Source organism: Marinobacter sp. SS13-12, assembly GCF_030227115.1.
Lineage (GTDB): Bacteria > Pseudomonadota > Gammaproteobacteria > Pseudomonadales > Oleiphilaceae > Marinobacter.
Genome location: NZ_JASSUA010000001.1, coordinates 461,374 through 517,333, shown reverse-complemented (window position 1 = coordinate 517,333; position 55,960 = coordinate 461,374). Strand labels below are relative to the sequence as shown.

General features: G+C 57.9%; 57 protein-coding genes (2 of these 57 running past the window's edge). 29 read left to right on the top strand and 28 right to left on the bottom strand.

Annotated elements, in window-relative coordinates; translation table 11 throughout:
- On the top strand, window positions 1-1,074 hold the final stretch of the coding sequence (locus QPL94_RS02400; RefSeq protein ID WP_285355258.1) for an NADP-dependent isocitrate dehydrogenase. Its footprint begins 1,170 nt before the window's first position; 1,074 of the gene's 2,244 nt are visible here — the last part of the coding sequence; its start codon lies off the left edge, out of view; its stop codon occupies window positions 1,072-1,074.
- A gap of 97 nt (window positions 1,075-1,171) precedes the next feature.
- Here the strand turns inward: QPL94_RS02400 and QPL94_RS02395 are convergent, their stop codons facing one another.
- Window positions 1,172-3,241: a putative bifunctional diguanylate cyclase/phosphodiesterase gene (locus tag QPL94_RS02395; protein WP_285355257.1), complete on the bottom strand. Its 2,070-nt coding sequence runs from the start codon at window positions 3,239-3,241 to the stop codon at window positions 1,172-1,174.
- 243 nt (window positions 3,242-3,484) lie between these two features.
- Between QPL94_RS02395 and QPL94_RS02390 the strand changes: the two genes are divergently transcribed.
- Both QPL94_RS02390 and QPL94_RS02385 read left to right on the top strand, forming a co-directional pair.
- Window positions 3,485-5,059, top strand: coding sequence for a sensor domain-containing diguanylate cyclase (locus QPL94_RS02390; RefSeq protein WP_285355255.1), 1,575 nt, complete (start codon window positions 3,485-3,487; stop codon window positions 5,057-5,059).
- 27 nt (window positions 5,060-5,086) lie between these two features.
- Window positions 5,087-6,373: a serine hydrolase domain-containing protein gene (locus QPL94_RS02385; RefSeq protein WP_285355253.1), complete on the top strand. Its 1,287-nt coding sequence runs from the start codon at window positions 5,087-5,089 to the stop codon at window positions 6,371-6,373.
- A 21-nt stretch (window positions 6,374-6,394) separates the two neighbouring features.
- Here the strand turns inward: QPL94_RS02385 and QPL94_RS02380 are convergent, their stop codons facing one another.
- Window positions 6,395-6,739, bottom strand: coding sequence for a hypothetical protein (locus QPL94_RS02380; RefSeq protein ID WP_285355251.1), 345 nt, complete (start codon window positions 6,737-6,739; stop codon window positions 6,395-6,397).
- 231 nt (window positions 6,740-6,970) lie between these two features.
- Between QPL94_RS02380 and QPL94_RS02375 the strand changes: the two genes are divergently transcribed.
- A complete protein-coding gene (locus QPL94_RS02375; RefSeq protein WP_285355250.1) occupies window positions 6,971-7,207 on the top strand; it encodes a hypothetical protein in 237 nt (78 codons plus the stop codon).
- Window positions 7,208-7,218: 11 nt separating this feature from the next.
- Here QPL94_RS02375 and QPL94_RS02370 read toward each other — a convergent pair whose 3' ends face one another.
- Complete coding sequence (locus QPL94_RS02370) at window positions 7,219-8,229, bottom strand: hypothetical protein (RefSeq protein WP_285355248.1); 1,011 nt, start codon at window positions 8,227-8,229, stop codon at window positions 7,219-7,221.
- A 218-nt stretch (window positions 8,230-8,447) separates the two neighbouring features.
- Here QPL94_RS02370 and QPL94_RS02365 point away from each other — a divergent pair, with 218 nt between their 5' ends.
- Genes QPL94_RS02365 through QPL94_RS02355 form a run of 3 tightly spaced genes read left to right on the top strand, consistent with a single transcriptional unit; the run spans window position 8,448 to window position 12,942 of the window.
- Entirely contained in the window at window positions 8,448-11,888 is a 3,441-nt protein-coding gene (locus QPL94_RS02365; RefSeq protein WP_285357813.1) for a response regulator, read from the top strand.
- 42 nt (window positions 11,889-11,930) lie between these two features.
- Window positions 11,931-12,482 carry a hypothetical protein gene (locus tag QPL94_RS02360; protein ID WP_285355247.1) on the top strand — a complete coding sequence of 184 codons (552 nt, stop codon included), beginning with the start codon at window positions 11,931-11,933 and terminating at the stop codon, window positions 12,480-12,482.
- Window positions 12,483-12,528: 46 nt separating this feature from the next.
- Entirely contained in the window at window positions 12,529-12,942 is a 414-nt protein-coding gene (locus tag QPL94_RS02355; protein ID WP_137436602.1) for a response regulator, read from the top strand.
- Window positions 12,943-12,965: 23 nt separating this feature from the next.
- Here the strand turns inward: QPL94_RS02355 and QPL94_RS02350 are convergent, their stop codons facing one another.
- Window positions 12,966-13,235 carry a hypothetical protein gene (locus QPL94_RS02350; RefSeq protein WP_137436603.1) on the bottom strand — a complete coding sequence of 90 codons (270 nt, stop codon included), beginning with the start codon at window positions 13,233-13,235 and terminating at the stop codon, window positions 12,966-12,968.
- Between the two features lie 594 nt (window positions 13,236-13,829).
- Here QPL94_RS02350 and QPL94_RS02345 point away from each other — a divergent pair.
- Window positions 13,830-14,069 carry a hypothetical protein gene (locus tag QPL94_RS02345; protein WP_285355244.1) on the top strand — a complete coding sequence of 80 codons (240 nt, stop codon included), beginning with the start codon at window positions 13,830-13,832 and terminating at the stop codon, window positions 14,067-14,069.
- On the opposite strand, the gene QPL94_RS02340 is transcribed toward QPL94_RS02345, so the two are convergent.
- Window positions 14,058-14,570: a 3'-5' exonuclease gene (locus tag QPL94_RS02340; RefSeq protein WP_285355243.1), complete on the bottom strand. Its 513-nt coding sequence runs from the start codon at window positions 14,568-14,570 to the stop codon at window positions 14,058-14,060. The two genes, QPL94_RS02345 and QPL94_RS02340, sit on opposite strands and share 12 nt — an antisense overlap.
- Before the next feature lie 171 nt (window positions 14,571-14,741).
- Here QPL94_RS02340 and queC point away from each other — a divergent pair, with 171 nt between their 5' ends.
- Both queC and queE read left to right on the top strand, forming a co-directional pair.
- Entirely contained in the window at window positions 14,742-15,407 is a 666-nt protein-coding gene (gene queC, locus QPL94_RS02335) for a 7-cyano-7-deazaguanine synthase QueC (protein WP_285355242.1), read from the top strand.
- Window positions 15,407-16,063: a 7-carboxy-7-deazaguanine synthase gene (queE, locus tag QPL94_RS02330; protein ID WP_285355241.1), complete on the top strand. Its 657-nt coding sequence runs from the start codon at window positions 15,407-15,409 to the stop codon at window positions 16,061-16,063. The genes queC and queE overlap by 1 nt, the downstream gene beginning before the upstream one ends.
- Before the next feature lie 5 nt (window positions 16,064-16,068).
- On the opposite strand, the gene QPL94_RS02325 is transcribed toward queE, so the two are convergent.
- From QPL94_RS02325 to QPL94_RS02310, 4 genes are all read right to left on the bottom strand, one after another.
- A complete protein-coding gene (locus QPL94_RS02325; protein ID WP_285355240.1) occupies window positions 16,069-17,142 on the bottom strand; it encodes an AraC family transcriptional regulator in 1,074 nt (357 codons plus the stop codon).
- Window positions 17,143-17,281: 139 nt separating this feature from the next.
- On the bottom strand, window positions 17,282-18,169 hold the full coding sequence (locus QPL94_RS02320; RefSeq protein WP_285355239.1) for an alpha/beta fold hydrolase: 888 nt from the start codon (window positions 18,167-18,169) through the stop codon (window positions 17,282-17,284).
- 117 nt (window positions 18,170-18,286) lie between these two features.
- Window positions 18,287-20,056, bottom strand: a complete 1,770-nt coding sequence (locus tag QPL94_RS02315; protein ID WP_285355238.1) for an ExeM/NucH family extracellular endonuclease — start codon at window positions 20,054-20,056, stop codon at window positions 18,287-18,289.
- Between the two features lie 9 nt (window positions 20,057-20,065).
- Entirely contained in the window at window positions 20,066-20,971 is a 906-nt protein-coding gene (locus tag QPL94_RS02310) for a helix-turn-helix transcriptional regulator (protein WP_285355237.1), read from the bottom strand.
- A gap of 304 nt (window positions 20,972-21,275) precedes the next feature.
- On the opposite strand from QPL94_RS02310, the gene QPL94_RS02305 reads away from it, so the two are divergent.
- The 8 genes from QPL94_RS02305 to QPL94_RS02270 all read left to right on the top strand — a co-directional run bounded on the left by QPL94_RS02305 (window position 21,276) and on the right by QPL94_RS02270 (window position 29,569).
- Window positions 21,276-22,553 (top strand): MFS transporter, encoded by a 1,278-nt coding sequence (locus tag QPL94_RS02305; RefSeq protein ID WP_285355235.1) that lies wholly within the window; start codon window positions 21,276-21,278, stop codon window positions 22,551-22,553.
- Window positions 22,554-22,726: 173 nt separating this feature from the next.
- Entirely contained in the window at window positions 22,727-23,152 is a 426-nt protein-coding gene (locus tag QPL94_RS02300) for a MarR family transcriptional regulator (protein WP_285355234.1), read from the top strand.
- Window positions 23,153-23,182: 30 nt separating this feature from the next.
- On the top strand, window positions 23,183-24,574 hold the full coding sequence (locus QPL94_RS02295; RefSeq protein WP_285357812.1) for an MDR family MFS transporter: 1,392 nt from the start codon (window positions 23,183-23,185) through the stop codon (window positions 24,572-24,574).
- A gap of 231 nt (window positions 24,575-24,805) precedes the next feature.
- Complete coding sequence (locus QPL94_RS02290) at window positions 24,806-25,375, top strand: TMEM165/GDT1 family protein (RefSeq protein ID WP_285355233.1); 570 nt, start codon at window positions 24,806-24,808, stop codon at window positions 25,373-25,375.
- Between the two features lie 47 nt (window positions 25,376-25,422).
- The gene (locus QPL94_RS02285) at window positions 25,423-26,490 is read left to right on the top strand and encodes a L,D-transpeptidase family protein (protein ID WP_285355232.1); all 1,068 of its coding nucleotides are present in this window, start codon (window positions 25,423-25,425) and stop codon (window positions 26,488-26,490) included.
- A gap of 29 nt (window positions 26,491-26,519) precedes the next feature.
- Complete coding sequence (locus QPL94_RS02280; protein ID WP_285355231.1) at window positions 26,520-27,272, top strand: SDR family oxidoreductase; 753 nt, start codon at window positions 26,520-26,522, stop codon at window positions 27,270-27,272.
- A 27-nt stretch (window positions 27,273-27,299) separates the two neighbouring features.
- Entirely contained in the window at window positions 27,300-28,781 is a 1,482-nt protein-coding gene (locus QPL94_RS02275) for an NfeD family protein (RefSeq protein WP_285355230.1), read from the top strand.
- Entirely contained in the window at window positions 28,778-29,569 is a 792-nt protein-coding gene (locus tag QPL94_RS02270) for a slipin family protein (RefSeq protein WP_285355228.1), read from the top strand. The genes QPL94_RS02275 and QPL94_RS02270 overlap by 4 nt, the downstream gene beginning before the upstream one ends.
- A 63-nt stretch (window positions 29,570-29,632) precedes the next feature.
- On the opposite strand, the gene QPL94_RS02265 is transcribed toward QPL94_RS02270, so the two are convergent.
- The 5 genes from QPL94_RS02265 to QPL94_RS02245 all read right to left on the bottom strand — a co-directional run bounded on the left by QPL94_RS02265 (window position 29,633) and on the right by QPL94_RS02245 (window position 34,529).
- Window positions 29,633-29,914 (bottom strand): Lpp/OprI family alanine-zipper lipoprotein, encoded by a 282-nt coding sequence (locus tag QPL94_RS02265; protein ID WP_285355227.1) that lies wholly within the window; start codon window positions 29,912-29,914, stop codon window positions 29,633-29,635.
- Between the two features lie 229 nt (window positions 29,915-30,143).
- Window positions 30,144-30,653, bottom strand: a complete 510-nt coding sequence (locus QPL94_RS02260) for a L,D-transpeptidase family protein (RefSeq protein WP_502881531.1) — start codon at window positions 30,651-30,653, stop codon at window positions 30,144-30,146.
- A gap of 163 nt (window positions 30,654-30,816) precedes the next feature.
- Window positions 30,817-32,532 (bottom strand): potassium/proton antiporter, encoded by a 1,716-nt coding sequence (locus QPL94_RS02255; RefSeq protein WP_285355225.1) that lies wholly within the window; start codon window positions 32,530-32,532, stop codon window positions 30,817-30,819.
- Between the two features lie 51 nt (window positions 32,533-32,583).
- A complete protein-coding gene (locus QPL94_RS02250; protein WP_285355224.1) occupies window positions 32,584-33,894 on the bottom strand; it encodes an NAD(P)/FAD-dependent oxidoreductase in 1,311 nt (436 codons plus the stop codon).
- 29 nt (window positions 33,895-33,923) lie between these two features.
- Complete coding sequence (locus QPL94_RS02245) at window positions 33,924-34,529, bottom strand: TetR/AcrR family transcriptional regulator (protein ID WP_285355223.1); 606 nt, start codon at window positions 34,527-34,529, stop codon at window positions 33,924-33,926.
- A gap of 124 nt (window positions 34,530-34,653) precedes the next feature.
- Here QPL94_RS02245 and QPL94_RS02240 point away from each other — a divergent pair, with 124 nt between their 5' ends.
- Window positions 34,654-35,208, top strand: a complete 555-nt coding sequence (locus QPL94_RS02240) for a carboxymuconolactone decarboxylase family protein (RefSeq protein ID WP_285355221.1) — start codon at window positions 34,654-34,656, stop codon at window positions 35,206-35,208.
- Between the two features lie 34 nt (window positions 35,209-35,242).
- On the opposite strand, the gene QPL94_RS02235 is transcribed toward QPL94_RS02240, so the two are convergent.
- Both QPL94_RS02235 and QPL94_RS02230 read right to left on the bottom strand, forming a co-directional pair.
- On the bottom strand, window positions 35,243-37,345 hold the full coding sequence (locus QPL94_RS02235; RefSeq protein WP_285355220.1) for a NosR/NirI family protein: 2,103 nt from the start codon (window positions 37,343-37,345) through the stop codon (window positions 35,243-35,245).
- A 138-nt stretch (window positions 37,346-37,483) separates the two neighbouring features.
- The gene (locus QPL94_RS02230) at window positions 37,484-38,221 is read right to left on the bottom strand and encodes a spermidine synthase (RefSeq protein ID WP_285355219.1); all 738 of its coding nucleotides are present in this window, start codon (window positions 38,219-38,221) and stop codon (window positions 37,484-37,486) included.
- Window positions 38,222-38,313: 92 nt separating this feature from the next.
- Between QPL94_RS02230 and QPL94_RS02225 the strand changes: the two genes are divergently transcribed.
- A complete protein-coding gene (locus QPL94_RS02225) occupies window positions 38,314-39,153 on the top strand; it encodes a putative RNA methyltransferase (RefSeq protein WP_285355218.1) in 840 nt (279 codons plus the stop codon).
- 10 nt (window positions 39,154-39,163) lie between these two features.
- Here the strand turns inward: QPL94_RS02225 and QPL94_RS02220 are convergent, their stop codons facing one another.
- Window positions 39,164-39,592 (bottom strand): ankyrin repeat domain-containing protein, encoded by a 429-nt coding sequence (locus QPL94_RS02220; protein WP_285355217.1) that lies wholly within the window; start codon window positions 39,590-39,592, stop codon window positions 39,164-39,166.
- A 105-nt stretch (window positions 39,593-39,697) separates the two neighbouring features.
- Between QPL94_RS02220 and QPL94_RS02215 the strand changes: the two genes are divergently transcribed.
- From QPL94_RS02215 to QPL94_RS02205, 3 genes are all read left to right on the top strand, one after another.
- Window positions 39,698-40,321, top strand: a complete 624-nt coding sequence (locus tag QPL94_RS02215; protein ID WP_285355216.1) for a YbhB/YbcL family Raf kinase inhibitor-like protein — start codon at window positions 39,698-39,700, stop codon at window positions 40,319-40,321.
- A gap of 30 nt (window positions 40,322-40,351) precedes the next feature.
- The gene (locus QPL94_RS02210) at window positions 40,352-41,047 is read left to right on the top strand and encodes a TVP38/TMEM64 family protein (RefSeq protein WP_285355215.1); all 696 of its coding nucleotides are present in this window, start codon (window positions 40,352-40,354) and stop codon (window positions 41,045-41,047) included.
- A gap of 70 nt (window positions 41,048-41,117) precedes the next feature.
- Window positions 41,118-41,966, top strand: coding sequence for a DUF547 domain-containing protein (locus tag QPL94_RS02205; RefSeq protein WP_285355214.1), 849 nt, complete (start codon window positions 41,118-41,120; stop codon window positions 41,964-41,966).
- Between the two features lie 68 nt (window positions 41,967-42,034).
- On the opposite strand, the gene QPL94_RS02200 is transcribed toward QPL94_RS02205, so the two are convergent.
- Window positions 42,035-42,193: a hypothetical protein gene (locus tag QPL94_RS02200; RefSeq protein ID WP_285355213.1), complete on the bottom strand. Its 159-nt coding sequence runs from the start codon at window positions 42,191-42,193 to the stop codon at window positions 42,035-42,037.
- A gap of 230 nt (window positions 42,194-42,423) precedes the next feature.
- On the opposite strand from QPL94_RS02200, the gene QPL94_RS02195 reads away from it, so the two are divergent.
- Genes QPL94_RS02195 through QPL94_RS02180 form a run of 4 tightly spaced genes read left to right on the top strand, consistent with a single transcriptional unit; the run spans window position 42,424 to window position 45,573 of the window.
- A complete protein-coding gene (locus QPL94_RS02195; protein WP_285355212.1) occupies window positions 42,424-43,380 on the top strand; it encodes a sulfurtransferase in 957 nt (318 codons plus the stop codon).
- A 17-nt stretch (window positions 43,381-43,397) separates the two neighbouring features.
- A complete protein-coding gene (locus QPL94_RS02190; RefSeq protein ID WP_285355211.1) occupies window positions 43,398-44,612 on the top strand; it encodes a YeeE/YedE family protein in 1,215 nt (404 codons plus the stop codon).
- Window positions 44,612-44,821 (top strand): hypothetical protein, encoded by a 210-nt coding sequence (locus QPL94_RS02185; protein WP_285355210.1) that lies wholly within the window; start codon window positions 44,612-44,614, stop codon window positions 44,819-44,821. Before QPL94_RS02190 ends, QPL94_RS02185 begins: the two co-directional genes overlap by 1 nt.
- Window positions 44,822-44,874: 53 nt before the next feature.
- On the top strand, window positions 44,875-45,573 hold the full coding sequence (locus QPL94_RS02180; RefSeq protein ID WP_285355209.1) for an SDR family NAD(P)-dependent oxidoreductase: 699 nt from the start codon (window positions 44,875-44,877) through the stop codon (window positions 45,571-45,573).
- 33 nt (window positions 45,574-45,606) lie between these two features.
- Here QPL94_RS02180 and QPL94_RS02175 read toward each other — a convergent pair whose 3' ends face one another.
- The 10 genes from QPL94_RS02175 to QPL94_RS02130 form a co-directional block, all read right to left on the bottom strand.
- A complete protein-coding gene (locus QPL94_RS02175) occupies window positions 45,607-45,984 on the bottom strand; it encodes a cupredoxin domain-containing protein (protein WP_285355208.1) in 378 nt (125 codons plus the stop codon).
- An 84-nt stretch (window positions 45,985-46,068) separates the two neighbouring features.
- Window positions 46,069-47,058, bottom strand: coding sequence for a hypothetical protein (locus QPL94_RS02170; protein WP_285355207.1), 990 nt, complete (start codon window positions 47,056-47,058; stop codon window positions 46,069-46,071).
- A 157-nt stretch (window positions 47,059-47,215) separates the two neighbouring features.
- Window positions 47,216-48,448 (bottom strand): ADP-ribosylglycohydrolase family protein, encoded by a 1,233-nt coding sequence (locus tag QPL94_RS02165; protein WP_285355206.1) that lies wholly within the window; start codon window positions 48,446-48,448, stop codon window positions 47,216-47,218.
- 31 nt (window positions 48,449-48,479) lie between these two features.
- The gene (locus QPL94_RS02160) at window positions 48,480-49,226 is read right to left on the bottom strand and encodes an amino acid ABC transporter ATP-binding protein (RefSeq protein ID WP_285355205.1); all 747 of its coding nucleotides are present in this window, start codon (window positions 49,224-49,226) and stop codon (window positions 48,480-48,482) included.
- Window positions 49,223-49,897 carry an amino acid ABC transporter permease gene (locus QPL94_RS02155; protein WP_285355203.1) on the bottom strand — a complete coding sequence of 225 codons (675 nt, stop codon included), beginning with the start codon at window positions 49,895-49,897 and terminating at the stop codon, window positions 49,223-49,225. The genes QPL94_RS02160 and QPL94_RS02155 overlap by 4 nt, the downstream gene beginning before the upstream one ends.
- A 26-nt stretch (window positions 49,898-49,923) precedes the next feature.
- The gene (locus tag QPL94_RS02150) at window positions 49,924-50,679 is read right to left on the bottom strand and encodes an amino acid ABC transporter substrate-binding protein (RefSeq protein WP_285355202.1); all 756 of its coding nucleotides are present in this window, start codon (window positions 50,677-50,679) and stop codon (window positions 49,924-49,926) included.
- A gap of 69 nt (window positions 50,680-50,748) precedes the next feature.
- Complete coding sequence (locus QPL94_RS02145) at window positions 50,749-51,924, bottom strand: ADP-ribosylglycohydrolase family protein (RefSeq protein ID WP_285355201.1); 1,176 nt, start codon at window positions 51,922-51,924, stop codon at window positions 50,749-50,751.
- A 51-nt stretch (window positions 51,925-51,975) separates the two neighbouring features.
- Complete coding sequence (locus QPL94_RS02140; RefSeq protein WP_285355200.1) at window positions 51,976-53,562, bottom strand: FMN-binding glutamate synthase family protein; 1,587 nt, start codon at window positions 53,560-53,562, stop codon at window positions 51,976-51,978.
- Window positions 53,563-53,704: 142 nt separating this feature from the next.
- Window positions 53,705-54,019, bottom strand: a complete 315-nt coding sequence (locus QPL94_RS02135) for a non-heme iron oxygenase ferredoxin subunit (protein ID WP_285355199.1) — start codon at window positions 54,017-54,019, stop codon at window positions 53,705-53,707.
- On the bottom strand, window positions 54,016-54,954 hold the full coding sequence (locus QPL94_RS02130) for a fatty acid desaturase family protein (protein WP_285355197.1): 939 nt from the start codon (window positions 54,952-54,954) through the stop codon (window positions 54,016-54,018). The genes QPL94_RS02135 and QPL94_RS02130 overlap by 4 nt, the downstream gene beginning before the upstream one ends.
- Before the next feature lie 161 nt (window positions 54,955-55,115).
- Between QPL94_RS02130 and QPL94_RS02125 the strand changes: the two genes are divergently transcribed.
- Window positions 55,116-55,874: an alpha/beta hydrolase family protein gene (locus tag QPL94_RS02125; protein ID WP_285355196.1), complete on the top strand. Its 759-nt coding sequence runs from the start codon at window positions 55,116-55,118 to the stop codon at window positions 55,872-55,874.
- Between the two features lie 83 nt (window positions 55,875-55,957).
- Window positions 55,958-55,960 carry the 5' end (the start) of a haloacid dehalogenase type II gene (locus QPL94_RS02120; RefSeq protein WP_285355195.1) on the top strand. The gene runs 693 nt beyond the window's last position, so the window shows 3 of its 696 coding nt (coding positions 1-3); the start codon lies at window positions 55,958-55,960; the stop codon falls past the right edge of the window.

The following is a 55,960-nucleotide window of genomic DNA, read 5'->3' as shown; positions in this document are numbered from 1 at the left end:
GTGATCAACTTCTGTAAGACTCATGGCGCCTTTGATCCCACCACGATGGGCACCGTGCCGAACGTTGGCCTGATGGCCCAGAAGGCCGAGGAGTACGGCTCACACGACAAGACCTTTGAAGTCAAGGAAGACGGTGTTGTTCGCGTTGTCGCTGAGGATGGCACGGTACTGACCGAGCATAAGGTCGAGAAGGGCGATATCTGGCGCGCCTGCCAGACCAAGGACCTGCCGATCCGTGACTGGGTCAAGCTGGCGGTAAACCGTGCCCGTGCCACTGGCATGCCGGCCCTGTTCTGGCTGGATGATGAGCGTCCTCACGATGCCGAGCTGATCAAGAAAGTGGAGATGTATCTCAAGGAGCATGATACCGAAGGTCTGGAAATCCTGATCAAGTCCCCGGTGCGCGCCATTCGCTGGACCATGGAGCGTCTGATCCGTGGCCTGGATACCATTTCTGTCACCGGCAACGTACTGAGGGACTATCTCACCGACCTGTTCCCGATTCTGGAGCTGGGTACCAGTGCCAAGATGCTTTCCATCGTACCGTTGCTTAACGGTGGTGGCCTGTATGAAACCGGCGCCGGCGGTTCGGCTCCCAAGCACGTCCAGCAGCTGCTGCAGGAGAACCACCTGCGTTGGGATTCACTGGGTGAGTTCCTGGCAACCGCGGTTTCCCTGGAAGAGCTGGGCGAAAAGCAGAGCAACGAGCGTGCCCGCCTGCTTGGCCTGACTCTGGACAAGGCCACTGAGCGCCTGCTGGAGAACAACCAGTCGCCGTCACGCAACACCGGTGAGCTGGATAACCGCGGCAGTCACTTCCATCTGTCCCGTTACTGGGCAGAAGAGTTGTCGAAGCAGGATGATGACAAGGATCTGAAAGCCTTCTTCGAGAAGCTGTCAAAGCAACTTGAGGACAACAAGGACAAGATCCTGGAAGAAATGAGCGTGATCCAGGGTCACCCGGCAGACATCGGTGGTTATTATCACCCGCCGGCGGAAAAAGTCTGCAAGATCATGCAGCCAAGCGATACCTTCAACAAGATCCTGGCCGATGCCCGGGCGTCTGTGAAGTAAACCAGAAGCAGGCAGCCGGGCAACACACCCGGCTGCCTGAATAAAAAACCGGACAGCCTGCGAGGGCTCTCCGGTTTCCTTGGTTCTGGAACCAGTGTTATTCCTCCGGGACGGTTCTTCCCGGCGCACCGGAAAAGGCCCGGAGATCTGCCAGTGGCAGCGCACGGGAGTACCAGAAGCCCTGATAGCCGCTGCACCCGAATTGCTGCAGTAATCTGAATTGTTCTTCGGTTTCCACCCCCTCGGCTACCACACTCATTCCCAACTCCCGGGCCATGGACAGGGTTCCGCGGGTGATCGCCGCATCACTGGCGTTGGACGTAATGCCATTAACAAACGAACGGTCGATCTTGATCCTGTTAACCGGCATGTCACGCATGTAGCTGAGGCTTGAGAACCCGGTGCCGAAGTCGTCGATCGCCACTTCGATGCCCATGCTCCGGATTTCCCGCAACTGTCTGATGACATCCTTGGGATCCGTGAGAAACACATTCTCGGTAATTTCCACACAGAGCTGTCCCGGTGCCAGCTGGTATTGATCATTAAGGCTAGCCAGCCGTTCAACCAGGTTGTGGCGATGGAACTGCAGCGGTGAAAGGTTGATGGAGACGCTTGGTACACCGATTTCAGCCAGTTCCGCTGCCCTGGCAAAGGCCTCCTGCATCACCCACTCGCTGATGGGGAGGATCTGCCCCGTGCGCTCTGACAGCGGGATGTATTCTGCAGGCGAAATATAGCCGCGGTCAGGGTGATTCCAGCGAATCAGTGCTTCAACACCGACAATGGCAAGCTCGTTATTGAACAGGGGCTGGTAGAACAGCTCAAACTGGTTCGTGGCCAACGCCTGCTGAAGCTGCTGGCGCAACGCAACTTCGTGTTGCACACGACGATCGAGGGTCTTGTTGAACCATTGCCAGGTGTTACCGCCGAGCTTTTTGGCCTCGTACATCGCCATGTCGGATTGCTGTATTAACAGCATGGAGTTATCAAGCGCGCCATTGCCAGTGGCAATGCCAATGGCTGCAGAGAGAGTGATCTCGACATCCTCGTTCAGGAATGGCTTGGAGAACTGTTCGAGAATCAGCTCAGCGATCCGGTTAATGGTCTGACGATCCTCAGGAGCAGAGACAAGTGCGACAAATTCGTCACCGCCGAACCTTACCAGAGTGGAATCCGAAGGGAGGGCAGCCTCGATCCGCCTGGCCGTCTGGCTCAATATGTCGTCGCCGAAAGCGTGCCCCAGGCTGTCGTTTATGGGTTTGAAGCCGTCCAGGTCGATGAACAGGGCGTGGATGGCCAGTTGCCGGGCCCGGGCCCGGCGACAGATCCCTTGCAGATGGGATTCCAGGTAGATGCGGTTGGGAAGCCCTGTCAGGGAGTCATGGCTGGCCTGGAAAGTCAGAACCTCTTCCTGTCGTATGCGGTCGCTGATGTCGGTCTGGATGCCGATGAAGTGCGTCACCTCTTCGTCCGAGTCCCGCACCGGTGCGATGTAAAGGTCGTTCCAGAAGCTGCTGCCGTCTTTACGATAATTCAGCAATGAGGTATGGACTTCGCGCATGTCGGCCAGGCCTGAGCGAATGCTGGCGATAGCAGCTTTGCTGGTGTCGGGCCCCTGGAGAATGCGGCAATTGGCGCCAACTATCTCATCAGCGCGGTAGCCCGTCATTCGTTCAAAGGCGGGGTTCACATAGATAAGCGGGAACCCGGGCATCCCGGCATCGGCTATGGTTACCCCACTTGAGGACGCCTCTACGCTGCGTTCGAGTATGCGCAGGCGAGCCTCGGTCTGACGCTCGCGGGTGCGGTCCCTGGCCTGCCCGTGTACCCCGGTAACCTGGCCATTCACGATGATGGGAATATTGAGAATATCCAGTTGCAGGATCTCGCCCTGCATGTTCCTGATCCGGATTTCGTAGCGTTGATGGTTACCGGCCAGGGCTGCTTCGAAATGGCGGCGGGTGCGCTCCCTGTCCTCTTCCACAACCAGCATTTCGTAGTGCTTGCCAAGGATATCGTGTTCTTCCGCGTCAATGAGATCACATCCCGACTGGTTGATCTGCACGAACTCGCCTGCGGGATTCAGGGAGAAAACCGCATCGGGGTTATAGGTAAACAACGAACGGTAATGCTGCTCGTTGTATTCGTGCGAAGATGTGTCCGGCAAGGTTTACCTCTCGGGGGACTGTCGGCAAAAACGGACGGTTTTTCCAGCTTCCCTACACTAGGCCAGAAAACCACAAATAGCATCCCCACTGTGTTCCGCTTCGTTGCTTGATCGTAATCAATTGCAACCAATTCTCGACGACCTGGCTCTCAGTGACTAACGTCAGGGAATATCGTACTAGTTTTTGTTCCCTTGGTGTGTGCACCATCAGGGATACTGCCGGCATCCGGGGATAGTGTTTGAATGGACAAACTTAAAGGCCGCTATACGCCACTGCGACGATCCTTGTGGGTTGTGGGCGTCTACCTGCTGGCGGCAGGGTTATGGATTACCTTTTCGGATTACCTGGTCGGGCGATGGTTTCCCGATCCGGAAACGCTTAACCGCGTGCAAACCTACAAGGGCATACTGTTTGTTCTGGTGACGGCGCTGGTGCTGTTTCTGGTGTTGATGCGGCAATTCAGCAATGACCGGACCATGCTGTCACTGCATCACCATCAACGTGAAGAAATACGGCAACTGAACCAGTTTCGTGAAAGTGTGATCGAGCGGGCGAACGTCTGGATCAACGTGCTCGATCCCATGGGGTGCGTTGTACTCTGGAACAGGGCCGCAGAGGACATCAGTGGCTATCGGCGGGACGAAGTTTTGGGCTCTGACGAAATCTGGTCATGGCTATACCCTGATGACGACGACCGGGCAAGAATCCGCGCCCGCGCCGGGGAAATTCTTCGGGATGAGGGCGAAGTGGTTGGTTACGAGACCCGTATCACCGCCAGGGACGGCAGCCAACGACTGATATCCTGGAATTCCCGCAGCCTCCGGAATGATGATGGTGAAATCGTCGGCTCGATTGCCATTGGCCAGGACATTACCGATATCCGCGAGGCGGAAACCACCATTCGCAAGCGTGAGCGCCAGTTGTCCACGCTTATGGACAACCTGCCTGGCATGGCTTACCGCTGCCGTTACGATGAGTACTGGACCATGTTGTTCGTGTCCAGCGGATGCCGTGATCTGACCGGATACGAGCCATCTGAGCTGGTGAACAATGAGTGGGTCAGTTTTGCCGAGCTGATCGCCAACGGCGGTAATGAGCATATCCTGAGAGAGGTTGAGTCGGCCATTGGCAATGCCGAACCGTTTTCCATCGAGTACACAATCGTTCGCAAGGATGGTCAGCGGATCTGGGTCTGGGAGCGGGGCAGAGCCGTCGAGGACAATGGCGAACTGGTGCTGGAAGGCATCATCCTCGACATTTCCGATCGCAAGGCGCTTGAGGATGAATTGTCCGAACTGGCCATCCGGGATCCACTGACCGGCCTGTTTAACCGCCGTGAAATGGCCCGGTTACTGGATGAAGAGATCGTCCGGGCCAAACGCTATGGCCGCGCCTTGTCGCTACTTTGGATCGATCTTGACCATTTCAAGAATATCAACGATGACTACGGCCATGCGGCCGGGGATTCGGTGTTGAAAGCGACCAGTGGGCTATTGGCGGACAGCGTTCGCAGTGTCGACGTGATCGGTCGTTTCGGAGGAGAAGAGTTTGTTATTCTTCTGCCGGAGATGGATCGCTCCGAGGCAAGCGAAACCGCCGAACGCTTGCGCGGGCTGATCAGTGACACCCCGCAACCCCTGGGTGACGGCAGAACGGTGCCGCTGACCATCAGTATCGGGGCGGCAGTGTTTCCGGACAATGGTGCCGATGCCAGTGCCCTTTGTGCCGCGGCCGACAAGGCGATGTATCAGGCCAAATCGAACGGACGCAACCAGGTGGTTCTGGCGCCACTGGCCGAAGAGGCCCATAATTCGTGAATAACCACCAATAACAAAGGTCAAGTGATGAACCGAATTGCCCGCCGTGCCCTTCATACCTGTGCCGTCCCCGATGATCTGGCGTCTGTAACCTGTCGCGACGTGGATGGAGAAAGGCCGGAACGGGCGGGTGTGTCCCTGGAGGTCGTGGAAGATATCTGGCGCTGCGTGGAAAAACTTTACCGTACCGGTGTGCATCCCGGGCTACAGCTGTCTGTCAGACACCGGGGCGAGCACATTCTGCATCGCGCCATAGGCCATGCTACGGGCAATGGCCCCGGTGATGGACCTGGCGCCATAAAAGTACCCATGACCACCGATACCCCTATTTGCTATTTTTCCGCATCCAAGGCGGTTACCGCGCTGCTGATGCATATCCTGGCGGAGCAGGGGCTGGTGAACCTGATGGACCCGGTGTCCTATTACTGCCCGGAGTTTGCCGGTGGCGGCAAGCGCACGATAACCGTTCACCAGATTCTTTCCCACCGTGGCGGTATACCGGCAATTCCCCGGGAAACACCCATTGATGTGCTCTGGAACAGGGATGAAATCTGGCGGTTATTGTGCGAAGCAAAACCGGTGGAGGTGGATGGCGCCAAGGTGGCCTACCATGCCATCACCGGTGGCTTTGTGTTGCAACGGGTGCTGGAAAAAGTCACCGGCGACTCAATTGAAGCGTTTATTGACCGTTATATCCGCAAACCCATGGGCATGCGCTGGTTCACCTACGGTATTGCACCTGAGCATGTCCCGGAACTGGCCAGCAACTATGCCACCGGGCCAACCCCGCGCTTCCCGGTGTCCTGGATTGTTAATCGTGCCCTCGGTGGTGATATCCGCACCGTGGAGCGAGTGGCGAATGATCCACGTTTCCAGGAGGCGGTGATTCCGGCAGGTAACCTGTGTGGAACGGCGGAAGAAATGGGCCGTTTTTTCCAGATGATGCTCAATGGCGGCGTCTGGAATGGCAAGCGGATTTGCAGTGAAATGACCGTCAGGCGTTCCATTCAGCAGTTTGGTTCATTGCAGATTGACCGCACCATGATGATTCCCATGCGCTTCAGCGCCGGCATGATGCTTGGCGGTAATCCCATGGGGCTATGGGGTCAGAACAGCCGTTATGCCTTTGGCCATGTCGGGCTGATCAACAAATTGTGCTGGGCGGATGCGGCGCGGGATATTTCCGTCAGCCTGCTCAATACCGGCATTCCTATTGTTGGCCACCACATTCCCGCACTTGCGCGTTTCATCTATACCGTGTGTGATCGCTTCCCTGTGATCCCCGAGAGCCAGCGGCCACTGGTTGCGGCCTGAGTGGCCTGCCCCCGGCGGTCCTCACATTGTGGCCAACTGGGCCTCGAGTATACCCAGCACTGACGACAGGATGTCCCTGAAGTCTGTCAGTGTCTGGGTTCTCTGAATCACATCTTCCCGGTTTTCATCCAGCCGCTCCAGCTTCGGCACCACACGCCGTATACCTTCGGTAATGACTTCATAGGGATAGTGGTGATCCATGATGCTGAGCTTGTTCATCTCCGCCACTTCCTGGCTGAAGATGCTGATGATGTCGTACAGCATGTCCTTGTGATGAATAGAGCTGGCTTCCCAGTAGGCGTCATCAAGCAGTTCCAGTAGCGATAGATATTCCCGCAGTGTATCGGCGACGGATGTCTGGCTCATAAGTAATGTTCCCGGTCCCTGAATGGATATAGACACTGAATGGAACTATAGCAGGGGTTTTTGCGTGTGGTTTTACAGGTGGCACTGTTGCACAGTGCAAATATGAAACTCTATTCATTTTTATTGAAGTTTGTCTGACAGTTGTGCAGTATTGCAACGAACCTCGCAATAAAGTATGGAACCTGAGGTGTCGGCGTATTGATCACAAATACTCAGTGGAAGAGGACGATCATGGATAAATACACCCGGTCTCAGGCCATGACTGACCAGCCAAGGACCGTAAAGCTTGACCACCACGACAGTGTTCGCAGCCATGTCTGCCAGCAGATCAGCACGGAAGTGGAACGCCTCGAGCGCCGTATCGAAACCCTGCGGCTGACCAAAGCCCCCCATGCCGCGATCATGATTTCCACCTATGAGCGGATGATCGACCGCAAGAAAGGCTTTCTCAGGAACTGGAACCTGTAGGTCAGCGCCAACTACTGACGCTGCTCAATGGGAACGGTATTGTAAACAATGGGTTCGCTCTCACCTTTGAGACACTCAACGGGGTTCGGGTTTGTATCTGTCCCGGTTTCCTCAGACGAACCCTCTGGGGTGCCTGAAAAGTAGAACACACTGACGGTGCTCTGTTGATAGTCCAGCTCCGCACAAATATAGCTCGGTTCCTGCCCGTTTAAAGTGATTCCTGACGTCTGTTTTAATACCAGGGTACCTGATTGTTCGCCGGTGAAGACCTGGAAAAACTCGATGTTTCCCAGCTCTCGTCCGGTCATGCTGGTTGCTGCGAATTCCGGTTGATTATAACCGCTGGCCGAAAAACCTTTGTTCGCATACTGGGCGCTCCACCCCAGACTCAGGAGTTCTGGTGGATTGGGGTCATCGTCGTTGGGTGCTCTTGCAATAAACTGTATAGCGCTGAAAATCCTGTCGCTCTGGGGAGCACTGGTCCAGTCGAGCAGCGGATAAATCCAGCGCTGGTCGGGTTCAGGGTCGGCTCCGTTATTGCCGCCGGTTTCGGTGAACCGGATAAGGGCGTTGTTGCTACGCGTGTTGTAAGTGGCGGGCTCACCTCTGTCCATGCTGTCCCGCATCAGCTGACGGCCCACGTCAAAATTGTTCACCTGGTTGCTTGCGATGACATGGCGCAGGAAATCCAGGGGATTGCGTGCACTGGTGTAGCTGGTGCCGTCGTCACTGGGCGTGAGGCCCATGAGCAGGTCCAGACGTCCACGCAGCTGGGCTGTCACATCCGCACTCTCGTCGCTCTCCCCGTCAGCCGGTTCCAGCCCGCGGTAGAAGTCATGGAAAAGGGTTTGTGGCAGTACCTCCGGCAGACCTTCTTCATTGCTGAGTTCGAAGCTCTCGAAAGACAGGGAGACACTCGCGGCCGGGTTGTGAAAATTGCTGCCAGACGATGAGTCCGGCCCGCAGCCGGCCAGAAACACGGCAAGCAGCGGTACAGCGGCGAAAATGCAGGAATGTCTCATTTCGTGTGACCCCGAGATGCGTAATCGCAAGTAAAACGCTAAAGTGTTTGGCGGTGGTGCCGCTGAAACCCGCGGCCCGTGCATGACAGCTGACAATAAATCAAAAAGCAGGCATCTGCCCTCGCGGAGATCACATTTTGCAGCAATGGGAATGTCACGTCCGATGGCTCAGGATTCTGGTGCTTGCGGTACTGGCTGTTGTCATCCCGGCTTCGGCCATGGCGCAGGAACGCTGCCAGGACGGTGAAATCCGGCTGAACGACGCCACATCCAGTGTGCGTGACCTCGGTAGTTGTATCTGGTATCTGGAAGACCCTGAGCACACCCTGGGCTTCAACGATATCCAGGACGGCAGCGCCGGGCCTTTTAACCGTCACGAAGGCGGCGTGCTGAATTTCGGCTATACCGAGTCTGCCTACTGGACCCGGTTTGACCTGCAGGTAGGTGCCGGTGCGGCCCTGACTGACTGGATACTGGAGCTCGCGCTGCCACTAGTGGATGAAGTGGTGCTCTACGTAGTGCAGGACGGTGAGCTGGTGGAGCAGCGCCGGGCAGGTTACGAAGGCGACTGGTCAGGACGTGACCTGGCAGTGCCTAACCCCACGTTCAGGCTGTCGCTGGAGCCGGGTACCTCTACACGCATCTATCTGCGAATCACCAATACCAACACCTTTCGTCTGCCGATCACGCTCTGGCATCCGGATGCCTATATAGAAAAGGTGTCCGTGGACGAAGCCGTGCGCGGCATCCTGCTGGGCAGCATTCTGGCCATTCTCGCCTATAACCTGTTTGTGGCGGTTGCCGTGCGGGAGCGCAGCAACATCTATTATGTCCTCTACCTGGTGTCGGCTACGGTGTTTATTGCCACTGAACAGGTGCACGGCATCCAGCTGCTGGAGGAGCGCCCCGCTCTGTTGAACAAGGAGTACCTGCACTACCAGATCATTATGACCTGGTTCTGGGGCCTGTTAATGGCCCGTTCCCTGCTGGAAACCCGGGAGCGATCGGCAGATCTGGACAAGGTTATCCAGCTTTGCCTGTACTCCATCGTTGCGACGTTTGTGCTGTCCCTGTTTCTGCCCTATCACACCGCGATGGAATGGATCGTACTGGCTTCGATTCTGCTCAGCGTGATCCTGATTGTGGTCAGTTATCTGTCATGGCGTTACTACAACCCGGCGGCACGTTCCTACTTCTTCGCCTGGACGCTGGCACTGGTGGGCTTCGGTATCTACGGCCTCACCGTAATGGGCTATCTGCCGCTGAATATGTTCACGACCTATGCCCCGCAGTTCGGGCTGACCGCCCAGATTATCCTGTTCTCGTTTGCCCTCGCCGACCGCATCAAGCAGGTCCAGGGTGAAGCGCTGGGCTGGAGTCAGCGGGCACTGGCCAACCTGCGCCGCTACCAGTCGCTGTTTGATAACGCCATCGAGGGGGTGTTCCAGATGTCCCTGGACCGGCGTTTTGTCACCGCCAATCCGGCTATGGCAAGGCTGATGGGATACAGCAGCAGCCGTGAGCTGCTTGACCGGAACCCGGACGCCCTGGAGACCTGTTTTGCGGATCAACGGGTTCGTCGCTGGGTGATCGGGCAACTGGAGTCCCGGGGCACCGTCAAAGGCATTGAGGCGAGGTATTACACCCATTACGGAGAAGAGCGCTGGGCCACCATTTCCCTTCACACCGTGTATGACAACGACGGCGAGCCCGCGCATCTTGAAGGGACCTGTATCGATGCCACCGAACGGCATCAGCGCCAGCGCATCGAGCGCGAGCGGGAACAGGAGCGCCTGGAGAAGGAGCTGGCCCGTAATTCGGCAGAGGCCAAAAGCCAGTTCCTGGCCAACATGAGCCATGAAATCCGCACGCCGCTGGCGGCCATCATCGGTTATGGTGAAACCCTGCTCGACCCGGATCTCACCGAGAAGGAAAAGCACAGCAGCGCGGAAACGGTCGTCCGCAGCGGCCGACACCTGCTGGACCTGATCAACGACATCCTGGACCACTCGAAAATTGATGCCAACAAGCTGGACGTGGACGTGGTGTCGGTCAACCTGCCGGAACTGCTGGATGAAATCCGCGCCTTCTTTGCCCCGAGGGCACGGGAGAAAGGGCTGGAGTTCCATGTTGTCTGTGAGTTTCCTTTGCCCGAGCAGATCGCCACGGACCCGACCCGTTTCCGTCAGATCATCATAAATCTGTGTGGAAATGCGCTTAAATTTACGGAAAAAGGGTCTATCTCCCTGAATATTCGCTGTGACCGGCAGCATCACAGACTGGTCGCCAGAGTTGTGGACACCGGTATAGGTATGAAGCCGGAACAACTGGGCCGGTTGTTTGACCCGTTTGCCCAGGGCAGCGCGGCTATTGCACGGCAGTACGGGGGCACCGGCCTGGGGTTGAGCATTTCCAGGCGGCTCGCGGAATTGCTGGGTGGTGAAATCTCGGTGACCAGCACCTATGGTGAGGGCAGCGAATTCGAGCTTTCCATTGATACCGGCCCACTGGACGGTGTTCACTTCCTGCGCGATGGGTCGGAACTGTCCCAGCGCCGGCGCAGTATTCCCATGGTGGTGACACCCCGGTTGTCCGGGCGAATTCTGTTGGCGGAAGACAACGATGTGAACCGTCGCCTGGTATCCCTGCTGGTAAGCCGGACCGGCGCAACGCTGGTCAATGTCAGCAACGGTGCTGAAGCACTGGACCTGGCATTACGGGAGTCGTTCGACCTGATTCTGATGGATATCCAGATGCCGGTCATGAACGGGCGCGACGCCACGGCTGCCATCCGGGAGGCGGGTCTGAATACCCCGGTGATTGCCCTCACCGCCAATGTCATGGCCGAGGATATTGCCGACTATCGCATGGCCGGCTGTAACGATCACCTGGCCAAGCCTATCGACAAGCAGCGGTTCTACGAGGTGCTGGCGCGTTATCTGGTGGTAAGGCCGGAAAGTGAGCAGGCAGGAGCCCGACGCTACTCCGGCACCGTACTGGTGGCCGAGGACAACGAAGACAATTGTCGGCTGGTGGAGCGAATGCTGCGTGCCCAGGGCCTTGAGGTTATTACCGTTGCCAGTGGTGATCAGGCGGTACGCAGGGCGCTGTCAGACTCTGTACAACTGGTACTGATGGATCGCCACATGCCTGAACTGGATGGAGTGGAAGCGACGCGATTACTGCGCCAGACCGGTTTCCGGCGTCCGGTGATCGCTTTTACCGCCGGCGATCAGTCCGAGAACGAAGCGCTGCTGGAAGCGGGGTGTGATGGTGTGCTGAACAAGCCCATCGACCGTGACCATCTGCTGGCCACCCTGAATCGTTATCTTGGCGATGCAGGTAGCGCAGAAAATTCGGCCATCAGTGAAGCGGATATTGCCCATCTGGTTGAGCGCTTTCTGGACGGGCTTGGCAACAGAAAAGACCTAATGAATGAGGCTGCAAGTGCTCACCATCGTGAGCGCTTGCAGACCGAGGCTCACCAGATCAAGGGCACCGCCGGGGCAATGGGGTATCCCGAGATGACTCGGCAAGCAGGTATACTGGAGTTCTGTATGAAAGCCGAACCGCCGGATTGGGACCGGGTTCACAGAGAACTGCAAACCCTGAATGACATGATCGATCTGGCATTACAGGCCCGGGAGACGCAATCATGAAAACAGGCGCCGCCACCGTCAACAAAACAGGAAGTCCGAGTAATGAGCGAAAACCAGCTGCCTGATGAACAGTATTCGTTGAGCATGATGTACGGCACCTATGCCGATATCCTGTTTGTTCTGTTCCCGTTTCTGGTCATCAGTATGCAACGGTTATGGGATGGCCAGCTCTACGAGACGCTACTGCGACCGGACCTGAGCATTGCCGCCGCGATACTGGCGGGCCTGGCCATTGGCAAGTTCGTACTGGGGCTGGTCACTAATCGGGATCTTGGCCGCTACAAGGAACGCATTGTTTTCTTTATTGCGCTGACGCTGTTTCTGGTGCTGGGGCCCGCCATCATCCTGATGCTGAGCATTACCGGGAACCGTGAAGTGCCCGGATTTGTGGCGTTTGTTCAGCCCATTCTGCTGATCATTGCCATTTCCCTCTACACGACGGCGGTGGGTATCAGTAATATCCTTACCCGGTCCGCACCGGATGGGGCAGGTCATGGCGCTAGTCACCCGGATAGTGGTCAGGACCCGGAACCGGCGACCACGAGACATGAGCCGCTGGCGATACCAAGGCGCACCGGCAACGATCCCCTTTGAGGCACAGGGCAGTGCCCGGGTATTACACAGAATCAGGAGGCAGGGTATGAGTGATCTCAGAATACTGGTGGTGGAAGACGAACCGGTCATAAGGGAGAGGCTGGTCGAGATGCTGTACAACGCCGGTGCGACCGCTGTGATTGAGAGGGAAGACATAGCCGGCGCCCGGGCGGCGTTCGAGGAGGCTGAGTTTCAGATCATATTGCTGGACCTGGGGTTGCCGGATGGCAACGGTCATGAACTGATGAAAGAGTTCAAGGCAGCGAAGAAAAACCAGCATATCGTGCTGGTGACCGCGGACGACTCCATTGACAGTATTCAGAAAGCCATCAGTGCCGGAGCCAACGGCTACGTGGTCAAGCCCTACTCCCAGGAAAAGATCCACGACGTGGTGAATAACTACGCAATGGTGCATGGCAGCGATGCCGCCATGCTTCAGGGCCTGAACCGCCAGCACTGACGGTTCGGCCCGAAGGTGTCCGGTTACGCGACCTGCCGCGCGATCCAGGAATTGTAACGGTTGGCAAGCGCCCTCACATACCGGGCTTCAGCCTCATTCGTATTCCCCAGAACGCCCTTGAAGATCCAGCCACGTTCGTACACTCCCAGCACCCGCTGCTCGTCGTCCAGGTTGACGCGCTGGTTCAGCTTCTTGCAGATCGCATCCAGCAGCGGCAGCTTTTCGGGGCGTTTGATCGGCCCGATGCGGCTGCTTGCCGGCTGATTTGCTGCTTTTGTTGGATGTCTCTTCATGATCTTCTCCTTGTGGTTTTGCGGCTGCAAAAACAAAACCCCGGCGCCTTGGGCAACCGGGGTTCTGCGGAGAAGCTCGCCCGGTCGCTCCAATGGCTCCCGGGACTGGACCGAAAGCCGTCAGATAGTTTTCACCATGGTGTGAGTGCACATCCCGCTGTTACGGCGTGCAATGGTTTCAATCACTGAATTTTCCTGACTCATCGACATATCTTCTGGCTCTTTGCCGGTACAACACACCGGATATTTCTGCTTCGGTACTGATACCAGTGTATCGCTTGCCCGAGGCTTTGCAATAGGCAAAGTGCTTCGGCAAACCCCTACAGACGCAGCCCTGGAAACTGCTCATAATTTGCTCTGTCACGTGTTTTACGTTGTGCAATCCTCCGGTGCTCACCTTTTATCTGTGGCGCACTGAATGGATCTCTCCTTTATACGCAGCCCAATGGGCTGCGTTTTTTTATGCCTTTCGGCGGCATATGGTGGAAACCCCGTAGCCACTAGTTCGTACAGACGTTCCGGTGCTTTTCGGCGATAATTCGCACACTAATTAGTATTCATTGCTGCGGAAATCAGAGGTTGAAAACTAAGTAAATGTCCGAAGAAAACGGATCAGCACAAGCCAGATTCCAGACCCATGCCATTGTAGAAGTTGTGTTGCTGCTGGTGTTGCTCGCCTATATGGCGCTTGCCCAGAGCAGGATCGTGGGAGAGGATTTTTCTTTCACCCTGATGGGAGCCGCGCTGATGGCGCTGGTTACCTACTGGACGCTGAATACCCTGCGGGACGGGCTGGAAGTGATTGCTGCCAGGGTCGCTCGCTCAAAGCACTGAACCAGAAGCGAGCAGCTGAATATTTTCCCAGGTCTTGTGCAGGATCAGGGCATCATTGGCGGCCCGGTGCACGGGTAATCCCAACCGGTTGATCACCTGCTGACGTGACGACGCCCAAAGCCTTACCTGGTCTGCATCCAGCAGCATGGAAACGGATTCAAGCTGAAACTCTGCCCGGATATTGGCCGCGCGAAACAGGCGATGGAGCCAGAAGCTGTCGAACGTCCAGGCGTCACAGAATACCGGCCCGGAAAGCAGGCGATTAAGGCTGGCGGCCACCTCGGAAACCGGCAGGCCCTCCTGTTCCAGGGTTTGCCGGGTAATACCATGAATCTTTTCCGCACTCTCCGACCAGTCCTGCCACAGCACATGGGGTCGAATAAGCCAGCTGTGCAGCGTGCCATCGGGTAAGCAGATACCGACTTCAATGGGGTAACTTGCGATCAGGTCAAGACTGGAGGCCTCGAAGTCAATAAACGCTGGGCTGGATTCGGTTGTCATTCCGTCAGATTTTTGTTGGTGAGCCGTTTTGTGAGTTTACCCGCCCACTCTCGCAGACGCGAACCCATGATGGCATTCCACTGTTACAATATGTCCACGGATGTTAGTCCGCTCATGTTAAAAATGCCTTAAAGGCCCTGTTGCCTGTGGGGCAAGGACCGGAATTCCCTGATGACAGATACCGTTGTTGTGATTTACTCCGGGGGAATGGACTCATTCACCCTGCTCCATCTTGCCCGTGCCCGCGGGTATAACGTTCATGCCCTGTCGTTTGACTATGGCCAGCGCCATGTTCGCGAACTGGCGTGCGCGCGCCATGTATGTGATGAGTTGGCAATGCCCCACAAGGTGATCGATATCCGCGCCCTTTCCGAGGTTATGGCCGGATCCGCATTAACCGATAATGTTGCTGTGCCCGAGGGGCACTACGAAGAAGAAAGCATGAAGGCCACCGTGGTGCCCAACCGCAATATGATCCTGCTGTCGCTGGCTACCGGCTATGCGGTGACTGCCGGAGCTGTAGCCGTCTGGTACGGCGCTCATGGTGGCGACCACGCGATTTATCCCGACTGCCGGCCCGAATTTGTGGAAAAAATGGATGCCGTTTGCCGGGTGGCCAACTATGAGCCGGTTGGTATTGAAGCGCCATTTATGGGGTCCGACAAACGCGACATCCTTGCCGAAGGTGTGAAGCTGGGTCTCGATTACAGCAACACCTGGACTTGCTACAACGGTCGTGAAAAAGCCTGTGGCCGCTGCGGCTCCTGCGTGGAACGTCTGGAAGCCTTTGCCGCAAACGGTCTGTCAGACCCTCTGCCTTACGAGGTAGCACGCTGATGTATCGGGTCAAGGAAGCCTTCTACACTCTGCAGGGGGAAGGTGCACAGGCAGGCAGGGCGGCCGTGTTCTGCCGCTTCAGCAAATGCAATCTCTGGACCGGCCGGGAAAAGGACCGGGCCAGTGCGGTGTGCAATTTCTGTGATACGGATTTTGTCGGAACCGACGGCCAGAACGGCGGCCGCTTCGAGACCGCGGACGCGCTGGCTGCGCACATCCGTAGCCTCTGGCCTGACGCGCCGGGGCGGCCGTATGTGGTCTGCACCGGCGGCGAGCCTTTGCTGCAGCTGGATGAAAAACTGATCGATGCCTTCCACCGGGCCGGCTTCGAAGTGGGGGTGGAGACCAACGGCACTCTGGCTGCGCCGGCCGGCATCGACTGGCTGTGTGTCAGTCCCAAGGCGGATGCACCGGTGGTGCTGCGCCAGTGTGATGAACTGAAAGTGGTCTATCCCCAGCCATTGGCGATGCCTGAGCGTTTTACCGATATCCGGGCCAGCCACTATTTTCTCTCTCCCATGGCGTCGCCAACGCTTCCGGATGGTGAGTCAGATCCCGTCAAACAAAGTAATACCCGCAAGGCTACCGATTACTGCCTGGCCCATCCGCAGTGGCGGCTGACCCTGCAAATGCACAAGATCATCGGCATCGACTGACCGGATCAGGCCATTGCCCTGATGGAGCTCCGGCCTGTCGGCGCTGCCTGTGGCGGGGTTTCCCGATGACGGTACTGGCTGGGACTCTGGCCGGTCCAGCGCTTGAAGGCGCGGGTGAAATTGGCGGCATCGGCGTAACCCAGCGCATCGGCAATCTGGCTCAGGTTCATCGACGTTTTTTCCAGCAGCTCGCCGGCCCGCTCGAGCCTTACCTGATCCACCAGATTCTGAAAGCTTGCCTCTTCCGCCTGCAGCCGACGCTTGAGGGTGCGCTCGGAGACAAACAGCGTGGCGGCAACCCGCGCAAGTTTTGGCGGGAATGGGTGGCTGGTTTCAATCACCCGCCGTACGCGGCAGGCGAAGCCCGCATCCTCGGTGAGCAGCCGAAGCGCCTCCTCACATTGTGCTTTTGAAGAGACCGCCAGCTGGTCGTCGGTAAAACGGATCGGTAATGCCAGCTGTTGGCGCGGAATGACAATGGCGTCTTCGGTGGCGCCGTAGACCACCGGAACCGGAATTTGCTGGCGGAACCGGTAGAAATAGGCGGGCTCCGGACCACGACGGTGAATGGAGGAGCCGGCCACCGGCGCGCCGGTCAGCTGGGCACCCATGGATGCGCACCCGAACAGCATGGCGTCCATGATAAAACCCTGCAGTGGTCCCAGGTCGATGTCGCAGGTGATGGTAAAAACAGCCTGGTCTTCCTGCTGGCGGCGGGTGACCTGCAAGTGCGGAGCCCTGAGGGTCAGGTAACGGGTCATCAGCTCAAGGGCTTCTTCCAGGGTCCGGCTGCTCATCACGGCCGTTCCCAGGGCGCCGTGCAGGGGTAACTTCAGTTCCCGCGCCAGCATAATGCCCAGCCCGGGTTCGCCACTCTCGATGATGGCGCGGGTGACAAACTCGCTGGCCTGGGACTGGCTTACCCGCAGATCCGTGGATTTCAGCCGCACCGGGTCGAGGCCGACACGCTTGAGCAGCGCTTTCTCATCAACGCCGATGGTGCGTAACAACTCCGCCAGCAAATGCAGGTAAATGGCCGGCATGCCCAGATCCTGAGTTGTCGATACTGAGGCGCGCATGGGGTTTCCTCACGTTTACTGTTGTTGTTATGTCAGGGATGAAACATCTTTCATGATTATGAACCGAACCGACTCCGCACCCCATGACTTCAGTGACGGGTCAACGGGATATGTAGGCCAATTCGTCACCCGCCCTGGTTCAGTGGCGGCCGGAATGGCGCTCTACAAACCCGGCCAGTGCCCGGGCCGAGAGGCCAGGACTCTCCAGCATCGGAAGGTGTCCGACATTGCGGAACAGCCGGATATCGGCATCGGGGGTCGCGTTGCGGAACCAGTCTACACAGCGTGTGGGGGTAATCACGTCACGGTCGCCCCACTGCACCTGTAATGGCGGGGTATCCGCTCCCAGATAGCGTGCCGGCGCGAGGGCATCGGCCAGCATGTCATCGAAAATATGTCGCAAGGCGTCGCTGCGGCCCAGCAGGTCTGGCCCCAGCAGCCCGGTCATGGCTACACCCATGGCCGTGGGTTTGCCGTTACCCACGCTGTTGAACATGCGGTAGACGCCGGCCCAGTCGCGGGGAATCAACAGTTGGTCCCGGTCCGATTTGAAAGGTGCGTTGATGTCCACATCCGGATATTCGGGAATGCCGGCGCTATTGAGCAGGGTGAGGGACGCCGGTGCCATTTTATGGGCAAGGACAGCGGCAATGGCACCACCCATGGAACTGCCGGCAATGTGGACATCGCTGACAGCCAGGGAGGCGAGCCAGTCCTTCAGCCGCAGAGCCTGGTCTTCGTAACGGTATCGGGCAGATGATTGATAATCGCTTTCCCCGAATCCCGGCAGGTCGGGGACCAGGATATGCCAATGGTCAGGAAGCCGTTGCAGCCACAATGCCCAGTTTTCTTTCATTGCAGCGAAGCCATGGAGCAGCAGTACGGTGGGGCCGCCGGCAGTCGGTGATCCCTTTTCCAGGTACACCATGCGGTGCCCGTCGATAAGGGTTTCCCGCCGTTTTGCCTGAACCAGCCAACGCTGTCCGGTTCTGGCAGCTGGCCAAAAATTGGGGGTGGGTATTTTCACTGGTTATATCCGCTCTGATTCGATCAACCCAGTGTACCCGTTCTCCGGATTCGGGCTTTGGCCTGTCCGCCCCTGTCCTGCGGCAGCGGGGCAAGGTCAGGATTCAGGTGAGAATGGTCAGAGGGCGAAATCGGTAATGACCGGGTCATGGTCTGACGATCGCCAGGGCTGACTTTCAGCGGCCGGGATCGGGCCCTTGTAACCCAGTGCCGGCGGTTCATCGGCATTGATTGACCAGGTGGTGGCGCTGACGAGTCGGCCGGCCAGCCCTGTCGACACCAGGCTGTAATCAAGGGTGCCGCTGCGCCCGCGGTAGCGGTAGCTGGTGTTGTTGCAGCCCGCTTCGTTACAGGCATGGAACTGCCGGACGGCATTGGTGTAGCCCGCGTCTGCCATCAGCTGCAGGGGTACTTCCCGGGCGTAGCTGTTCAGATCGCCGGTGATCAGAGTGCCTGCCAGATTGTCGGGCTGTGGTAGTGAATCCACCCAGCGGAGGATGGCCCGGGTGGCTTGTTCACGGCTGAAGCTGTAGCAGCCCTGGCCATCATTCTGGTCGCGGTCCGGGCCTTTGGCGCCGCGACAGGCTTTGGACTTCAGGTGGGGCACGATTATTCTCAGGACGCGGTCATTGCCCAGGTGCCGGAACGCCTGGGCAACCGGTGGCCGGCCCCGCCGGCTGAAAGGCGCTGAAGTCAGGCGGCTGGCCTCACCCTCGGTTGCTACGCGGTCACTGCGGTACAGCAGGTCGGTGCGAATGGCATCACTGCCGGTGCCACTGTCGGCTTTTACGTAACGCCATTGCTCCCCTAAGGCGTTGGCCAGCTCAGCGATCGCACTGTGGTGGCCATAGCCATCGTTTTCCACCTCCGTCACCGCGATGATGTCAGGCTCCGGAGTCCTCAATGCGGCTACCAGCATGGCCAGCTGCTGTTCGAACTGTCTGCGGGATTTTGCGCCCCGTGGGGCGGGGAAACCGCCGCCCCGGCCATCGCCATTAAAAAGATTCCCCAGGTTCAGGGTGACTACCCTGAGCGTTGAGGCGTCTGGGCGCGCCGGTGGATCGGGCCGGGGATTTGCACTCTGGAATGCCGGCGGGGACAGGGGTTGCATCCGCCAGGCGTCGAAGCGGAAGTCGAGGATTCCCGAAAGCCGGTTTACGCGATCACCGGCTCGAACGGTATTGTCGGCGGAGAGTTCCCCCGTCGGCCAGGGCACTGGCCGTGGATCCCGAACCCCTTGGGCGTCATCAAGTAGCAGCCGGTTTCTCTGCTGGGACTGGAAAAGTGCCGCGGCAGACGGTCCGGGTTCCATGAATTCTGTGGGGATGGTCTGGTCACTGGCAGCCAGCGTCAGCTCACCGTAGCGGGCAAGATTGTAGTGATCAATCACGGTCAGCTCGCCCGCTATAGTCACCAGCATGTTCTCGAGATGTTCCGGGCGCTGGTGGTCTGGCCAGGGCAGCGTGACAGGGACAGGTGCCGGCAGAGCTCCGGTACCGCACACCGTGAGGGTATCAACGTCGGTGAGTTCGGTCAGGCCGTGAAATTCCTTGACCCGCCCGGATACCCGAACCCTTTGCCCCCGGCTGCCCGCAGAGCGGCCGGTATAGACAAACAGGGCTTCGGAGGTGTTCGGGCTGCCGTCGGTTTCGTCATCGGTCTGCTGCAGGTAAAAACCACGGAATCCACCCTTGTGACGGGCATCCATGGTGATGACGCCTTCCACCGTGACGGTCTGGCCTGCGAGCGATGAGCGGGCATCCTCGCCCTGGACCGTTGAGATCGCCGTAGCAAATGCACCGCAGCCCTCTGCTGAGGCAACAACGGGCAGCCAGAGCAGCAGGACAGCGGCAAGGAGATTTTGAGTGGGAGCGCGGAGTGTGGTCACCCGCGCAGTCTAGCAGAGCCCGGCCACCGCTTTAATAGCTCTCTCACGATCGGACTCGGCAATGCCAAGCTGTTCCTCGTTGGCCAGCTCCAATTGCTGCACCATCGGGTCTGGATGCCGGCTGTCGGCGCTCAGGCCGAAGCGTGACAGCATATAAGGAGCCAGCGCAGCCCGGGTGGTCAGCTCCAGGCAGTTGTCACTCATGCCGTAATCGGCAGCAATGATTTCCTGCTGTGCCTTGTTCAACCGGCTGTCAGGTACCATCACCAGGGCAATGCGGCGGTTCCAGTCATCATCCTGATGGCTGGTATGGCGGCTGCGCTGGCGAATGGTTTCCGGCTTGCCACGGAAACGGCTGAGCGCAAAATCACGGAACTCCCGATTGGAGTCGCACCAGGCGCGCAGGTGCCAGCTCTGGCCAACACAGACCAGGGTGTGGGGCTCCAGCGTGCGTTGAGACACGCCCGCCGGGCTGAGGGAAGCATACTCTGCCTTCATGACCCTGCCGTGACGGGTGGCGGTCACAGCCGCTCTCATGACTTCCGGTTTAACAATGCGTTGCGGGCCCCGGACGATGGTGCTGTGCGGAAAGCTGATGTTCAGCGATTCGAACGTATCACTGAGGCTGTCCTGTCGTGCCAGAAGATCCTGATATTCGCTGGCATGCCCGGTAGTGACAACGGGGCTGAAGTCTGGTGAAGGTACATAACCTTTCAGGTGGCGATCGTAAACCAGATTGTCTGGCGCCAGTTCCCGCAGGTAGGTGTTAATATCCTTGGAAGCCTGCTGACGCCCAATGCCAAAACTGTGGCAGATGTGATTGGTGGTGAGCCGTCCTTCCCAGAGGGCGATGATTTCAATCAGCCGGTAGCGAAGCAACAGATCCCACCGAATGGGCCAGTCCGTTTTTTTCATAACCAGGCGCTCATGGTTAGTGTGGATTGCATGAGTTAAGAGACTCGTGGTTTAAAATGGCCATTAACGATACCTGTCTCATGTTAACCCCTCGGGCCGTCTGCGTGTGTTACGTCACCTTAATGTAAAATAGTGTCAAATCCGGTAACTGCAGCGCTACAAGCCGTTTCAAAAATTCGGCAAATGCGTAGTGGTGTCGTTGGCGGAGCCCTGTTGTAATTCGTTTCCAGCAAAGTTCCGGCGTTGCTGCTACTTTTTACACACCTCTGTTTACATCCATTTCCAATACGCCGGAGCCTGTCTGATGACCCGCATGGTCACCTCACTGTCAGCCCTTATTCTCAGTATAGTACTGCTGGTCAGCGGCAATGCCTTTTTGATGACCCTTTTGGGTGTTCGTCTGAGTATCGAGGCGGTATCCCCGGACATCATCGGCTGGATTCTGGTGTGCTATTCCATTGGTTTTGTACTGGGCACTCTATACGTGCACCACATCATTGGCCGTGTCGGGCATATTCGGGCGTTTGCGGTGTTTGCTGCCATGGCGGCGGTGTGTGCGCTGCTGTATCCCATGGCGGTGTCGGAACTGTTCTGGGCCCTGCTGCGCGCGCTTTCGGGTTTCAGTGTGGCCGGTGTTCTGGTGGTCATCGAAAGCTGGTTCAGCAGCCGTGCCACCAATGCCAATCGTGGTGCCTTATTCGCCGTCTACCAGATTGTTTTCTATCTTTCCGCGGCCGGTGGCCAACTGCTGATCAATGTAGGTGAGCCTGCGTCATTCATTCCTTTCTCGCTGGCAGCCGTGCTACTGACACTGGCTCTGGTGCCATTGTCGCTGACACGCATGGATGCACCGATGATTGAGCAGCATGAGCGCCTGTCTTTTTTCACTCTCGCGCGGGAGTCTTTTACCGGGGTGTCCGGGGCGCTGATCTGTGGTGTGATGATCGGTTCCTTCTATGCGCTGGGCCCGGTTTACGCCACTCTGGTTGGCCTGGAGGTCAGTCGGGTGTCCACCTTCATGGCCAGTGCCATTGTTGCTGCCATGATTCTGGCCTGGCCCCTGGGGCTGGTGTGTGACCGCTTTGATCGCCGCCGTGTGATGTTCTGGGTGGCCGTGATGGCGGGCCTGTCGGCGGTGACTGTCGGTGTATTCGGCGCCGAGAAAATGTGGCTGTTGACCCTGATGGTGGGGTTGTTTACCGGCCTGTCCGCCACGCTTTACCCGATTGCCGTGGCTATTACCAACGATCGGATGGAAAGTAACCGTATTGTCTCAGCCAGTGCAACGCTGCTGCTGAGCTACGGTGTCGGCAGTGTTATTGGCCCTGTTGTGATGGCGGAACTGGTGGCCGTACTGGGTCCCAAAGGCCTGTTCTTCGGCAATGCCGGATTCCTGGCGGTACTGGCGGTCATTACCAGTTATCGCATTAGTCATACTGACGACGTGCTGGTGGCCGATCAGGAGCACTTTATCCCGGCCATGCCTGAAACCTCTGCGGTACTGGCCGAAATGGACCCGCGGAACGAGGAGTTCCAGGAGTCGCCGGAAGTGGTCGAGATGCAGGAAGAGCAACTGCGCTAAACCGGGTGATTATCGCAACCTCTCGGTTTTCCCCAATTCTGTTTTGCCTTGCGTATCTGTATTTGTGTCAATGGTTAGCTTACTATTGGTGACGATTTTCATCGCTGCGTTTTTCAGCATTTGCATTCGTTATAACTGTAAGCCGTTGATATTCTTTACCGGAGTTCCAGACCATGAGAGATCAGTTTCCCTTCGCCGTTGCCAGGGTAACCCGGCGCTGGCGCAAGTTGCTGGACGAGCGCCTTAAGGACCTGGGTGTTACCCAGGCTCGCTGGACCACCATGGTCTATCTGCAGAAAGGCGGCGAAGGCCTGACCCAGCGTGAACTCGCTCGCCTGATGGCGATAGAAAACCCGACTCTGGTACGGCTGCTGGACAGCCTTGAGCAGCAGGGCCTGATTGAGCGCCGCCCCTGCCCGAACGACCGCCGTGCCCGCCGTCTTCATCTGACACCGGACGGCACTGAATTCATGAATGTGCTGACGGAACGGGCTGCGAAGCTGCGCGAGGAAATGCTGGAAGGCATCAGCGACGAAGACATCGAGGGCGCAGTGGCGGTCTTTCACAAGATCATGGAGAACGCAGAGCGCCAGCGATAACCGTGTTCGTCCGGTTGGAGGGTTGTTGGTCTGAGTGATAACTCGGTTGCAGGGCTGAAAGCCCGTTACGGTGAACGCTGGCGTTGGCTCGCACTGGCTACCGTGGTGCTGGGTACCATGGCCACCGTCCTCAGCGCGACTGTTGTCAACGTTGCCCTCCACGACATCATGCTGGAATTCGGCATCCGCCAGGGCCAGGTTCACTGGCTGGCTACCGGATTCATTGCTGCCATGACCACCACCATGCTGGCCTCTTCATGGCTGCTGGATCATTTTGGCGTGTGCAAGACCCTGGCCACGGCCATGTTTTTCTTCACCCTGATCTCCCTGCTGGGCGGTTTTGCCACCTCTCCGGAACAACTGATTGCAGCCCGTATCGGGCAGGGTGCCATGGCCGGGTTGATGCAGCCCATGGGCATGTACCTGGTGTTCCGGATATTTCCCCGTAATCGGCGGGGCCAGGCGATGGGAATCTATGGCATGGGCGTCATTCTGGCGCCTGCGCTGGGGCCGGTTCTGGGTGGATTCCTGGTGGACCAGCTGGATTGGCGTTACGTCATGTTTGCTCCGGTGCCGGTTACCCTGGCCGGCGTGTTCATGGCCTGGCGCTTTTTACCCGTTCCGGTCTCCCGCCCGGCGCCCTACCGGTTCGATCTGCCCGGGCTGGTACTGCTCGGCGCCACTATCGGGTTGTCGCTGGATACGCTCAATCGGTTGCAGCAGCTCAGCGGACAAGAGGGGCGGATACTGATTGAAGGCCTTCTGGCCGCCATACTTCTGGCTCTGTTTGTGGTGCGTGAACGCAAGGCCCGCCATCCACTGGTCAATATTGACCTGTTACGCAACTCCAGCTTTGTTTATGCCAACCTGGGCGCCATGGCTATGGGTCTGGCGCTGTTTGGTTCCACCTACCTGGTGCCGCTGTTTGTGCAGACGTCTCTCGGTTTTACCGCAACCCAGGCAGGCCTGTTGATGCTGCCGGCGGGCATTGTGCTGGGTATGACTTTCCCGCTGGCGGGCCGGCTGGCGGATCGTTTGAGTGCACGCAAACTGGTTATTTTCGGCATTGTCCTGTTCGCTACGTCTGCCGTGCTGTTCGCGCTGTCAGATCTGGAGCTGGCCTTTGGCTGGCTGGCCCTGTGGACCGTACTGGGGCGTATCGGTATCGGCTTCATGCTACCGGCGCTGTCCACCGGTGCGCTCAATCCGCTGGCACCGGAACAGCTCGGCGCCGGCTCCAGCACCATCAACTTTACCCGCCAGCTCGGGGGTGCCTTTGGCGTGAACATTGTGGCCCTGACCATCGAGTTTGGTGACCACAGTGGCGGCATACCCACTATCGACGCTTTCCATACAGCCTGGTGGCTGGTGGCAGTCTTTGTGGCCGTGGCGGCGATTCCGGTATGGAAAATGCGGGTCTAGTTGTCATTCCTGCGCCAATTGATTAACATCTCCGCACTCTTCAGGGGAGTAGCCTCCGTGCCAGAGCATTTGTCATGGCAAGGATGGTAGTCAACACGCTTGGAGCTCAATCTCCGTGGCTATCATGTTTCACCCGTTCAGTGGTGGAACTGGCAAGACCTGAGGCAGTTTCACCTCCATAGGGCGGACGGTGGGCTGTCTCATGTCTGGATGTCCGCCCCGGAGTTGTTCATGGACGCTTTCCTCGCCTCAACCGTTGCGGTCGCCATTGCTGAAATCGGCGACAAGACCCAACTACTCTCCCTTTTCCTGGTTGCCCGCTACGCCAGCCGCCTGCCCATTATCCTGGGTATTTTCGTGGCCACGATACTGAACCATGCCCTTTCGGCGCTGTTAGGCGCCTGGATGGCGGAGGTGATCCCGGAGGCATGGCTACCCTGGATCCTGGCTGTCAGCTTTGTCGCCATCGCCCTGTGGTTGCTGGTACCGGACAAGGATGACAGTGAGGATTCCGCCTTTCTAGGCATGGGCGCGTTCATGGCGACGACGGTGATGTTCTTCCTGGCGGAAATTGGTGATAAAACCCAGATAGCGACGGTGGTTCTGGCAGCCCGGTATACCGAGACTTTCTGGGTAATCATGGGAACCACCGTTGGTATGCTTTTGGCCAATATACCGGTTATCATGGCTGGTAAATGGCTTATGGACCGGCTGCCACTATCGACGGCCCGAATCGGGGCAAGCATTCTGTTCCTGATTCTGGCAGTTGTTACCCTGTGGACAGCCCTGATGTCGGTTTGAACCGGCGTGTCAGTAACCTGAAGTGCCGGCTACCGGATTTGAAACTTATGTATTGTAAACAGTTCACTGGCTTTTTTGTTTTCTGGCTGGCGTTGGTGCTGGCCGCCCCTCTGCAGGCAGAAGCCGAGCGACAGGCCAGCGGCAAGGAACTCAGTGCAGAACAGCCCGGGGATGAAGCTTCCGACAAGCCCCGCGTGCCGACCTTTGATATTGAGGGCGACCTGGCCGGCGAGTTGTCGGTTATCTCGACCCGCTATGAAGATACCTTCGCAGCGATCGGTAATCGCGACAGCCTCGGCTATCTGGAACTGGTGAAAGCGAATCCGGGGGTGGATCCCTGGCTTCCGGGTGAAGGTACCCGTATCACCGTACCCCGTCACTACGTGTTGCCCGATGTGAAGCGCGAGGGCATTGTCATTAACCTGGCTGAGTACCGGTTGTACTATTTCACCGAGAAAGGCGTTCAGGTTTACCCGGTGGGCGTGGGGACGGAAGACAATCCCTCGCCGCTGACGGACGCTGAGGTGACCATGCCGCTGGAGTCGCCGGCCTGGTACCCGCCTGCGAGCATCCGGGCCGAGTATGAGGCGGAGGGAGACTACCTTCCACGAATGATTCCTCCCGGCCCGGACAACCCCCTTGGAAGCCACGCCCTGATGCTGAGCGAGAAAGGCTACCTGATTCACGGCACCAACAAGCTGTTCGGGGTCGGTATGCAGGTCAGCCATGGGTGCTTCCGCATGTATAACGAGGACATATCCCGGTTCGTTTACCAGGTCAGCAAGGGCACGCCGGTGCGGGTGATCAGGGAGCCGGTGAAGATTGGCCTGAAAGGCAACGAGGTCTGGATGGAAGTGCATCGTCCGCACGAGGAATACAGTGAGCAGGACCGGACTAAGGTGTGGCGTGAAGTCTCAACAAAGCTTGAAGAATTCCGTCGCAAAAGGCCCGGCGTGGAAGTCCAGCGTATGGCCATTGAGCTGGCGGTGGACCAGGCTGACGGCCTTCCGCGGATGATTGGCGAGCGGGTTACCCGGGTTGCCAATGAAACCAGTGAGACGCTGCAGAATACCCCTGATGGAGAGGATGGCAAGGAACAACGCCTCTGGTTCTGAACATGACCTGCAAATGCAAAGGAGACCCGATGACCGGCAGCATACTGATAACCGGTGCCAGTTCCGGCCTGGGTGAAGGCATGGCCAGGGAATTTGCCGCCCGGGGCAACAACCTGGCGTTGTGTGCCCGTCGTACCGAGCGGTTGCACGAATTGCGGGATGAATTGCTGCAAAAGTATCCGGAGCTGGTGGTCAGCGTACGGGCGCTGGATGTGAACGATCACGATCAGGTGTTTGAGGTGTTCCGTGGATTTGCGGCGGAATTCGGTTCCCTGGACCGCGTTATCGTCAACGCGGGCATCGGCAAGGGTCAACCGCTGGGAACGGGCAACTTTAACGCCAACAAACAGACCGCAGAAACCAACTTTGTTGCGGCCCTGGCACAACTGGAAGCGGCCATGGAAATCTTCCGTGCGCAGAACCATGGGCACCTGGTGGCCGTATCTTCAGTATCAGCACTGCGGGGCATGCCGAAAAACATCACCACCTACGCGGCCACCAAAGCCGGCCTGGCCTCATTGGCTGAGGGACTGCGGGTGGAGCTGGTCAGGGCGCGCTCGCCAATACGTGTGTCAACTCTTTATCCCGGCTATATTCGTACTGAGATAAATGAGAAAGTAAGAAACGCGCCGTTTATTGTGGACGCAGCGACCGGGTGCAAGGCCATGGTACGTGCCATTGAGTCCGGAAAAGCGGAATGTTTTGTTCCCTCATGGCCATGGCGCCCCATCGGCTTTCTGATGAGGAGGTTGCCGGTCGCGGTACTGGCCCGTATGTTCTGATCCGTCAACGGGATTCGGGGAGGAGTGATGAACGCGAACCGAGCCACCAGATCAACACCCCCCGGCCGCCTGCAATGGTGGCTGGCTGCCTTCTTGCTCGGCCTTGCACTTGCACTGGGCTCGCTGACCCACACCGTCCTCGCACAACAGGATGACGACTCTCCCACCGGACTTGTACTCACTGTCGAAGGAGCCATTGGCCCTGCCACCATGGATTACGTGGTGCGTGGTATTCGCCGTGCCGAATCTGACGGGGCTGAGCTGTTGATTATCCGGATGGACACTCCGGGTGGCCTGATGAGCTCCATGCGGGAAATGATCAAGGAAATCCTGGCCTCTCAGGTTCCTGTGGTGACCTGGGTATCCCCTGCCGGGGCGCGTGCAGCCAGTGCTGGCACCTACATCCTATATGGCAGCCATGTGGCGGCTATGGCATCAGCCACTCACCTGGGTTCTGCTACCCCGGTTCAGATGGGTGGCCTGCCCGGCTCCGAAGAACCTCCGCAGCAACAGGAGGATGCCGGATCAGGCAGTGACCAGACACAGGAGAGTGAAGACTCGTCCTCCGGCAGTGGGTCTGAGCCCGGGAAACGGCGGGGCGGCTCAGCGATGGAACGCAAGGTACTTGAAGATGCCGTCAGTTATATTCGCGGGTTGGCCGAACGCCACGGCCGCAACGCCGACTGGGCAGAAGAGGCGGTGAGAGAGGCGGTCAACCTTGGCGCCACAGAAGCCCTGGAAAAGAATGTGGTGGATGTGGTTGCCGATAACATGGCCAGTCTGCTGGAACAGCTGGACGGTCTTACGGTGAAAATGGCCGACGGGGAACGGACCCTGGCCACTGCCGGTATAGAGCTGACCCGGGCCGATCCGGACTGGCGTACCCGGTTGCTGTCGGTGATTACCGATCCCAACGTTGCCTACTTCCTGATGATCATCGGGTTCTACGGCATCATCTTTGAGCTGTCCAATCCGGGTGCTGGCTTCCCGGGTGTGATTGGCGCCATCTGTCTTGTTCTCGCGCTGTTTGCCTTCCAGGTGCTCTCCGTCAACTATGCCGGCCTGGCGCTGATCCTGTTGGGGCTGGCCTTTATTGTGGGTGAGGCCTTCATGCCCAGCTTTGGCATATTGGGGGTGGGAGGTATCGTTGCTTTCGTGACGGGGTCCATCATTCTGATGGACGGCAGCCACCAGGACATTTCCCTGCCCACTATCGGGGGTACGGCACTGGTTGCCGCCGGATTCACGCTCTGGACCGTTATCCGCTTTATTGGCTTGCGCCGCAAACATCCGGTCAGCGGCAGTGAGCAGATCGTCCATGAGCACGCAACCGCGCTGGATGAGTTCCGGGAGCAGGACGGGCGGTACCGGGGCCATGTCCGCCTGACTGGCGAACGCTGGAACGCTGTGAGCCAGACGCCTGTCAAAGCGGGAGACCGGCTGCACGTAGCAAGAATCGAGGGGTTGACGGTCCATGTTGAACCCGATCCAACCAAGGAGACGTTATGAATATTACCGATCTGGTTCCCTATATCGCACCTGCGGTAGTGCTGCTGCTGATTCTCGGATCGGCAATCAAGATCCTGCCGGAATATGAGCGTGGCGTGGTGTTTTTTCTGGGCCGTTTCCAGGGGGTAAAAGGTCCGGGCCTGATCATCATCATTCCCGGCATCCAGCAAATGACCCGGGTGGATCTCAGGGTTATCACGCTGGACGTGCCCAGCCAGGATGTGATCTCCAAGGACAACGTCACGGTACGGGTGAACGCGGTGCTGTACTTCCGCGTGGTTGATCCGGAGCGTGCGATCATACGGGTGGAGGATTTCGGCTCGGCAACCAGCCAGCTGGCCCAGACCACACTGCGCTCAGTGCTGGGCAAACACGATCTGGATGAGATGTTGTCAGAACGTGACAAGCTCAATTCCGACATCCAGGAGATTATTGATTCCCAGACCGAAGAATGGGGCATCAAGGTTGCCAATGTTGAAATCAAACATGTTGATCTGAATGAGTCGATGATTCGTGCCATAGCACGACAGGCTGAAGCGGAACGTGAGCGTCGCGCCAAGGTCATTCACGCCGAAGGCGAATTGCAGGCGTCGAAGAAACTGGTTGAGGCCGCAGAAGTCATGTCCGTTAATTCCGGTGCCATGCAGTTGCGCTACATGCAGACTCTGGCAGATATGAGCAATACCAACAGCTCGACGATTGTCTTCCCGCTGCCGATGGAAATGATGTCGACCTTTATGGGCAAGCCCTCCCCCAAGGCTCCAGAGAACGACAACGACGATGCCTGACAGGTCGGGCTTTCAGGCATAAAAAAGGCCGGGATTTCCCGGCCTTCTCATTACGCAACAGCCTTACTTCTGGCTGGCACGCTCGAGCATGCGCTTGGCGCGCTCGTTGGCTTCGTCAGCAGCTTTCTGTGCAGCTTTGGCAGCGGCCAGAGCTTCATCAGCTGTGCGCTGAGCGGAGCGTGCTGCACTGGAAGCGCTGTTAGCGGTGTTCAGTGCATTTTCAGCAGTTTGCTCGGCAGAAGAAGCGTTTGCATTTGCTTCATCGATAGCGCCCTGGTCAGAAGTCGCACAACCTGCGGTCAGTGCGGTGGCCAGTGCAAACCCTGCGATCGTAAGTTTACGCATTCTAAATCCCCTTATTGGTCGTTTTATTTCCTGCGTTCCAGAAGTCATTGGTGCAGACATTCTGTCAAATCGGGGCCGATAGCAATAATTGCTAACGGCGTCGTCAAACAGTGTAAAACACTATAGACAGAAATGTTAACTAAGGATACGTAAAAGTTCCTAGGTTATGACAACAACTTAATTTTGCAGTAAGAGTCTACGGTACAGACAGGGTGGTGGATCAAAGGCATCAGGGAACGATTCTGATGGGGGTTCCGTCGGCGACCAGCTGCCAGATTTCGTCCATCTCTTCATTACTGACGGCGATGCAGCCATCGGTCCAGTCCAGGCCCAGGAACGCAAATGCCATATCGCCGGCTTCGTTGGGCAGGCCATGAATCATGATGCTGCCTCCGGGGTCGAGTCCCCAGGATGAAGCCATTTCGCGATCCTGCTTGTTCGGATAGGAAATGTGGATGGACTTGTAGAAGTCGCTGTTGGGATTGCGCCAGTCCAGCACATATTCGCCTTCAGGTGTGCGTTTGTCACCTTCGAAGAGCTTGTGACCGGATGGATTATCACCAAGGCCGATGCGATAGCTGCGCACGACCTGCTCGCCGGAAAGCAGGTAGAGACGGCGCTCCTCTTTACGAACCAGCACCTCACTGACTTCCGGTGCTTCCGCCATGGCTCCCATCGGCAATTCTGACGCTGTCGCCGGATTGCCGGCAAGGGCGAGCAGGCAGGCCAGGGCCGTCATGTTTACGGCTGTCAGCTTCCTGATCAGCGTGGCGATGGTCAGCAATAACGTCTTCAAAGGCATGCTCAAATCAATCATTAATGTTTGTACACTTTATAACACGTTATAGCACAGGAATTTTGTTAATCGAACCAATGTTTTGACGTGATTTTGTTAAAGAATTTTATTCATTATCCATTTTCAGGCCAACCTTCGTCACCCTGTCCGCCTCTGTCGCCCTGGCCACCAGCGTAACCGGCCCCAGTTTTACCTTGTCACCCACGACCGGGTGCCCCTTGGTGCGGCGGGCAAAGCACTCGGCAAGCGACAGCTCCGGTGGCAGTTCGTCGAACTCGATACCATAGACCTGCTCTACATCACCCAGCAGGGCATCGCCGTTGAGCACGAAATCGCCAAAGAATGCCCGCTCTGCAAGATAACGCGGCGTATGCCGACCGCTGAGGGCTTTACCCAGCTCCGGTAACACGGCCGGGGTGGCAAACATGGCCAGTACGTCACCGGTGGACACTTCCATGTCCGGAGTGGGTTGATGGCAGGTGCGTTTGCGGAAAACGCCGGCAATCGCGGTATTGTCCGGAAGGCGTAACTGGCCCAGGGGCTTGGGCGTATCCCAGACGTCTCCTTTCAGCGGGAAAAGCATCAGTTCGTGGTCACCGGCAGCCGGCACATCCAGGGGCAGGCGGCGATACGGGGCTTCGCCCGTCGGAACCTCAAGCCGCAGTTTTCTGGCCAGTGGCGCCATGGTGGTGCCCTGAACCACCAGTGATACCAGCACGATGAAAAACGCCACATGGAAAATCAGCTGGGCCTGGGGGATGTCTGCGATGATCGGGAACAGCGCCAGTACAATGGGTACGGCACCCCTTAAACCTACCCAGCTGATAAAGCCGAGCTCCCGACGGTTAAAGCCGAAGGGCCAGAGTGTGGCCATTATTGTGATTGGCCGTATCAGGAAGATCAGTGAAAACGCGAGAATGAGCCCGCCACCCGCCAGCGGTAGAAGCTCAGACGGCGTTACCAGCAAACCGAGCATCAGGAACAGACACAGCTGAGCCAGCCAGGCGAGGCCGTCGTGAACCTGGAGTATCATTGGCATCATGCGTACCGGTCGGTTACCAATGATTACGCCGGTCAGGTAGATTGCAAGGAAGCCACTGCCGCCCAGGGCGTTGGTGCCGGAAAACACCATGATGCCAGCGGCTACTACCAGCAGTGGGTACAGTGACGGCGTGAGCCTGATGCGGTTGGCCATTTCCACCACAATGAAGCCACCGGCCACACCGACGGCACTGCCGATGCCGAACTGTTTTACCAGCATCACCAGGGCCATCCAGCCTTCGGAGGCGCCGCCGGCTTCGATCATGGTGACCAGCATCAGGGTGAGAAAAATGGCCATCGGGTCGTTGCTGCCAGACTCGATTTCCAGGGTGGCGCTGACCCGTTCATTCAGGTGAAGACCGCGGCCCTGTAGCAGGGAAAAAACCGCTGCCGCGTCTGTGGAAGATATAATGGCACCGATCAGCAGCGCCGTGAGCCAGTGCAGGTCAAATACCCACCAGGCCACCAGACCCGCTCCGGCGGCGGTCAGGAATACGCCAAAGCTCGCCAGGATCAGTGCCGGGCGTAATCCCACCCGGAAGGTTTCCGCCCGGGTACGCATGCCGCCATCCAGCAGAATGACACCCAGGGCGAGGTTGGCGATCAGGAATGCCAGTTCGAAATCATCAAACAGAAGGCCGCCCGGGCCGTCCTCCCCCATCATCATGCCGACAACGAGAAAAATCAGCAGTACCGGCATGCCCAGCCTGCTGGACAGCGGGCTGAGCATGATGCTGATCACCAGCATCAATGCACCGATCAGGGTGAGAATCGGGTCCATTCCGGCTCCGGGTTGGGAATACAGTTCGATAGTAACAGGTTAACGTTTTCGTCAGTGCAGTTTCAGGCGCGGGTGCATGGCGCGCGAGATTCTGTCCAGTAGCCATATCATTCCGGTGCGCAGAAAACCGTGCAGGGCCACCTGATGCATACGGTACAGGGAAACATAGAACAGGCGCGCCACCTTGCCTTCGATATACATGCTGCGGCCGGACAGGTTACCCATCAGGTTGCCCACGGTGGTGTAGCGGCTGAAGTTGATCAGCGAGCCGTGGTCATTATAGACGAAGGGCACGGCTTGCTCTCCTTCCAGGCGATTGCGCAGCGTCTGGAACAGCACATCCGCCTGTTGGTGAGCCGCCTGTGCGCGGGGTGGCACCGGGCGATCCGAATCCGGCTGGGGGCATTCGGCACAGTCACCAAAGGCGAAAATATCCGGATCGGTGGTGGATTCGAGGGTTTGTTTGACCTTTATCTGGTTGCCGCGATTGGTCTCGATCCCCTCAAGCGCTGACAGGAAAGCCGGGGCCTTGATGCCCGCCGCCCATATGGTCATCTCGGAGGCAAGCTCGGTGCCGTCTTTCATGACCAGCGCGACGTCGCGGATTTCGCTGACAGGCTGGCCTGTCATCACCCTGACGTTCTGGTGCTCAAGCTCGCGAGTTGCTGCGGCTGACAACCGCGCCGGAAGTGCCGGCAGAATTCGCTCCGCAGCTTCAATAACAGTGATGGAGACGTCCTCTGGTCGCAGGTGGTTCATGCCGTAAACCGGCAGTTCCCGGGAAGCCAGGCGTAACTCTGCAGCCAGCTCGACACCGGTGGCGCCGGCACCGATGATGGTAATCGGCAGCTCATGGCCGTTGCCGGAATAGGCTTCATGGTTCTTGCGCAGAAAGGCGTTGAGCATCAGGTTGTGAAAGCGTCGGGCCTGGTTCAGGCTGTCCAGAAACAGGCAGTGCTCCTGGGCACCAGGGGTTCCAAAATCATTGGCGTTACTCCCCACCGCAATCACCAGTGTGTCATAGCCAATGTGGCGTTCCGGAACCACCTCCTTGCCTTCTTCGTCGTGGAAGGCCGCAATGACGACTGCTTTTGCATCACGATCAAGCCCGTTCATCCGGCCCAGCTGGAATTCGTAGTGGTGCTTGCGGGCATGGGCCCGGTAATTGATTTCGTTGGCGCTGGCGTCCAGGGAGCCAGAGGCCACCTCATGGAGCAAGGGTTTCCAGACATGGGTCAGGCCGGCGTCCACCAGGGTAATACGGGCCTTGCGCTTTTTTCCGAGTTTGTTGCCAAGGCGGGTGACCAGTTCAAGGCCGCCCGCGCCACCGCCTACGACAACGATATGGTGCAGGTTTTCCATAACATGGGGTTCCTGAAGTGAAAAAAGACTCAGTGGCGGGCGCGAAAGTTGTCCAGAGTAGCGGCCATATCGTCCGCAAGCTCGGTGACCCTGTCAGGGCTGATCTCCCGCTGAGCAAATGAGCGCAGACCGATAAGCTGCGCCTGGAGAAACCGTGCCAGCCGGGCACAATCGGTATCCGGCTTCAGTTCGCCCTGGATTTTTGCCTGCTCAAGAAGCTCCGTCAGCGACTGTTCGATGGCACCCAGAATCGCATTTGCCTGGTCCGCGATGGCTGTGTTGGTATTGCTCGCTTCCAGCAGGGTTTTCACAACCATGCATGCCCGGGAAGGTGATACTTCCTCCGGGCTCGACTGACGGGCAATATGACGAAGGTACCCCTGAAGCCCGTCCAGCACCGACGAATACCCGGCCAGGTGCTCACGGAGCTCAGCGCCTCCTTGCCGGGCGTAAGCAGCCAGGGCTTCACCAAACAGACCGTCCTTGTTTCCAAACGTGGCGTAGATACTGCCCGGGCGCATGTCCAGCGCCTGTTCGATCTGCTTCATGGAAGCGCCGCTGTAGCCGCGCTCCCAAAACAGGTTCATGGCTTTTTCCAGGGCGACTTGTCGATCATAGCGAGCATTTCTGGCCATTGTGCCTACCAACATCTGGTGGTTGAAATCATTCTCAATCATAACTTGAGTGATCACTCAATAACAGTTACGGTGGAAGTGTAAGTGAGCAATCACTCAAGAATCGATATCCGAGGAGAACGTTATGTCAGATTTCCCTGTTCACGATGTGGAGTCCGCACCGGAAAAATCCAGGCCATTGCTTGAAAAGTCCCTGAAGGGGTTCGGCATGATCCCCGGGCTGCACGCAGTGATGGCAGAAGCCCCAGGCGTTCTGGAAGCATATCAGAAACTGCATCAGCTGGTACTGGACAGCAGTTTCGACAACGACGAAAAGACCGTGGTCTGGCAGACCATCAATGTCGAGAATGCCTGTCACTACTGTGTGCCCGCGCATACTGGTATTGCCAAGATGATGGAAGTGTCAGACGACATCATCAACCCGTTGCGGGATGAAAAACCCCTGCCCAGCGACAAGCTTGAAGCCCTGAGAACCTTCACCCTTGCGGTGATGAACAAAAATGGCAATGTCAGCAAGGAAGACCTGGATGCCTTCTACAGTGCCGGCTACAAACACCGCCAGGTACTGGAGGTTATTCTGGTGTTGTCCCAGAAGACCATGAGCAACTACATCAACCACATTGCCGAAACCCCGGTTGATGAGCCGTTCAAGAAGTTTGCCTGGGAAAAGAAAAAGTAACGGGACTGTTCATTCCCGGCCTCACGGGTGCGGCTCAGCCCGCATCCGTAGCCAGTATATGGGCCTGCCGCTGTCGTTTTTTCTGTAGCACTTTGTCCACGCACTGGTCCTCGTCTTTCAGAATCACCACGCACTCGAGACACTGGATGCATTCGTCATAGTCAATGCGTCCGTCCTTGTGGATGGCATTGATGCCGCAACTGTTCTTGCAGTGCTGGCAGGGCTTGCCACAAAGCTCGACCCGGTCCAGCCAGCTGAACAGGCGCAGCCTGCCGAGGACTGCCAGGCCAGCCCCCAGCGGGCACAGGTAACGACAGTAGAACTTGTGAATGAACATGCCGATCACCAGCAGGCCGAGTGCGTACACCACGAAGGGCCAGTAGCGCACGAAATACAGCGTGATGCCGGTTTTGAACGGCTCCACTTCCACCAGCTTTTCCGCCAGCTCCAGCGAATAGAAGGCGGTGCCAATCAGTACCAGCAGAATCGGGTACTTCAGCAGAATTAACCGACGATGCCAGTTCTCCGGTACTTTCACCTGCCGGAATTTCAGCTTTTCGCCCAGCCAGGCAGACATCTCCTGCAGCGCACCAAACGGGCACAGCCAGCCACAGAAAAGCCCCCGGCCCCAGATAAACAGACTGATGAAGGTGTAGGTCCAGAGAATGAACAACACCGGATCCATCAGGAAAACATTCAGGGAAAAGCCGTCCCAGATGGACAGGAACAGGGTGTAGATATTCACCACCGAAAGCTGACCCTGGGCATAAAAGCCGATAAAGAAAAGGGTGAAGAGCAGGAAGCCCCAGCGGAAACGGTGCACCAGCCTGGGGTGCCGGCTCAGAGTGCGCTGGCGGGCAAAAAACACGGTAAGTATGGTGAGGCTCGCCACCAGTATCGAAATTGTCAGCCAGCGTTCTTTCCAGAGCCCGATCCACACGGGTGGGCGATTGTCCTCCGGTCGCGGCGCAACCTCGACGGTTTCGAACAGCTCGCTGGCAAAGGTCACCGGAATGTCGAGCTCAGTACTATCGGCCACCAGATGGTTCTTGCGCAGGGTAACGCTCATTTTCAGAGTAGCGTCGGCGCCGGGATTGAAACCTGCGTTACCACCCACCCGAAACAGGGAGGCCATTGCCACATCCGGCATGCCATCAGCACGGAGGTGGATGTTCTGGTCAAACACATTGATGTCTCGAATCTCAACCGCCAGGTTGTTCTGCTGTAAGCCAAGCCTTCCTGGTGAGCTGCCCGGCGTGAAGTCGTCGGACAGGTGAGGATAAAGGCCGCGTGACAGGACCGCCAGGATCTGGGAATCCGGCCCGATGCGTTCCTTTAGCCTGGCAAATCCGTCATCACCCAGCAGGTTGCGGCCCACCATGGGGGCGTTGATGTAGCCAAAGAACAGTTCCGTGAAGGGCTCTCCAGGCTCCGGTTCCGGCATTTCCGGGTAATCGGAAAGCGTGTGTCCGGTTTTTTGTTGGAAACCATCAGGGCCAAGACGGAAGTGGCCGATGTAGCCACGGTCGAGCAGTTCCGGCCAGGACAGAGGCTCGTAGAAGTCTGGCCTGGCCCTGGTCGGTGCCTCCTGGGAGAAGCCTTCCAGTTTTTCCCGGGCTACCTTGAGGGCAGAGGAGAGAATGGTGTCGTTGATGATCAGCACCGAGACGGTGGCTTTGCTCACCCCGTCGAAGCGCACCACATTACCGTCGGAATCCTTGCCGGTGCGATTGCCGGAGGTACTGACAATAATCTGCTCCGTCAGCGAGCGGTCCTTGTACTGGCTGATGAACTCGAACAGGGGCTCTTCACCCAACCCATGGAGGAACACTGGCTCGTGGTGGTTGAGGATACGGACACCGGTAAAGCGGCCGCGGGTGTCCAGCCCGATCAGCATGCTGATGGGCTTCCCGGCGAAGCCCTGAAGCCGACTCAGATCCAGGGACTCGTAGGCGTACCCCAGCAGTTCCTGCAGCTGGTACACGGGGTAAACGGGATAATCCGGCAACGTGTCACGGATTTCCGTGGCTTTGGGAAACAGCGCCTGGATCATTGCCCGCTTTTCATCGTCCAGCGCGCCATGAGCCGCTTGCAAAAAACTGACAGTAACCAAAAGCAGCAACAGCCGCCCCAGCATGGCAATTCTCCAGAGATTTCTTTTTGTTGGTTATGCCAATGCTAGAGGTTTGCCAACCCCGCACAATGCTACCTGAGAGCCGTGGGCGTGCTACTTTGTGAGGAGAAATGGGGGAGTGAGGTGGATGGTCCGGCCGGCTCAGGTGAGCCGGATTACCCGAGCCATCAGCCGGCGCCAGTCAATGGGCAGACGTTTTTCCAGGCTCACCAGCGCCGGGTCTTTGGTATGCAATGCTTCGAAAGGCTGCTTGCTGGCAAACAGGACGGTATTGTTGGTTTTGCTCTTGAACAGCAACAGCACTGCAAATTCCCCGCGGAGCTGGCGGAACAGTGGGCTGTTGAGGTCCGGTGTGCGGTGATAGTTGATGGAGAGCCAGCCGCTGCCGCTGAGAACCCGGCTGCATTGTCTGATAAACTCCCGCTGGGCTTGCGTGGGGCTCATGCGGTCCGAGTTGTACAGGTCTGCCAGGATCAGGTCGGTGCTGCTGTCCGGCGCCTGACCGATGGCGTCCCGTGCATCACCTAGGGTGACAGTCAGGTTGGCGGAGTGCGGCAGGCTGAAATACTCCCGGGCCACTTGCAGTACGCTGGGCCGCAACTCCACGGCACGGACCTGGCAGTCGGGCAGCAGATGCAGCAGCGCATTGGCCATCACCCCGCCGCCCAGACCCAGAACGGTCACATGGGCTGGTTGCGAAAATGCCACGGGCAACAGCATTGCACGGCTGTATTCGTGAACGGGAAGGTGGGGCCTGTGGCGATCTATCTTGCTCTGTTCGAATACCGAATCAAAGGTCATCACCCTATGTTTGCGATAGTCGATCACCAGAATGCCACCGAGTGCGTCCCGTGTGTAATGGATAATTTCGCCCTTCAAGGTGGCTGTCCTCGTCTGATCGCTGCGCCGCTATTCTGGGCATTTGCCCACGGGTTCTCAAGCCGGATGACAATGCCGGAGCCCGCCTGCCCATGAGCATAGACGCGTTCAATGCACTTGCCTGCCCACTCGATGGTGATCCCCTGACCCAGGCCGGAGCCTGCTGGCATTGCCCGGCGGGCCACAGTTTTGACGTTGCCCGCCAGGGCTATATTCATCTGTTGCCGGTACAGAGGAAGCGTTCGCTGGACCCCGGCGACAGCAAGGCCATGGTGGCCGCCCGCCAGCGCTTCCTCAATACCGGTTATTACCGGCCCATCGCCGAGGCCGTGACGACCGCCGTGTTGAAAGATACCGTTGGCGATACCAACCCGCTGACCTGCATGGACGCGGGTTGTGGCGAAGGCTATTACCTGCGGGAACTGGCACTGGCAACCACGGACCTTCCTCTCTCGCTGATGGGGCTGGATATCTCCAAGTGGGCAACCCTGGCGGCTGCGAAACAGGACAAACGCCCCCGCTGGGTAGTGGGCAGCAACGCCAATCTCCCGGTGTTACCCGGGACTCTGGACCGGGTTCTCTGTCTGTTCGGTTTTCCTGTCTATTCCGAGTTCGCCCGCGTGCTGAAACCCGGTGGCGTATTGATCCAGGCAGATGCAGGCCCAAATCATCTGCGGGAACTGCGGGAGATTATCTATCCCTCACTGAAGCCCGAGAAGTCGACTGCGGAGCAGGCACCCGAGGGCTTCTCGCCACTGGGCATGGAAACTGTCTGCTACCCACTGACCCTGGACAGCCAGGATGCCATTGCCGACTTACTGGCAATGACGCCGCATCTGTACCGGGCCTCGGCAGAGGGCCGTGCACGTGCCGAGGCACTTGAAGCCCTGACGGTCACCGTTGAGGTGACCTTGCGACGATTTTTCCGATAAGTGAACAAGGCTACGATAGCGCTCTGATGGCGTCTTCTGCCCCCATGGATCTGGCCAGATCCAGAGCGGAATGCCCATCCGCATCCGTTAACGATGTATCCGCCCCCGCCTCAAGCAGGCGGTCGACCAAAGCTGCATGACCGGCCAGGACGGCGGCTATAAGCGGCGTTTGCAGCTGATCATTACGCAGGTCGGGGTTTGCGCCTGCGTCCAGCAGCAAACCGGCGGTGTCGGCGTGACCGTTGGCGCAGGCCAGCATCAGCAGGCTGTCGCCGGTGTTGGTGCGTATGTCCACCGGTACGCCAGCGTTGAGCATAACGCTGAGTGGGCCCGCGCCGCCATTCCGGGCCAGTTCAAAAAGCCCTTGGGCAAAGGCAATGGCGTCTTCGTCCTGTTGATTGTCGGGGCTCTGGGGGCTGCCTGACTGATCGTCGCTCATGATATTCCTCTGGTTTTGGTAAGGATCTGGACAGACCCACGATACCACTGTTAAAACCGTTATATCAGGCAAGAAAAACCATCAAAGGTACAGGAGAACAGAACAGTGAAAATCAAGGTTCGAGGTATTGAGGAAGGACAGCCGGTGCCGGAGAAGTTTGCATTCGGCGTTTACAGTGAACAGGACCACATGAGTTTCGGCCCCAACCGTAATCCGGAAGTGACCTGGGAAGATGTGCCGGAAGGCGCCAAAAGCTTTGTGGTGATGATGTTTGATCCGGACGTCCCCAGTGTTGCGGATGACGTCAATCAGGAAGGCAAGACGGTATCGAAGGACATTCCCCGGGTCGATTTCTTCCATTGGTTGCTGGTGGATGTGCCGGCGTCGGTTTCCTGCATTCCCGAGGGCGAGGACAGCGATGGCGTTATTCCCAAGGGTAAGGAGCCCGGCTCAGGCCCGTTGGGGCGTCGCGGTGTGAACAATTTCACCCAGTTCCTGGCCGGCAATCCGGACATGGCGGGCACCTACGGTGGTTATGACGGTCCATGCCCTCCCTGGAACGATGAAATCATTCACCACTACCACTACGAAGTGCATGCCCTGGATGTGGAAAGCCTGGGACTTGAGGGTGAGTTCGACGGCGCCGCCGTACGTGAAGCCATGGCGGGCCATGTATTGGCAAGTGCGCGGGTAACCGGTACCTATACCCTTAACCCGGACCTGCGGTGATGTCGGCAGCTCCTTAGTGGCGGAAGCTCAATGAGAGTGTCCTCCAGTTGGCCCTTCAGGCTGGGCATGGCAGTCGCGGTTGTCCTGGTTATGGCAATGCTGTGGCTGGTCCTGAGACAACTGGGAATGCCGGCCAGCCTGTCACCGGACGCGCTGTCAGCGTGGCTGAACGGGCAGGGTGCCTGGGGACCGGTGTTTCTGTTTCTGATGATGGTGCTGGCGGTAGTGGTGGGGCCGATACCAACCCTGCCGGTCAGCGCCGCTTCGGGTCTCGCCTATGGCGTGCTTGCGGGCACCTTGCTGGCAGCGACCGGGGCTCTGGCAGGCGCCATGATCGCGTTTTCCATCGCCCGGATACTGGGCCGTGAAGCGCTGAAGAAAAAGCTGTCAACAAATCCGGTCTTTGCTTCCGACGGCTCCCAGCGGCTGTTGTTCTGGATGGTCTTCGTGACCCGTCTGATCCCGCTGTTCTCCTTCGCGCTGATCAGCTACGCCGCCGGTGTTACGGCTATTCACGGGTGGCGGTTTGCGGTGGCTTCCCTGCTGGGGATGCTTCCCATGACGTTTGTGTTCGCCGGCCTTGGTACCACATTCGAGCTGAATCCCGTGGTGACAGTGGCGTCTGCCGCGGTCATTCTGCTGGTGATGACTCTGCTGCCCTGGTATCTCACCCGCAGGCCGAATTCTACCCTTTCCCGCTGGTTGCACCTCGGCCCAAAGCGTTAGCGATGTAACAGATTCGGTATTCATGGGTCAGTGCCGGCATCATCCAGTAATCGTGGAATCAGGAGTTGCCATGCGCTTTGTCCAACTATCAGCAACCTTCAGCATGCTGTTGGTGCTCTTTGCAGGTGTTGCCCAGGCTGAAGTGAATCGCGAAATCTACAGGCCCTATCAGCAGATGCTGGAACAGTTTTTGGCTGAAAAAGAACTGCCAGGTGATGGCCTGGTGACGGCTTTCGATTACCAGGCTGCGGTTGATCATGACGAGACGGTACGAATGCTGTCGGAACAGCGTGGGGCCCTCGCCGGGTTCGACCTGGCCAGCCTTGAAGGCCGGGACGAATCGGTTGCCTTCTGGATCAACGCCTATAATTTTTTCATGCTCGACCAGATTCTGACGGAACGACCCGACGGCAAGCTTGTCGGCTCGGTCTGGGATTATGGTGGACGTGTGAATCCGTTCGTGGACAGTGTGTTTGATCGGGACAAGTTCAGAATTGACGGGCAGGACTACAGCCTTAACCAGATAGAGAAAGAAATCCTGCTCGGTAATGACTACGCGGATAAAGGCTGGAAAGACGCACGGGTGCACTTTGCGGTCAACTGTGCCTCCGTGGGTTGCCCGCCGTTGCGGGAGGTGATCTACACGGCCGACAACCTGGAAGCTCTGCTGGCGGAGAACACCAGGCGGGCATTTGCAACCGACCGCCACCTCAGGATTGAAGAGGGTACTCTCCATGTCACCGAACTGTTCAAGTGGTATGAAAAAGACTTTGTAGAGGCGGCGGGGTCACGGAAAGCGTATATCGAAGAGTGGGCGGATTCGTCGGTGGCAGGTCGTGTTGCAGACACATCGGACATCGAGTTCATCGATTACGACTGGGCCCTGAACACGCCAGCCAATTTCCCGGAGTTCCGTTAGTCCCGGCCGGTGATCATGGCGCATAAAAGCCGCTATACCAGGGGGATAGCGGCTTCGGCGATCGTTGATTATTTTTCCGAGACTTTGATAACCGCAACTTCATCTACGGTTTTGTCCGGGTAGCTTCGGGCTTCGTTCACCCGGTCGGCCTGGCCATTCATGGCCAGTGTGGTACCGGCGGAGAATGAAAGTGCAATAGCAGCAAGAATCAGTGTCAGTTTTCTCATGGCGTGATACCTCGTGTTCATGGGGAGATGCGGGCGTTCCGGTCACCGGCCATGCCGCGCTTACGAGGTATAGACACCGGCTAAGCCCCCCGCGTTACAGGCTTGCTGCTGTGTGGAGAGGAAAAATCAGAGATTTGCATATAAAAAAACGCCATAGAAAAGCACCTATGCATGACGTTCTATTGGATTCATAATGATCATTCAAAAATAACCCGCTGAGGAGATGGGCCATGAGCCGTTTATTAGTGATTGTTCTGGTCTTTGCCAGTTCACTGGCAATGGCCAAAGGTGGCGAAACACCGCCTCTGGTGGATGCTGATTGGCTTAATACGAATCTTGACCGGGACAACCTGGTGATTCTGGATGTCCGTTCCAGCATCGATAATGGCGGTGACCGCAGCCGCTTTCAGGATGCTCACATTCCCGGTGCCATCTACAGTAGCTACACCGGCGATGGCTGGCGGGAAAGCCGGGACGGTGTGGCCGGGTTATTGCCCCCGGTTGCCAGTCTGGAACGTTTGATTGGTGGTCTCGGAATCGGTAACGACGATACCGTGGTGGTTGTGCCAGCGGGCACTGGCGCGACAGATTTTGGCAGTGCCGCCCGGGTGTACTGGACCTTCCGGGTGTTGGGCCATGATGATGTGACCGTTCTTAATGGCGGTTTCGCTGGCTGGAAAGCCGAAGGGCTCGAGATTGCCAGTGGTGAAGCTGCCCGGCCCGCAGCTACCGGGTTTGAAGGTACTCTCCAGCAGAATCTGATTGCTTCACTGGAGGAAGTCGAAGAGGCCCGGGGTACTCAGGCCCAGTTGGTGGATGCACGTCCGTCGGATTATTTCCGGGGTGAAAACCAGTCTCCTGCTGCCAGGGCGCCAGGCACGATTCCCGATTCACGCAGCCTGCCCCACGTGGGTTTTCTCGGCGAGCGGAATCAGGCCTGGTACCTCAATGAAGAAAGCATTACTGCACAGGTAAATGCGGCAGAACTGGATCCCGGTACCCGTACCATTGCGTTTTGCAATACCGGCCATTGGGCTGCCACGGACTGGTTTGTGCTGAGTGAGCTGGCGGGTTTTGAAGAAGTGGCGCTGTACGATGGTTCCATGGCCGAGTGGTCCCAGGACAGTGATCGCCCGCTACAGGTGGCCAAGAAAGGTCTGAGCAAACTTCTGGACCTGTTTAACTGACATCGAGTGGACGCGTAATGGCTGATTCCGCAGTTCTCCAGCCCGGGCTTCAGCAGCCCCGCTGGCAGGTGGACCGTTTTATCGTATCAACCGCGCTGGTGGGCCTTGCCCTGCTGGGTGGACTGATCTGGCTGGAAACCGCCCCGTTCATGGTGGCGCTGTTTGTGGTCGGTACCGTGCTGGGTATGGCGCTGTATCACGGCGCCTTCGGATTCACCGCCGGCTGGCGGAATCTGGTGGTGAAGAAACGCGGCGCCGGCATGCGAGCCCAGTTGCTGCTGTTCGGGGTAACCTCGCTGATCATGGTGCCCATGCTCCACAGTGGGCAGGCTGGTCTGGTAGGTGCGGTTGCGCCAGTGGGCTCGTCCCTCGTGGTGGGCTCCTTCCTCTTTGGTATCGGTATGCAGCTGGGTGGGGGTTGCGGCTCCGGCACGCTGTTCACCGTAGGGGCCGGCAACATCCGCATGGTGGTGACGCTGGTGTTCTTTATTGCCGGGGCGGTTCTCGGTTCCATCCACCTGCCCTGGTGGCTGGACCAGCCCGGGTTTGACCCGGTGCCGCTGGTCAGCAGTTTCGGTATCAGCGGTGCCATTCTCGTTCAGTTTGTCGGTCTCGGGCTGATCGCCTGGTGGGTCAACCGCATTGAGCGTAAGGCCCATGGTTCGGTCGAGCGGGATGAACTGCTGTGGAAAAGCCAGGGGCATGGGGTATTCCGAACCCTGATCAGTGGCCGCTGGCCGTTTACCTGGGCGATTCTGATTCTGGCTGCCGGTAACGCGCTCACCCTGGCCATCGGCGGCGCGCCCTGGAGCATTACCTTCGCGTTCAACGTCTGGGGCGCCAAAGCCCTCGAGGTGGTGGGCGTGAACATGTCCCAGTTTGAGTTCTGGACCTGGGACTATCCGGCCATGGCGCTGAAGGATTCGGTGCTGACCAATATTCCATCGGTCATGAATTTCGGCTTGCTGCTTGGCGCCATGCTGGCGGCTGGCCTTGCCAACCGCTTTAATGAGGCCAGCCGTAATCGCCCGGAAGGTCGCCAGTTTCTGGCTGCCGTGGTGGGAGGCCTGCTGCTGGGTTATGGCGCCCGGCTGGGCTTCGGCTGCAACATCGGGGCGCTGTTTTCCGGCATTGCCTCCGCCAGCCTGCACGCCTGGGTGTGGTTTGCCAGCGCCTTCGTCGGCTCATTGATCGGTATTCGTCTGCGGCCCTGGTTCCGGTTGCCCAACTGATGCGGGAGGAAACGGTGGAGCGACCCTACAGCCGCACCCGCATTCTGGTGATGCTGGGAATTATTCTGGCGTTGATTATGGCGGATCATTTGCGTAGTCCGACTTTTGCATTCAACTCCGGCCAGGGGAATGTGGAAACGGCACTGAGCCAGCGGGATGAAACGGCCTGTGCGCCCTGCGGGGCGCCGTGTCCCTCAACACGGGATTGACCGGTTTCTGATACTGACAAACAAGCCGGTATAACCGGCAGGAGAGACAGCTGATGAACAAGGTATGTGTTGTGATGGGTGTTGGCCCGGGCAATGGTGAGGCCTTTGTGCGGCGATTCAGCGACGAAGGTTTTCAGGTAGCGATGCTCGCCCGCAGCGAAGACTATCTCAAGAATTTGGAGCAATCGATCAACGGTGCTCGTGCCTTTGCCTGTGACATGATGGAACCCGAGCAGATAACGTCGGTGCTGGCTGACATCGAGAGCGAACTCGGACCGGTTTCGGTGATGATGTATAACGCCGGTGGCGGTGTGTTCAAGAGCGTGGAAGAGGCCAGCCTGGAAGAATTCGAGGCCAACTGGCGCCTCAATGTTCAGGGCCTTGTGGCGGCCACCAAAGCCGTATTACCGCAGCTGCGCCAGCATGACACCGCCAGCATTATTGTCACCAGTGCTTCGGCAGCGACACGGGGCCGGGCTAACACCGCGCCCTTTGCATCGGCCAAGGCCGCCCAGCGAAGCCTGGCCCAGTCACTGGCCCGCCAGTTGGGGCCGGAGAAAATTCATGTGGCGAATGTGGTGATTGATGGCGTGGTGGATCTGCCCCGCACCCGCGAGTGGCTGGCGGACAAGCCAGACGATTTCTTCGTCAAGCCTTCTGCCGTCGCCGACGCCGTCTGGAATGTCAGTCAGCAGGACCCGTCCGCCTGGACGTTTGAGCTGGATATCCGTCCGTTCGGGGAAAACTGGTAGCTGCGCCACAGCGCCAAGATTTTGCGATTTCCGTTAGTGGGCGACAATCTCGCCGGTCATGCCGGCCTGCTTGTGCCCGGGAACATTGCAGAAAAACTTCAGCTTCCCATTTTCAGGGGCGGTTACAGTCAGATTATCCGTGTGTCCGGTCTGAATCGTTTCTGTTTTCATTCCCTCGCCGGCAATGTGCAGGTTGTGGCTGAGGTTGCCCTCGTTGATCAGCTTTATTTCCACCCTGGAGCCGGGAGCTACCTCAATTCTCGATGGCTCAAAGGTGAATTCTTTCGCCACCACCTCTACGGTCCTGGTATCGCCATCTTTATGCTGATGAGCAGAAACCACGCCTGGGCTCGCTGCCAGTGCACAAGCCACCAATAGTGCTGAATACGAAAACATGCCAGAGAGTTTCATGGGACTCACCTCGATAAATTGGGGTTTTAAAGACGGAGCCGGGCAAGAGCCCGGACCGTCATCTGAGAACTGATGGGCGTGGAATCAGAGCCTCTCTACCTCATCCTGTTCGAACATGATGTGCAGAAACGGCTGATTCTTATCGTTGGGCAGCTCGAGGGCCGTGGGAACAGGCGAAAATACCGGCCCCTTCTTGGTGCCCTTGATAGGCGGCATCATCAGGTGAGTGTGGTGCTCCTGCCCGCTGATATGACGCTCCCCTGGCGCCAAGGGCAGATCCCTGGTGTGAACCAGTTCGTAGTCCTTGTTACGCACGACTTCGGAGGTCATCAGGTGCATTACGCGATGATCGTCCACCAGCTCGCCGTTGATGTGTAGTTCCCCTACACCCCAGAGGGCAGCGACGGTATCGACTTCTGGCATTAGCGGGCTACCGGTACCGGTGGTACCGTGGTGAACCGAGTCCAGCATCACGCCTCCCTCGGTTTGATAGCCGGGAAAGGGTGGCTTGACCACATGGTCCAGTACCACTCGGTATTCGTTACCCTGGGGATCCAAAAATTCCGCCGCAAACTCTGCCGTGTCCGGCGTTTGGCCGGGCTTCCCTGGCGGGTCGGTTTTCACCATGTCGGTGAAAGTGGCTTCGAAACTGCCCTGAATAATCCGCGCATCATTGGAAAACGGCGTTGGCTGGGCGAATATGTAATCACCGTCGGGCGTTACCTTTCGGGCCTTCTCCGGAGCAGCCACCATAATCGGAACCTGCTTTAAAAGTTCCGGAACGGTTGCCGGCCCCTTGGCCTGCGTTGCTGCCTTAACCTTTGGCTCAAGCAGCATCTTCGGATTATCGGGCGTGCCGAAGGTTTCGCGGTCCAGTTTTCGGGGCCCCGGTAAAACCCAGTAGGTCACTTTGCCCTCTTCCTGCGTAACCCGCGTTTCGGCAAGCGGCTTCGATGTATTTTCTCCGGAGCTCCCGGAGTAGGCGCAACCTGCAAGAAGCGCCGATGCCACCATCGCAGCCAGTGGCTGCATGATAAAATTGGGTTTGCTGTTGGATTTGCTCGTGAAAAACATGGTTGTCTTTCCTCCCGTTGTTACCTTGGGGTGAGCAGTCGTAATATGCGTTTTACGGCCCATGATCTTGTCTGCCTGAAGCAGGCCTTATAGTAATGACACATACTTCTGGCCAGTGTTACAGGTGATTTTCAGCTCACGGAAAAGGTGCAGCCGTCTAAAGCGCCAGGTGGCCATCGCCCCTGGCGGCGATGGCAGCGAACTGGTGGATTTCCTCCGCCAGTTCGTGGTGATCTTTCAGCCCGGTTTTCCATTCTTCCGGCACGCCATCGCTGCCCGCTGCCAGTAACAGTCCCAGCACCATACCCCGATGCACGTTGTCGCCGCCGGCCTCGGCATTGGCTGTGAGTGTTCCGATGAAGTCACAATGCTGTTGATTGCCGAGCGCCGCCATCAGCGGTAGCGCCTGTTCGATATAGCACGCGGTGGCGAAGTAGTCCGGGTTTTTTGCCGCGGCGCTTTCGTTCAGAAAGCTCATGTGGAGGCGCCAGGTTTCATCCGCGGGAATGTTGCCCGGGCCATCGTGGTCACGATATGCCTGGAACAGTGCCTGGCCGGAGACAGCTGGTGCCGGAAGCTGCCGTAGCAGCTCACTGAAGATGGCTTCGGGGGATTCTCCGTTCACCAGTCGTAGCAAGACAGGCACCAGCAGGCTGAGGCCGCTACTGACCATTTCCGATCGGTGGGTGAGCAGCTGGTGGCCAAGCGCCATGCCGGTAGCCAGATAGGGGTTGTTCGCGTTTAACAATGCCAGTACTAGCGGCCTTACCAGCCCGCCAACACTGCCGATGGACCACATCCGACGCTGGTGTTCGGCGCAGTTTTCGGGGGCTATCCCCTGGCTGTAATGCTCGAACCAGCGCCGCAGGTAGATTTCGGTGTAAGGGTCCTGGTTATCTCGCGGTTCGGTCATGTAGCGGATAAACCCCTCCAGAAATCCATCCTGGCTGTAACCGTGCCGGTCGATGACGGAACGCATCAGCACCCGTATCAGGGCCGCACCCAGGGTGGATTCCCCCGCCTCAAGGCCGTGGTGATAATGCATGCGCTCGTCCAGAGCGGCAGTTGCATTACCATGCTCTCCCTCCCGGTTTTCAAGTGAGAAAGAGAAGTCGCTATAGGTGGTGCGGTAAAAGCGGGCATGCTGGTGGAGGATGTCGTAATCCCGCCCGTTGGCTCTCGACTTCTCTACGTCCGGTTGATAGGTCATACCCAGCATGAAAGCATCCGGATGGGGATGAGGGGCCGGGTAGTACCGGTCTATGCCCCCTGGGAACTGTTTACGGATTTTGTCGGGGGAATAGAACCAGTGCACCGGCATTGCCAGTGCGTCGCCGATAAAAGCACCCCAGAGGGCATTTTCAATACGCTGGACAACGGAGTGGCTCATGTGAATATCTCCCTTGTCGATGTGTGCGCCTTCACACAGGGTTGGTGGCGAGGATCTTCTTCAGAAAATCCTTGGTTCGGGGATCCTTCGGGTTATAGAAGATCTCGCTGGGTGGTCCCTGCTCCACGATGCGGCCACCGTCGATAAAGATCACCCGGTCGGCTACGTCCCGGGCAAAAGACATTTCATGGGTGACCACCATCATGGTCTGGCGCTCTGACGCCAGCTGCTTCATCAGCCCCAATACTTCTTCTACCCACTCAGGGTCCAGCGACGACGTGGGCTCATCAAACAGGATGACCTCGGCACCGGCGGCCATGGCACGGCCGATACCAACCCGCTGCTGCTGGCCGCCGGACATAGATGCAGGATAGGCATCTGCTTTCTCACCCAGGCCGATCTGATCGAGGATCTCCCGCGCCCGTCGGTACGCCTTTTCTTTGGGCCATTTATCCACCACCAGCAGGCGTTCGGCAATATTCTGCAGTGCCGTCTTGTTGGCAAACAGCGCATAGTTCTGGAACACGAAGGCAGTTCGCCGCCGCATGGAGAGGATCTCGGCACGGCTGGCTTTTTTCACATCCACGGTGAGGTCCCCCACGGTCATGGTGCCGGCGGTGGGTTGTTCCAGGAAATTGACGCAGCGCAGCAGGGTGGATTTGCCGGTTCCCGAAGGCCCGATGATCACCACGATTTCGCCCTTCTCGATGGTAAGGTCGATGCCGTCGAGGACCACCGTCTTGCCGAAATGTTTGCTCAACGAGTCCAGTTTGATCATCGGCTATAGGCCTTGTTCAAGCGGATTTCCAGGTAGTTCTGAAGCTTGGAAAGCAGTTCAACCACTATCCAGTACATGATGGCAGCCACAATGAACGCCTCGAAGTACAGGAAACTGCCGGCCGCCTCTTTCTGGGTAGCGCCCATCAGTTCAGTGACACCCAGGGTGAATGCGAGAGAGGTTGCCTTGATCATGTCGATGAAGTAGTTCATCAAAGTCGGCAATGCTACCCGGGTTGCCTGGGGCAGGACGATCCTCCGCATCATCTGGCCGTTGGTCATGCCGATCGACAGCGCCGCCTCTGTCTGGCTGCGGTCAACACCAACGATGGCGGCACGGATTGATTCAGCCATGTAGGCGGCAAAGTGCATGGTCAGGCCCATGATGGTCGCTGTGACTCCGTCTATGACTGTCAACGCACTGACTAGCTGGGGCAGTCCGTAATAGAACAGGAACAGTTGCACCAATAGCGGTGTGCCCCTGAAGAAGGAGATGAACACGATGGTCAGTTGATTGAGCACCGGGATACGAAGCACCCGGATGACGGCAAACAGGCAGGCGAGGATAAGCGCCAGCACCATCCCGATGCCCGCCAGCTGCAGTGTGAGGGGCAGGTACGTGAGCAGAACAGGTACCAGCCCAAGCATGTATTCGACGTTCAGCACGTCCATGGGGAGTCAGGCCTCGGTTTCGCCCCTCAGGGCCGGGTGATGTCCGTGCCGAACCATTTCTCGGAAATGGACGCCAGGGTGCCATTGTCTCGCAGGGCCGCCAGGGCCTTGTTGACCTCGTCCCGCAGGGCCCGTCCGGCCTCAGTGTCGCGGAACGGATAGGCATTGGTGATCTGCGAGAAGGTGGGGCCGGCCAGCTCCAGTGGCAGCGGCTTCTCCTTGATGATCTGGCTGGCGCTGACCCGGTCCATCACGAAGGCATCGACGCGGCCCAGGGCGGTGTCCCGTTCCAGATTACTCTCATAGGTCTTGATATCGATCTGGTCCGCGTAGGGCAGTTCCCGCAGCAGGGCCTCGAAATTGGAACCCAGGTTCACCGCAACGGTTTTTCCTTTCAGGTCTTCCACACCCTCGACTTCAGTGTTGCCTTTTTTCGTCACCACCTGGGCACCGTCATAGACGTAGGGTTCGCTGAAAATATACGCCTGCTTGCGGTCTTCGGTGATGGTGATCTGGTTGGCCACGGTGTCGATGCGCCCGGATTCCAGCATGCCAAACAGGCCGGAGAAGTTGGCGGTTTCGTACTTGATGTCGCGCCCCATCTCCTTACCAATGGCGTTCATGACATCGACGTCGAAGCCCTTGAGCTCATCCTGTTCTACAAAGGTAAACGGGAAGTACTGGCCGGACATTCCGACCCTTAATGGATCGTCCTGTGCAAGCAAAGGCGCGCTTGCGAGCAGGGCAATCGTCAATAACGTGTTGATCAATAGCGTTTTCATAATAACTTCCTCCCAGCGTGGATCCTACTTGAAGCATAGTCGTGGGTGAAAATTGGGCAATGATGCATATCATTGGCTGTTAACCAGCCGCTCACTATCGGTGAAGATATCAGGAGCATTGGTAACGCGCGCCAACCAGCTCAAGGGTATGCTGCGCTCGCCGCCCACGCCATGTATGGCCGCCATGGCCGGCCCGATGATCCAGGCCCGGCCACAGGAATCGCCTCCGCAATGGATATTGGCGCGAACCGCCTCGGTATAGCTCGTGGCATGACTCAGGATATGAAAGATCACCGGCATGGCTTCGTGCAGATAACAGGTGCGGCCGAAGGTGTCGCCGGCTTTGACCGCATCCAGAGATGAACCGGATTGGGCGTTACTCAGGCTTTCCCGGTCCGGCGCCTCGGTTTTGGCAGCTTCCAGCGCTGCCGCCATGGGTTTGCCCTGGAAAAGCTGGTCCAGAAGGGTCGCGGCGCACTTTGCCCAGGCCACGGCTTCATCATTGTGATTGGTCACCCGTACGGCTGCTTCGACGACCTCCATGAGCTCGTCGCTGCTGCAATAACAGGCTACCAGTGGCGCCAGTTTGGACACGGCGGGCAGCTGCATATCGTCGGCGCCGCTTTCCGGCAGCAGGTGCTGGTCGATGGTTTCAGCAATGTGGACGCCCGCTTCCTGAATCTCGGTTTCATGATAGGTCAGGTCGATGGCACGGCGAACCGGAGCTGCCAGTTCATTGCCCGTCAGGCGGCGGGTGTAGGGCAACACTTTCTGCACCAGTATCCGCTTCTGCTGATCGGTAAGATCGGCCTTGGTGGTTGCGAGGGCCTGGTCAATGGCGTTCTGTTCAATGCTGTTCAGGTTATTCAGGGTCACTCGCGTCGGGTTGTCCAGAAAGCCTATCCAGTGGCCACCCGGCCCGAAGAAACTCCGGAAACGTCGCTGGTAATCGCGAATATCCAGTTCGCCCTCACTGGCCAGAAGACTGTCGGTCAGCACCCCGGTGGCCGCGCCGTAGTGGCTGATATCGCCGGACTGCTTGCCTTCGTGGGCAAAGTACCCGAAGCCACCGGTGAAATAGCTGGCCTTCGGCGGCAGGAATTCTGGTGACTGGCCGCCCACCTCGTGGATTCGCTGGCTGTCGTAAAGCCAGTGCAAGCCGAGGCTGGCCGCATCCGCCACCCAGCCGCCGGCAAGAGCGGCGATTATTGCGGGTTTTCTTTCGATGGATACGTTGCTGGTCATTGGAAATCCTTATCGGTCGTGTTCAGAATTCGAGATCAGGGAAAGGCACGTCTAGCGCCAACTGTACGCAGTCGCCTGGTGCCAGTCACTGGCCCACTCTTCGGGCGCACAGTCAGTGTGCAGAAGACACCCTTCATCAATTCGTGGATAAAGCTGGGAATAGTTCATAACGTTGCCCTGATTGACCCTCCGGTTAATGTCCGTAGGGTCCAGATCTTTGAGCTGATCCTTACCCAGAATACTGAGCAGTTCCGCCAGGGTTTCCATGGTGGAGTGGTGGAAGTTCGCAACCCGTACGCCCTTGTCGGTAACATCCAGCTGTTTGTACCGTGCGGGATTCTGGGTAGTGATACCGGTGGGGCATTTGTCAGTGTTGCAGCTGCGGGACTGAATGCAGCCCAGTGCCAGCATCATGCCCCGGGCGGAGTTCACGGTGTCGGCACCCAGAACCATCATCCTCAGCACGTGAAACGCTGAGAAGGCCTTGCCGGACGCGATAATGCGAATTCTGTCGCGAACACCGATACCTCGTAGCGCGTTGTGGACAAAATGCAGGCCGTCCCGCAGCGGCATGCCCACCGAGTTGGTCAGTTCCACCGGTGCTGCCCCGGTACCGCCTTCACCGCCGTCCACGGTAATGAAGTCCGGCCGCAGGCCGGTTTCCAGCATGGCCTTGCAGATGCCCAGGAACTCCCGCCGGTTACCGGGGCAGAATTTGAAACCTACCGGCTTGCCGCCCGAATGTTTGCGCAGCAGCGTAATGAACTGCAGCAGTTCCACGGGGTTGGTGAAGGCGGAATGGCCAGGCGGCGACAACACGTCTTCACCAATGGGCACCATGCGGATACGGGCAATTTCCTCGGTCACTTTGGCAGCCGGCAGCACGCCGCCATGCCCGGGCTTGGCGCCCTGGGACAGCTTAATCTCGATCATCCTGACCACATCACGGCCAGCCTGCTCGGCGAAGAGCCTGGTGTCAAAATCACCCTCGGGTGTGCGGCAGCCGAAATAACCGGTTCCGATCTGCCAGATCAGGTCACCACCAAATTCAAGGTGCCAATCGCTGATCCCGCCCTCACCGGTGTTATGGGCGAAATGTCCAAGTTTTGCGCCCCGGTTGAGTGCCATGACGGCATTGCGACTGAGAGCGCCGTAACTCATGGCGGAGATATTCAGTGGGGAGGCGTAATAGGGCCTGGCACACTCAGATTCGCCAAAACTGACTCTCAGGTTGGCGGGCAGGCATTCCTTGGGCGCCAGAGAGTGATTCAACCATTCGTAACCGTCACGGTAGACGTCGAAGATGGTGCCAAAGGCGCGGGTATCATTATCTTTTTTGGCGCGTTGATAGATCAGGCTGCGGAATTCCCGATTGACCGGAGCGCCATCCAGATCGGATTCCACAAAATACTGCTGCAGCTCCCGCCGAACCGACTCGAACAGGTAACGAAAATGGCCAACAAGCGGATAGATTTTGAGCAGAGTGTGCTTGTTCTGGGTAAGGTCATGGACACCCAGAACAAGTAACGGCCCGACGACCACCCAGGCCCAGTTAATATCCGGCCAACGGAACCCGGCAACAATCAATACGGCGCTCAGCACCAGACTCGAGAATATGAAGGCTTGACGGAAGACCATTTGGCGACCCTGTTTTCCAGCACTGTTGGTTCGTTATTTGACTGGATTAAGGGACACACCTGCAGAAGGGTTGTTACAGAAAGCTCAGGAGAGTGTGGTGGTAGGGTCGAGTTATCTGTAACGCACCTCCCTCTGATCTGCCTCAGATCCGCATCTGAACCTTGCCGTCCCGCACCCGTACTTCAAGCGTCCGCATTGCCCTCGTCGCGGGCGCGGCGATGGGCCTTCCGTCGCGAACGTCAAAGGCCCCCTGGTGCAGCGGGCACTCGATGACATGATCGTCGAAATAGCCGTCGCACAAATCAGCGCCACCATGAGTGCAAAGCGCGAGCGAAGCATAGATCCCGGTAGGCGTATCATAGACGGCGATGGTGCGCCGTCCGACCTGGACCCGTGTAACCCAGTCCTTCTCCAGTTCGTCTACCGCGATCACGTCGCGCCAGGGCTTGTCGCTCACGCCCGCGCCTCCTGGATCTGACGCAGGATGTCTCTGTGCGCGCCCAGATAGCCGCCCGGCTCGACATGAACATGGTCGCGCAGCTTTTTGTGGAGGCGCGGCAGAGTGTGGTAGGGAACCAGGGGCACATAGTGATGTTCGGCGTGGTAGTTCATGTTCCAGCAAAGGAACCTCCACGGGGCCGAGACCAGGTTGGTGCGGGTGTTCTCACTCATTTTCGCCACGGTCGGGCGACCCACGTGTTCCGTCATCCGGATGAAGCGCATCACCGGCTCGCCAAGGAACAGCGGAATGACCCAGTACCAGATCAACCCCCACCAGCCGGTGACGGCCATGCCCGCGAAGATTAGCGCATAGATTCCGAGCATTAGCCGTGCGTCCCGAAACACGGCGGCATGTTCCTCCTTGGGAATGAAGTGTTTCTCCGCGTCAGAAAGCCGCCCCGTGGCGTGGCGCGAAACCTCGGTGAACTTGGTCTTCCAGTAAGGGATCGCGGACAGATAGAGCAGGTATTCACCATAGGTTTTCGGCATCGGGATCAGCTCCGGGTCTTTGCCGTCCAGCTGGGTATAGGTGTGGTGATCGCAATGCTCATAGCGGAAGAAGCGGTGCGGCAGCAGGATAATCAGCCCGCAGATCTGTCCGACGATATTGTTCAGTTTGCGGGTGCGGAACACGGTGTAATGCACGCATTCATGTTGTAGCGAGAAATGATGCACCAGCACGATTCCCTGCAGGAACATGGCGGGCCAGATCAGCCAGCTGTTCCATGCAAGGGTAATCAGCGTTGAGGTTCCGGCCAGTACCAGCACCCACAGCGCCAGGTGCCACAGGGCGGGCCCGTCTGAGCGTTGCATCAGGGCTTTCAGTTCGTCACGGCTCAGCTTGCCCTCTGCAAGTGCCTGGGTCTGGGGTGTGACAATGCCTTGCGTCATCGTTGCTAATCCACAAGTTCTGCCAGTTCAGGAGTATTTGCGCAGGAAACGGCGTTATTTCTTACCGTAGCACGCTCCAATTCGGGGCCCTCAGTGTAACAATTGATGCCGCTGGTTGGTCTCTTGAACGTAGACCAAGTTACCGGGAAAGGATAAGTACCATGACACGATCCAAAGTAGAGTTTGCAAACGCACAGGGTCATAACCTTGCCGGACTGCTGGAGTTGCCGGGCCAGGACAAGCCCCGCGCAATGGCCCTGTTTGCACACTGCTTCACCTGTGGCAAGGACATCGCCGCTGCGTCCAGGATAGGACGTGCCCTCGCAAAGCATGGCATCGGCGTATTGCGTTTCGACTTTACCGGACTCGGCAACAGTGACGGCGATTTCGGTAATACCAGTTTTTCCTCAAACATAGAGGATCTGCTGGCGGCATCCGACTTTCTTGCGGAACAGTATCAGGCACCTCGCATTATTATCGGACACAGCCTTGGGGGTGCCGCGGTACTGGCGGCAGCGCAGCGCATGCCTTCCATTGAGGCGGTGGCCACTATCGGCGCACCGGCCACCGCCGATCACGTCCAGCATCTGTTCGACGGCAAGGCCAACGAGATCCGTGAGCTGGGTGAAGCCGAGGTCACCCTGGCCGGCCGGACGTTCAATGTTAAATCACAGATGCTGGATGACCTGGTGCAATGGAATACACCGGCCCACATTGGCAATTTACGTAAGGCGTTGATCATCTTTCACTCGCCGATTGATCAGGTTGTGGACATCAGCGAAGCGGCCACTATCTACCAGGCTGCAAAGCACCCCAAAAGCTTTATTTCCCTGGACGATGCCGATCATTTGCTTTCAAGGGCGGTGGACGCAGAGTATGTTGCGGATATGCTGGTAGCCTGGTCGAGCCGATATCTGTAACACTGCGGCCTCAGTTCAGAGCACCGAGTTGCGAGAGGCCCTTGCAGATGTTTCACAGTCAAGACGGATAAAGGTGTGTCGAAATG

Excerpts from the sequence above, each read along its gene's own strand:
- QPL94_RS02150 (WP_285355202.1), bottom strand. The coding sequence starts at position 50,679 with ATGAAAACGCTATTGATCAACACGTTATTGACGATTGCCCTGCTCGCA.
- QPL94_RS02130 (WP_285355197.1), bottom strand. The coding sequence starts at position 54,954 with ATGACGCAAGGCATTGTCACACCCCAGACCCAGGCACTTGCAGAGGGC.
- QPL94_RS02165 (WP_285355206.1), bottom strand. The coding sequence starts at position 48,448 with ATGAGCCACTCCGTTGTCCAGCGTATTGAAAATGCCCTCTGGGGTGCT.
- QPL94_RS02270 (WP_285355228.1), top strand. The coding sequence starts at position 28,778 with ATGAATATTACCGATCTGGTTCCCTATATCGCACCTGCGGTAGTGCTG.
- QPL94_RS02245 (WP_285355223.1), bottom strand. The coding sequence starts at position 34,529 with ATGGCCAGAAATGCTCGCTATGATCGACAAGTCGCCCTGGAAAAAGCC.
- QPL94_RS02250 (WP_285355224.1), bottom strand. The coding sequence starts at position 33,894 with ATGGAAAACCTGCACCATATCGTTGTCGTAGGCGGTGGCGCGGGCGGC.
- QPL94_RS02160 (WP_285355205.1), bottom strand. The coding sequence starts at position 49,226 with ATGATCAAACTGGACTCGTTGAGCAAACATTTCGGCAAGACGGTGGTC.
- QPL94_RS02255 (WP_285355225.1), bottom strand. The coding sequence starts at position 32,532 with ATGGACCCGATTCTCACCCTGATCGGTGCATTGATGCTGGTGATCAGC.
- QPL94_RS02360 (WP_285355247.1), top strand. The coding sequence starts at position 11,931 with ATGAGCGAAAACCAGCTGCCTGATGAACAGTATTCGTTGAGCATGATG.
- QPL94_RS02305 (WP_285355235.1), top strand. The coding sequence starts at position 21,276 with ATGACCCGCATGGTCACCTCACTGTCAGCCCTTATTCTCAGTATAGTA.
- QPL94_RS02300 (WP_285355234.1), top strand. The coding sequence starts at position 22,727 with ATGAGAGATCAGTTTCCCTTCGCCGTTGCCAGGGTAACCCGGCGCTGG.
- QPL94_RS02235 (WP_285355220.1), bottom strand. The coding sequence starts at position 37,345 with ATGCTGGGGCGGCTGTTGCTGCTTTTGGTTACTGTCAGTTTTTTGCAA.
- QPL94_RS02350 (WP_137436603.1), bottom strand. The coding sequence starts at position 13,235 with ATGAAGAGACATCCAACAAAAGCAGCAAATCAGCCGGCAAGCAGCCGC.
- QPL94_RS02280 (WP_285355231.1), top strand. The coding sequence starts at position 26,520 with ATGACCGGCAGCATACTGATAACCGGTGCCAGTTCCGGCCTGGGTGAA.
- QPL94_RS02195 (WP_285355212.1), top strand. The coding sequence starts at position 42,424 with ATGAGCCGTTTATTAGTGATTGTTCTGGTCTTTGCCAGTTCACTGGCA.
- QPL94_RS02180 (WP_285355209.1), top strand. The coding sequence starts at position 44,875 with ATGAACAAGGTATGTGTTGTGATGGGTGTTGGCCCGGGCAATGGTGAG.
- QPL94_RS02285 (WP_285355232.1), top strand. The coding sequence starts at position 25,423 with ATGTATTGTAAACAGTTCACTGGCTTTTTTGTTTTCTGGCTGGCGTTG.
- QPL94_RS02185 (WP_285355210.1), top strand. The coding sequence starts at position 44,612 with ATGCGGGAGGAAACGGTGGAGCGACCCTACAGCCGCACCCGCATTCTG.
- queE (WP_285355241.1), top strand. The coding sequence starts at position 15,407 with ATGTATCGGGTCAAGGAAGCCTTCTACACTCTGCAGGGGGAAGGTGCA.
- QPL94_RS02290 (WP_285355233.1), top strand. The coding sequence starts at position 24,806 with ATGGACGCTTTCCTCGCCTCAACCGTTGCGGTCGCCATTGCTGAAATC.
- QPL94_RS02175 (WP_285355208.1), bottom strand. The coding sequence starts at position 45,984 with ATGAAACTCTCTGGCATGTTTTCGTATTCAGCACTATTGGTGGCTTGT.
- QPL94_RS02225 (WP_285355218.1), top strand. The coding sequence starts at position 38,314 with ATGAGCATAGACGCGTTCAATGCACTTGCCTGCCCACTCGATGGTGAT.
- QPL94_RS02190 (WP_285355211.1), top strand. The coding sequence starts at position 43,398 with ATGGCTGATTCCGCAGTTCTCCAGCCCGGGCTTCAGCAGCCCCGCTGG.
- queC (WP_285355242.1), top strand. The coding sequence starts at position 14,742 with ATGACAGATACCGTTGTTGTGATTTACTCCGGGGGAATGGACTCATTC.
- QPL94_RS02375 (WP_285355250.1), top strand. The coding sequence starts at position 6,971 with ATGGATAAATACACCCGGTCTCAGGCCATGACTGACCAGCCAAGGACC.
- QPL94_RS02380 (WP_285355251.1), bottom strand. The coding sequence starts at position 6,739 with ATGAGCCAGACATCCGTCGCCGATACACTGCGGGAATATCTATCGCTA.
- QPL94_RS02140 (WP_285355200.1), bottom strand. The coding sequence starts at position 53,562 with ATGGTCTTCCGTCAAGCCTTCATATTCTCGAGTCTGGTGCTGAGCGCC.
- QPL94_RS02345 (WP_285355244.1), top strand. The coding sequence starts at position 13,830 with ATGTCCGAAGAAAACGGATCAGCACAAGCCAGATTCCAGACCCATGCC.
- QPL94_RS02145 (WP_285355201.1), bottom strand. The coding sequence starts at position 51,924 with ATGACCAGCAACGTATCCATCGAAAGAAAACCCGCAATAATCGCCGCT.
- QPL94_RS02125 (WP_285355196.1), top strand. The coding sequence starts at position 55,116 with ATGACACGATCCAAAGTAGAGTTTGCAAACGCACAGGGTCATAACCTT.
- QPL94_RS02340 (WP_285355243.1), bottom strand. The coding sequence starts at position 14,570 with ATGACAACCGAATCCAGCCCAGCGTTTATTGACTTCGAGGCCTCCAGT.
- QPL94_RS02370 (WP_285355248.1), bottom strand. The coding sequence starts at position 8,229 with ATGAGACATTCCTGCATTTTCGCCGCTGTACCGCTGCTTGCCGTGTTT.
- QPL94_RS02385 (WP_285355253.1), top strand. The coding sequence starts at position 5,087 with ATGAACCGAATTGCCCGCCGTGCCCTTCATACCTGTGCCGTCCCCGAT.
- QPL94_RS02170 (WP_285355207.1), bottom strand. The coding sequence starts at position 47,058 with ATGTTTTTCACGAGCAAATCCAACAGCAAACCCAATTTTATCATGCAG.
- QPL94_RS02220 (WP_285355217.1), bottom strand. The coding sequence starts at position 39,592 with ATGAGCGACGATCAGTCAGGCAGCCCCCAGAGCCCCGACAATCAACAG.
- QPL94_RS02310 (WP_285355237.1), bottom strand. The coding sequence starts at position 20,971 with ATGAAAAAAACGGACTGGCCCATTCGGTGGGATCTGTTGCTTCGCTAC.
- QPL94_RS02240 (WP_285355221.1), top strand. The coding sequence starts at position 34,654 with ATGTCAGATTTCCCTGTTCACGATGTGGAGTCCGCACCGGAAAAATCC.
- QPL94_RS02265 (WP_285355227.1), bottom strand. The coding sequence starts at position 29,914 with ATGCGTAAACTTACGATCGCAGGGTTTGCACTGGCCACCGCACTGACC.
- QPL94_RS02205 (WP_285355214.1), top strand. The coding sequence starts at position 41,118 with ATGCGCTTTGTCCAACTATCAGCAACCTTCAGCATGCTGTTGGTGCTC.
- QPL94_RS02365 (WP_285357813.1), top strand. The coding sequence starts at position 8,448 with ATGGCGCAGGAACGCTGCCAGGACGGTGAAATCCGGCTGAACGACGCC.
- QPL94_RS02275 (WP_285355230.1), top strand. The coding sequence starts at position 27,300 with ATGAACGCGAACCGAGCCACCAGATCAACACCCCCCGGCCGCCTGCAA.
- QPL94_RS02200 (WP_285355213.1), bottom strand. The coding sequence starts at position 42,193 with ATGAGAAAACTGACACTGATTCTTGCTGCTATTGCACTTTCATTCTCC.
- QPL94_RS02325 (WP_285355240.1), bottom strand. The coding sequence starts at position 17,142 with ATGCGCGCCTCAGTATCGACAACTCAGGATCTGGGCATGCCGGCCATT.
- QPL94_RS02390 (WP_285355255.1), top strand. The coding sequence starts at position 3,485 with ATGGACAAACTTAAAGGCCGCTATACGCCACTGCGACGATCCTTGTGG.
- QPL94_RS02155 (WP_285355203.1), bottom strand. The coding sequence starts at position 49,897 with ATGGACGTGCTGAACGTCGAATACATGCTTGGGCTGGTACCTGTTCTG.
- QPL94_RS02355 (WP_137436602.1), top strand. The coding sequence starts at position 12,529 with ATGAGTGATCTCAGAATACTGGTGGTGGAAGACGAACCGGTCATAAGG.
- QPL94_RS02210 (WP_285355215.1), top strand. The coding sequence starts at position 40,352 with ATGAGAGTGTCCTCCAGTTGGCCCTTCAGGCTGGGCATGGCAGTCGCG.
- QPL94_RS02260 (WP_502881531.1), bottom strand. The coding sequence starts at position 30,653 with ATGACGGCCCTGGCCTGCCTGCTCGCCCTTGCCGGCAATCCGGCGACA.